Here is a 57,671-nt window from a genome sequence, read left to right on the forward strand (position 1 = left end):
AGAATCATATCCCATTGCGATAAATATAGGGACAAGAATAGGGTAGAAGGCTACAGCTTCTTCTTCTATACCACATAGTGTTCCACCAAGTACCATTAATATAGAAACAAAGAAGATTAAAAGAAATTCTCTCCCTTTTGTCTTTTGAGTCAACGCGAGAAGTCCGGATTCAAAAGCACCACTCGCTTGAACAACACCAATTAAACCACCTAGTATAAGTATAAAGACCATAATATCAGCAGCTTCAATGGTTCCGTTAACCATGCTACTTGTAATGTCAGTTAATTTAGCAGGATGTTGATCTAAACGTTCATAAGTATTTGGAATAGATACAGGCTTATTGATCGCGCCAGAGGTGAACTGATTAATATCAATTTTGACACCCATTTTGTCTAATTCCTGTTGTGTTGCTTTATGTGTTTCAACTTTACCTTGAGGATTTTCGACCTTTAATGAGTGATCTTCATAAGATAATTTTGAATAAGAACCTGCTGGAATCATCCAAGTTGCTAATACAGCTAGAATGGTTAAAATGAATAAAATTGCAAAAGCACCAGGCATTTTTAACTTAAACTTTCTCTTAGGTGAAGATGTATGCTTTTCTTTTTTTATTTGTTCTGCTTTCATAAAATCTCCTCCTACCCAAATTCTATATTGATGAATTATTATAAATAAATATGCATTTAATTCCAAACAATTTAAGCATAACATGGATAGAGATAAACAGTGAGGAAAATTTAACATTTATGAGCAAATATTTATAAATTTAAAAATTTGTAAAAAATAGAGGATAAGACTTTAACTTAGTATAAAAGTAAGAGACTATAAGAAATTATGAATAAGAATATATTATTAATATGACTGACAAAGTCTTTTTTTAAAGATAAGTAAGTTTGAAGTTTGTATACTAATTACTTATTAAAAACAATAACAACCTAGTACAAGGGTGTATATATCACTATTGTACTGGTTGTTATATTGATATCCTAACTAGGATTGAATATATCTTTTCAAATGTTTGGCAGTTACGGATTGATCTATATCTAATAATCCTTTTGGCTCACCGCTATATAGTAATTGTCCGCCTTTATCGCCAGCATAAGGGCCAATATCTATAAACCAATCCGCTTGAGTCATCATTGTTAAATTATGTTCAATTAAAATAACGGTATTACCTTCTTCAATTAAATGGTTAAAGCATTCAATTAAAATGGGCAGGTCATCTTCATGAAGTCCAGTAGTGGGCTCATCAAAAATAAATATCGCATCATGTAAAGTTTCTGTTAAATATTTACTTAATTTAACACGTTGAATTTCACCACCAGACAATGTATCAAGGGACTGTCCAAGTGTCATATAATACAATCCAGTATTGGCTAGGGCTTGTAAAGGTTGCACAATATGATTGTCATCTTTAAATTTCTCAATAGCTTCTTGAACTGTTAAAGATAAAATATCTGCAATAGAATAGCCATTTACTTTAGCTTCAAGCACCTCGGGACGATATCTTGTACCACCGCACATTTCACATGTTTGAGAAAAATCGGGCATAAATGCTAATTCAGTTTTAATAACTCCTTTACCATGACACTCTGGGCATGCACCTTCTGAATTATAACTAAACATACTTTTCTTTAAGCCAGTTTGCTTACTAAAGAATGCTCTTACATCATCAAAGATATTTAAATAAGTTAGTAGATTCGAACGGTTTGAAGCATGAGCAGGCTTTTGATCGATAAATATAGCTTGCTCATCTTTTTCAAATGCTGTTGTAATTAAAGAACTTTTACCAGAACCAGCTACGCCTGTAACAACAGTCATCGCATATTTAGGTAATTGAGTCGTAATATGTTGTAAATTATTTTTAGAAATATCCTTAATATCTAACATATCAGATGACACTCTAATATGTTCTTTTAAATCATGAGAGCGATGCAACGCTTGTCCAGTACTTGTACTAGATTTAAGTAAGTCTTGGTAACTACCTTCAAAAGTAATTTGTCCGCCATCTTTACCGGCTAATGGCCCAATATCGATAACATGGTCGGCAGTTTTAATGACATCAGGGTCATGTTCTACAACGAGTACAGTATTCCCCTTATCTTTTAAAGATTGAATTAAATCATTAATTCGTTGAATATCTTCAGGATGCAGTCCAACACTTGGTTCATCAATAATATAAACTAAATCGCTCAATGGACTGTTGAGATGACGAATAAGTTTGATACGTTGCGATTCACCACCAGATAATGACGTGGTTTCACGAGATAAAGTTAGATAATTGAGACCTACATAACTAAGTGATTCAAGCTGTTTTTTTAACGGTTCGATAATTACTTGTGCTTTAGTAGAATGAATCTTATGTAAAAAGTCTAACGCATCATCAATTTGTAAATCAGTAAAATCAGCAATATTCATACCATTAATTTTACAACTTAGTACTTTATCATTGAGACGTTTACCATGACAATCTGGGCATGCATGTTTATGAACAACACGTTCTATATCTTTAGCAAATCTCTTTTTCTCAAAATTATCATTTAGTAAAAATGAGCGTCTGAACCTATGAATTAAACCTTCAAATTTTGCGGTTCTGGGCCAATTAGAAGGAGGATTTTTAAGTTTTGTTGGTTCAGTATATAAAAATGTATCTAATTCTTCCTTAGTATAATCTTTTAACTTTTTATCGTTATCAAACAATCCAGTATATAAATAACGTTTCCCTCTCCAACTATCAGGTCGGAAAGATGGAAAATTGATAGCATCTTCATTTAAAGACTTATCAAAATCAATTAATTCATTTAAATCAATATCCTCTACATAACCTAATCCTGAACAAGTTTCGCACATACCTTTTGTATTGTTAAAAGAAAAGACATCAGAATAACCTACAAATGGTTCTCCTATACGTGACCATAATAAACGCACTGATGCATAAATATCAGAAATCGTCCCAACTGTGGAACGAGAATTTCCTCCTAATCGTTTTTGATTAATAATCATTGAAACAGGTAAGTTTTGAATTTGATCAACATCAGGTTTTGAAAATTGACTCAATTGATGTTGTATATAACTTGAATAGGTCTCATTGAGTAAACGCTCAGATTCAGCTGCTAGTGTATTAAATACTAAAGAAGACTTACCGGAGCCAGACCTCCCTGTAAAAACTGTAAGTTGATGTTTAGGAATAGTAACATCAATATTCTTTAAATTATTTTGTTTGGCGCCAATGACTTTAATATCTGACATATGCCTTCACCTCTTAGTCGACTTTACCCTAAAATTGATATCCAACTCGTTTAATGTTTGTATTTTAAGATTAACTATTAATATATAAAGTATATCTAGGTAAAAAATAAAAATTATATAAAATTGGAATTGATGATTGACTTTTTGTACAAAAATTCGTAACATTTTAATAAATAACCAGTTAAAGTAAGTGTTGGTTTTAATGTAAAAAGGATTTTTTATTTTAATGCTTTTGAAAGCGCTTACTATTAAATGAGAAAGGATGGTCATTATGAAAGCTTGGTTTACTAAACTATTTGAATTTTTACCACGTGCAATCATTAATTTATTTATTTAGTCACATAGAATTGATTTGAAAATTAAAAATAAAATAGAGGTGCTGAATATGAAAAATAGAGAAAATAAATATAGTATTCGTAAATTTAGCGTAGGAACATCATCGATTTTAATTGCAGCCTTATTATTTATCGGTGGCGGTTCTGCACAAGCAGCTGAAAATCAAGATCAGGGAAATCTAGATTCTGAAGCTAAACAAGCACAATCTATTGGGGAACAACATGGGAATGATGTTAAAGATGAACAATTAAATCAATTTAGTGAATCAAAAAATAATAATGATAACGTTGAAGTACAGAATAATAATAAAAATGAAGAAGCAAAATCAAACTTACATAATGAATCATCTGTTGAGTTAAAAAATAATAACACAAATGAACAAAGCGTAGACAAAGAAGTCGACCCAGAATATAACAAAGCCGACAAAGAGAAGCAAGTCGACCCGGAATACAACAAAGCAGATAAAGAGAAGCAAGTCGATCCGGAATACAACAAAGCAGATAAAGAGAAGCAAGTGGATCCGGAATACAACAAAGCAGATAAAGAGAAGCAAGTAGATCCGGAATACAACAAAGCCGACAAAGATAAAGAAGTCGACCCAGAATACAACAAAGCCGACAAAGATAAAGAAGTAGATCCAGAATACAACAAAGCAGATAAAGAGAAGCAAGTGGATCCAGAATACAACAAGGCCGACAAAGAGAAGCAAGTAGATCCAGAATTCAGTGGAGTAGGTAAAACAACACAGCCACAAAATAAAGTAACTGCTCAACAAACTGCTTCGAAAGATAATAAAGGATTAAATCAAACAGATGCCTCTAAATCAACAAAACAAAAGAAACAAGCTATTTCTTTAGATGAATTAGAAAATGGTACTACTACACTATCAAAAGATAATCCAAGTAAAAAAGATAAAGAAGAAAAAGATGGTTTGAAAGCTTTAAAATCAAATTCAGTAGCAACCTTAAACAATAAATCTAAAAATAATGACACGGTTGCTAATAAAGATCAAACAAACAAGAAAGCTAAACAAGATCAATATAAAAACCATGATCCAATTATTCTAGTACATGGATTCAATGGTTTTACAGATGATATTAACCCAGCAGTACTTTCACACTATTGGGGTGGCGATAAAATGAATATTCGCCAAGACTTAGAAGAAAATGGTTATAAATCATACGAAGCAAGTATCAGTGCTTTTGGTAGTAACTATGATAGAGCAGTAGAACTTTACTATTATATTAAAGGTGGTCGTGTAGACTACGGTGCTGCTCACGCTGCGAAATATGGTCATGACCGCTATGGTAAAACGTACGAAGGTGTTTATAAAGATTGGCAACCTGGTCAAAAAGTTCATTTAGTTGGACATAGTATGGGTGGTCAAACGATTCGTCAACTTGAAGAACTACTAAGAAATGGTAATCAAGAAGAAATTGATTATCAGAAAAAACATGGCGGTAACATCTCTCCATTGTATAAAGGTAATAATGATAACATGGTATCTTCAATTACAACGTTAGGAACGCCACATAATGGTACACATGCATCTGATTTAATCGGAAATGAAGCGGTTGTAAGACAAGTGGTTTATGATATAGGTAAAGCATTTGGTAATAAAGATTCAAGAGTGGATTTCGGACTATCTCAATGGGGATTAAAACAAAAACCTAACGAATCATACATTGACTATGTCAAACGTGTTAAAAATTCTAAACTATGGAAATCACAAGATAGCGGGTTATACGATTTAACTAGAGATGGTGCTACAGATTTAAACCGTAAAACATCATTAAATCCAAACATTGTCTATAAAACATATACAGGTGAAGCAACTCATAAAGGATTGTTTGGTAGACAAAAAGCAGATTTAAATATGTTCTTGCCGTTTACTTTAACTGGTAACGTAATTGGTAAAGCAACTGAAAAAGAATGGCGTGAAAATGATGGCCTTGTATCAGTTATTTCTTCACAACACCCATTTAATCAAAAATATACAAATGCTACAGATAAAAATCAAAAGGGCATTTGGCAAGTAACACCAACAAGACACGATTGGGACCACGTTGACTTTGTCGGACAAGATAGCTCTGATACAGTGAGAACTAGAGAAGAATTACAACAATTCTGGCATGGCTTAGCAGCTGATTTAGTAGAAAGTGAAAAACTAACATCAGAGGAAAAGGCACATGCTTAAATAAGTAATTATATAGAAAATAAAGAAAGGAGAATGCGATATGTCTGGAGACTTCTTCCAATTAATCGGTTCATTATTCAAAGTGTTAAAAGAATTATTTAAATAAAAAGTCTTAATGGGCGCCTAACAAAATTTAATATATTTGTTAGGTGCTCTTTTATATTTAAAAATTAATAGTGACTATAGTAAAATATAAAAGTTAAATTTATGTAAAAATTATAAAAATAAATGATTTAAAATTAAAAAAATTGTTATGATGAGTATGTAGTTAATTATTCACTTTGGAAGGAGATTTTAACAATGAAAAAGATGACAAAGTTAGCAGGATCTGTATTGGCTGGAACAATTGCTATGGCAGGTGTATCTAGTGTGGCGGATGCAAGCTCAGTTCAAAAGCAAGATACTAACAAAGTAGAACATACACAACAAACAAAACAAGGTGAACGCCCATATGGTGGTATTGCTCCTAAAGGTATGACTGAAAAACAATATCAAGAATTAGAAAGTAGATTACCTAAAGCAAGTGAAGTTTCAGCAAAAGAATATAATCAACTAGTTAATAAAGAAACACAAAGAATTGCAGATAAATATGGTGTTACAATTTATGCACCACAAAAAACATTCCATCCTCATAAATAAATTTAAATATACCAAATAAGGAGTATCGATTTATTCGATACTCCTTGTTAATTAATTAGGCAATAAAAAAAAGCAAGTTCTCCAATAGAAGAACTTGCTTTAATATAAGTAGCGGAGGGAGAAGGATTTGAACCAACGCGAGCTAAAAGCTCCTACCAATCATAAATGATTGGCCTCTTAAGCCAGACTTGAGTATCCCTCCAAATCAATAACAGAGACTAGTATATAATAATTTAAACGGTTTGTAAAGACAAATGATGAAAAAAATTAAGTTTTTGTAAAAAATAAGTAAATTTCAAAGTATCCATTTTAATTTTTTCTAAATGAGGTTTCTTATTATACGTGAAATTCCTCCGAAAATCTCTGGTATTGATTGAAAGAAGAATTCATAAATAATATCCTTCAAATTCTCTCTTTTACTTCTTTTATGCTTTGTTGCCATTATTATAAACCTCACTTTCACAAATAAATTTTAGATTAAATTATTAAAATTAAAGATGATAAAAATATCTTTCTAAAATAAAGAACGAATAACACGGGCAATACCACTCATTATTTCGGGGATAAAGCTCAATACATCTGCCCAAAACGATTGCTTATACTTCTTATCTTCTTGATCAATTACTTTTTCATCTTGATCTTTACGTTGGTTTCCCAATGTTATACCTCCTATATAATAGTTCCTAATATATTTTCTTATATTATAACGTTTATACATAATACTGTATATTAAATGAATAATCCTGCTTATTTAGTATGTAGTAAAAAATTACTTAGTGTCACATAATCGTCAATTTTAAAAAATATACATTATAATGCAAAGTAATTCAGAGAGAAGAATTATGATTTTTTAAAGATAATGCTTTAGAATGCTTAATTAAAAATTGTCTTAATTTTAATATAATGAAAATAAAATGAAAGCTTATGAGAACTCGCTTGGAGTATTTAAAAAATATTAATTTCCCTCTTCACGTACCTCCAATTTTTTTGTAATATATCACGCATGTTGATTTTTTAACGAAACGATTAAAGGGGGAAGCAGTGATGAGAGAAAATAAAATGATGTTTTTCATATTTATGTTAGGTACATTTACTGTAGGAATGGCTGAGTATGTCGTAACAGGATTATTAACTCAAATATCCAATGATATGCGTGTATCTATTTCAAGTGCAGGCTTATTAGTAAGTGTTTATGCCATTAGTGTTGCAGTAATAGGTCCTTTCATGCGAATTTCTACTATGAAAGTACATGCACATCGACTATTACCTCTTCTCGTAGCGATATTTGTTATTAGTAATGTAATAGGAATGTTAGCACCTAATTTTTATATATTATTATTATCTAGAGTACTGTCTGCTGCAATGCATGCACCTTTCTTTGGTGTTTGTATGAGTGTAGCAGCAGCAGTTGCACCACCTGCTAAAAAACCACAAGCCATTGCCTTAGTGCAAGCTGGATTGACTATAGCAGTAATGATAGGCGTACCATTTGGATCATTTTTAGGTGGATTAGCAAATTGGAGAGTTGTTTTTGGCATTATGATTATGTTAGCTATCATAACAATGCTAGGCATGATGAAATTCACGCCACATGTATCATTAAGTTCAGAAGTAAATATTTCTAAAGAATTAACAGTATTCAAAAACCCTCACATCTTAATCATTATAGCAATCATTGTCTTTGGTTACTCAGGTGTATTTACAACATATACATTTATGGAACCAATGATACATGAGTTTGCACCATTCAAAATCGTCGGCTTAACAATATGTTTATTTTTATTTGGTCTCGGTGGGGTAATAGGCAATTTAGTCACAGGAAGTGTACCAGAACATGCATTAACTAAATATTTATTCTATACTTTCTTATTGCTATTTATCACAATCATTTTATTTGTAACATTCGTGCATTATGCGATATTAGCATTTTTAATCTGCTTCTTATTTGGTTTTGGTACATTTGGAACAACGCCATTGCTTAATAGTAAAATTATTTTAAGTGCTCAAGAAGCACCATTACTTGCGAGTACATTAGCTGCATCTATATTTAACGTTGCTAATTTTATTGGAGCTATATTAGGATCAATTTTACTATCTATAGGTTTACCTTATTTGACGATTACGTTTATTTCAGGAAGCATCATTATTTTAGGTATTTTACTCAATACAGTGAACCATTTTTATGAGAAAAAACATATACAATTTCATAATTAAGTGAGATCACCTACTCGAAGTTGTATCGAGTAGGTGTTTTATTTATATAAGATAGAACTGAGTATAAATTGATTCACATATTTTATGGCTTAGAGAAAATGATACGAATTATTCGAAAAAAAGAGACCTAATAATACATTTTTTGAATATATATCGCTCAAAAAACATGATATAATAAAATTCGATATATTTATTATAAAATTAATTTTATAATAGTGAGCGTTGGCACAATTTTATAAATAGAACAAATAGTCGAAATAGCGCTTCAACACAGCAATGATAGTACGTCTAATTGAGGAGGCCTATGATGGAAGGAAAGGTAGACTTAAGTCGCATTTTCAAAGTATTACGTAAAAATATTAAAAAACTTATCACCATCCCTGTTATCTTTATGATTTTAAGTGCAATTTTTACATCATTATTCGTAACCCCGAAATACGCGGCTTCGACACAGATCTTAGTTAATCAGAAACAAATTGAGAACAATGTCGTAAACCCAAATAATGTGCAAAATAGTTTGCAGTCAGTTAATACATATGCAGAAATAATTAAAAGTCCAAGGATACTTGAGAGAGTTTCAAAAGAACTAGACTATAAATACGATGTTAAGGAATTAAGTTCATTTGTAAAAGTGACGAATCAATCGAATTCTCAAATTATTAATGTTTCTATAGTGACAGAAAATGCCAAGGTATCGGCGAAGATAGCAAATAAAGTTGCAAAAGTTTTTGCTAAAGAAGTGCCCGATATTATGGATGTAGATAATGTATCTGTATTATCTAAAGCGAGCGATACTGAGAATAAAGTAGCACCGAATATAACTAATAATATGCTTCTTACTGGTCTTGCGGCTTTAGGTTTAACATTGCTTATCATTTATTTAAAACATATTTTAGATAGACGCATTAAAACTGAACAAGATGTTTTAGATGAATTGCAGTTACCAGTTTTAGGTGTCATACAAAAATTTAAAGTATAAGAGGAAGTACAATGTCAAATGTAAGAAGAAAATATCCCAAATTAATTGTTAATGAACAACCGAAATCTCCTATTAGTGAAAAATTTAGAGGTATTCGCTCAAATATTTTATTTGCAAGTGCGGATGATCCTATTAAGAGTGTTGTAGTTACGTCAGATGGACCAGGGTCTGGTAAATCAACCACATCTGCTAATCTTGCAATTTCATTTGCCCAAGCTGGTTATAAAACGATACTTATTGACGGTGATATGCGTAAACCGACACAGCACTATCTTTTTAAGTTGCCTAATAATGAAGGATTGTCTAGTTTATTACTTAAATGGTCAGATTATGAAAGTGCGATTCAATCTACTCACATTGAAGGATTGGATGTACTTACGTCAGGACCTATTCCGCCAAATCCTTCAGAACTCATTACCTCAAGATCGTTTAAAAATATGTTTGATCATATTTCGGAAAAATATAATTTTGTCATTATTGATACGCCACCCGTAAATGTAGTCACAGATGCACAATTATTTTCTAACTATACGCAACATGCAGTATATGTCGTTAACGTTGAATCAAATAATAAAGAAGAAGTTAAGAAAGGTAAACAATTACTTGAAAAAAGTGGCTCAAAAATTATTGGTATCGTATTAAATAAAGCACCTCAAGAGAAGAACTCTAAATATTATGCTTACTACGGAGATGACAAATCATGATTGATATTCATAACCATATATTGGTTAATATGGATGATGGCCCACAATCAAAAGAAGCAATGATCCAATTGCTCAAACAAGCAAAACAAGAAGGAATTACTTGCATCATCGCTACGCCACATCATTTACATCCTAAATATCAAAATAGCTTTCAACAAACGTCACTTAAATTAGCGGAATTAAAACAATTAACTGAAATTAAATCATTAGGGATTGAGTTTTATCCAGGTCAGGAAATAAGAATAACAGATGAAATTATACAGGGTATTGAAGAGGGGAGTATTCAAGGATTAAATAGATCTCGATATTTATTAATTGAATTCCCTTTTGGAGAAGTTCCTCATTTTACCAAACGTTTATTTTTTGAATTACAAACCAGAGGTTACATACCTATCATAGCTCATCCTGAAAGGAATAAAATGATTGCTAAAAATCCATGTATCTTATACGAGTTAATTTGCAATGGTGCGTTGAGTCAATTGACAGCAGATTCGTTATTAGGTCAATTTGGTAAAAATATTCAAAGGTTATCTATACGTTTAATTGACTGTCATCTAGCTCACTTTATTGCTTCGGATGCACATTCTATAGAACAACGCCCCTTCGCATTAAATGGATTATTTAATGAGCGAAAGCTATCATCATATCGTAATGAAATAGAAGAAATGATTCAAAATGCTAAAGCAATTGTAAATAACGAAGTGATATATTCAGATAGACCATGTAAACCGGAAACAATTAAACGATTTTTAAAATGGTTTTAATAAAAGAAATGGTTGTGTATCACCTCTGAATAATAACATTCAAAATACTAAATGTTATTATTTCGTAGTCAAATGAATCTATGGATCTGTGAATGGATAATGGTGGAAGTCATTTTAAGATTATTAGTCAGAATATTCTTATAAATAGGAGATTTTTTATTATGTTTAAAGATAAAGTGATACTAATCACGGGTGGTACTGGATCTTTTGGAAACGCTGTTCTTCAAAGGTTGCTTAACACCGGTATTAAAGAAATTAGAATATTTTCAAGAGATGAAAAGAAACAAGATGATTTAAGAAAACAATACAAAAGTGAAAAATTAAAATTCTATATTGGAGATGTACGTGATTTATCCAGTATTGATTTAGCTATGAGCGGCGTTGATTTTGTCTTTCATGCAGCAGCATTAAAGCAAGTTCCTTCATGTGAATTCTTTCCATTAGAAGCGGTGAAGACAAACATTTTAGGTACTGCCAATATGTTACAAAGTGCTATACATCACAAAATAAAAAAGGTTATTTGTTTATCTACAGATAAGGCGGCATATCCGATTAATGCTATGGGCATGTCTAAAGCATTAATGGAGAAAACATTTGTCGCTCAATCGAGAAAGGTAGACCCGTTAGCAACTGTTATATGTGGAACAAGATATGGTAACGTCATGGCTTCACGTGGCTCCGTTATTCCTTTATTTATTGAAAAAATTAAAGCAGGAGAGCCGTTACCAATTACGAATCCCTTAATGACTCGATTTTTAATGAGCTTGGACGAAGCTGTTGAACTAACTTGTTATTTATGCTTTTAAACATGCTGAAAATGGGGATATTATGGTTCAAAAATCACCTAGTTGTACAATTCAAGACTTAGCACAAGCTTTATTAGAATTGTTTGAGGCAAATAATGATATCCAAATTATAGGTACAAGGCATGGAGAAAAAGAGGCAGAAACTTTGTTAACTAAAGAAGAATATGCACGCTGCGAGGATTTAGGAGAATATTTCAGAATACCTGTAGACGCACGTAACCTAAATTATGATAAGTACTTTGATGAAGGACAACATCATGACAAAACGATTTATGAATATAATTCTAATAATACACAAAGACTAAATGTAGCAGAAATTAAAGAAAAATTATTAACTTTAGAGTATGTAAGAAATGAATTAAAAGTATATCAGACTCAATAACAACTGCAGGGAAGGAACATTAAGAATGAATATTGTAGTAACTGGTGCGAAAGGATTTATAGGACGAAACCTTTGTATTGAATTGAGAAATTATAGTCAATATCAAGTCTATGAAATATCTCGTGAAACTAACTCCAAATTAGTAGAACAATATCTATTAAATGCTGATATTATCCTTCATTTAGCTGCTTTGAATCGCTTTAATTCCACAAAAGATATAAGTGATACACAGAGACAAGATATATTTAATAAATGTAATGTGAATCAACTTTCAGACTGGTTACAAATCGTTAGTAAAAATAAAAAAAGACCATCGATTATATTTACATCGTCAATACAAGCAGAATTAGATAATCATTATGGAAGAAGTAAATTACAAGCAGAATTGTTACTACAACAATTTAAACAAGTCCATGGAAATGAAGTTATTATATACAGGTTGCCAAATTTATTTGGTAAGTGGTGTAAGCCTAATTATAACTCAGTGGTTGCGACATTTTGTTATAACATTGCTCGAAATAAACCTATCCATGTCACTGATTCAACTAAAGAACTTAAATTGAATTATATTGATGATGTTATTCGTGAATTAATAAGAGCGATTAATGGCCATCCAACGAAGCAAGCAGAATTTGCAATTGTACCCAATGTACATCGTAAAACGTTAGGTCAAATTGAACAGTTATTACGACGTTTCAAAAAAATGAGAGAAACATTGTCGCTTCCTTATTTAGAAGATCCTTTTGAAAAGGCGTTATACAGCACATATTTAAGTTATTTACCTGATAATGCATTCGGCTATCCATTGCATATGCATAAAGATGACAGAGGTTCGTTCATTTACAGAAATATTTAAAACGTCAGATCGAGGACAAATTTCTGTTAATGTTTCTAAGCCAGGTATAGTTAAAGGAAATCATTGGCATCATACTAAAAATGAAAAATTTTTAGTCGTAGCTGGGAAAGGTATCATTCGCTTTCGATTACCTGATAGCAAACAAATTATTGAATATGTAGTGTCTTCGGATAAATTGGAAATCATAGATATACCTGTAGGTTATACACACAATATTGAAAATTTAGGTGAAGAAGATATGGTCACTTTGATGTGGGCTAACGAGATCTTCGATGCTGAACATCCAGATACATATTTCTTGGAGGTATAAATATGGAAAAGTTGAAATTAATGACGATTATAGGTACGAGACCTGAAATTATAAGATTATCAGCAACAATTAAAGCATGTGATACTTACTTTAATCACATATTAGTGCATACAGGACAAAACTACGACTATACCTTAAACCAAGTGTTTTTCGAAGATTTATCGTTAAGAGAACCAGATTATTATTTAGATTCAGTTGGTGATAATTTGGGTCAAACTATGGGAAATATTATAGAAAAGGCTTATGACGTATTAAAGAAAGAGAAACCAGATGCATTGCTAATACTTGGTGACACAAATAGTTGTTTATCAGCTATTGCTGCCAAACGATTGAAAATTCCTATTTTTCATATGGAAGCGGGCAATCGTTGTTTTGATCAAAATGTTCCAGAAGAAATTAACCGTAAAATAGTAGATCATATTAGTGATATTAATTTACCTTATACAGAACATAGTCGTCGTTATTTATTAGATGAAGGGATTAAACGAGAACATATTTTTGTTACAGGTTCACCAATGAAAGAAGTGTTACATGAGCAGTTGTCTAAAATAGAAGCGAGTGATGTGTTAGAACGACTCAATTTAAAAACACAACAATATATCGTTGTTTCTGCACATAGAGAAGAAAATATTAACCACAAAGACCACTTTCAATCATTAATGGATGCGATTAATCAAATCGCTGAACACTATCAATTGCCTATTATTTATTCTACACATCCTAGAACTTGGAAAATGATTGATGAACAACAAGTGAACTTCCATCCTTTAGTACGGCGTTTACGACCATTTGGTTTTATAGACTATAATGCCTTACAGAAAAATGCATATGTTGTGTTATCAGATAGTGGTACCTTATCTGAAGAATCTGCAATACTTAAATTTCCAGCAGTATTACTAAGAAATTCTACAGAGCGACCGGAAGTAGTAGATAAAGGAACGATTGTATTAGGCGGCATCCATTTTGACAATATCATACAGTCGGTTGCGCTGGTTAAAAAGATGCAAGATAATGCATCTCCAATCATTGAGGCAAATGACTATAAAGATATACATGTTTCTCAAAAGGTAGTGAAAATTATACAAAGTTATAAAGATATCATTAATGATACGGTGTGGAGAAAGTAAATGCAGAAAAGTATTAAAATCAATATTTCGTTTTGGATTGAGTGTTTATTAACGATTATTTTATTTATCTTAAGCATACAGAATCAAACTTTATTATTGATTACAATGTGTTGTTCTTTGCTGCTCATTAAACAAGGTGAGATAGGTGTCGTTAAACTTATATTTCTTTATATGATGCGTTATTTTATTTCGCCTGGTATTGATTTTGAAGGTAGTCAATTATTCATTAATATAATGAAATATGTCTTGATTTTCATTTGTGGTAGCTATTTCTTATATCAATCTTCAAGACAATGGGCGACAAGTAAAGTAATGTCATTATTTGTGTTTGGTTCGTGCTTATTAATGACAATATATGCGATTACGAGTTTGTTGACATCAGCCTTTCCATTGGTTGCAATTCTTAAATTAATCAATTATTTTTTACCGTTAATGATCATTGTATTATTAATTTCACAGATCAAAGACTTTAAAAAATTGATATTTTGGTTAGCCGTATACATCGAGTTGTTGATTATAAGTTCGTCATTTTATATTAATCAACCAATAGGGAAATTGCTTAATGGTTATTCGTTTCAAGGTATACTGAATCATCCAAATTTATTTGCAATCATTATGGTAATGGGTTTGACACTTATACTTGTATCAATCAATTATCAAAGACAATTTATTATATGCCAACTTATTATAGTAGCAATTGGCACTTATGAACTAGTGAAAACTAATTCACGTACAGGTGTATTATCATTTGTTGTTTGTGTCTGCTTGTATTTCTTATTGATGAATATGCATAAGCGTTATAAATGGTTGATTTTCGGTAGTGTAGTTATGACTGTAGTAATCATTTTTATGAATCCTTTTATTCAGGAACGCATTAAAGCCTTTTTAGTTAAAGGACAGCGAAGTGACCAAGCATTATATTCTCGATATATACAAATTGAATATTTAATGGACGCACTAGATAAGTACCCTTTATTTGGTGGAGGATTTGGTATACCAGTGAATAATACAAGTTTGGATTTACTTAACTTTACCTTTGAAGCGGGGAATATTTTCTTTGCATTAATTATATTTACAGGTATTTTCGGATTAATTTGTTATTTGATCTATCTCGTGTTTATGTTGTTCATTGTACAGCATCCATTTCGTTTAACTATCGTACTATTTATATCGACGTTACTCGTTAATATGGGAGAAATGATTATGTTTAGTTCAACGAATGCTGGCATTTTTTGTTATATATTATGGGGCATTTATTTAAAAGAAGGAATGGAATTACAACATGAATCAAAGCTATAAAAATAATGTTCTTTTAATTGGATTATTTACAGGATTATCACTATGTGCAAATTTCTTGTTCTATCGAGTGACAAATCAATACTTAAACAATGATGAATTGTATGGCATCTGGTTAATTATATTATCTACAATGACATGGTTTTATATTATGGATTTTGGTATTTCTAATTCTTTAAGGAATCTATTAACAATTGCTATTCAAAAGAAAGATCGACATGGTATAAACGAAGTCATCAACACGACATACGTAGCGATGATTGTTCCCTTAATTATATTACTTTATGCAGGGTTAATCGTTAATCAATGGGTGGATTGGACAACATTATTTCATATAAAAAATTCAAAATCAGACGTAAATCAAATGTTTTTAATCACATTCTTTATGTTTCCATTTGTATTTTATTTAAATACCATAACTTATATTTATCATGCTCATTTTCAATCTTATATTGTTAATTTGATGCAATTTTTAAATTTATTCATTAGTACTTTATTAATATTAGCGATGAACATGATTGGCTTACACAGCGTTGTATCGTTATGCGTAATTTATTTTTCAATAAATGTAAGTGTATCTTTGATTTTTACAGTATTTTATTTTAAGAAATATAGAAAGATAGTCAAATTAGACATGAGTGGGTATCGAAAGGATTTAATTAAACCATTATTGTCACTTGGTGGAGGTTTCTTTTTATTAGACGTAGCTTCATTAACTTTATTAAATTCAGGACCACTACTTATTGGCTATTTTTTCAGTCCTTTTTATTCCGTGGAATTCCAATTAACGTATAAACTATTTTCAATATTTTTAACTATGGCAACGGTTATTTTATCCCCACTTTGGACGTTAATGATAGCTAAATTAACAGCGCAACAGTTTCAAGATATTAAACGTATACATAAAAAATTAATGATCATTATATGCATGATTTTGATAAGTATGTTTTTCATGACATGGATGGTGAATTTAGTCATAAATATTTGGATAGGTAAATCATATCAAATCGAATGGATATTTATTTTTTTAACCGCAACTATAGTGATGTTATCTATTATTGCCTTTACTTATCAAACGTTATTAAATGCAATGAACATTGTTTATTCACAAGCAATCATTTATTTATGCGGTGTAATTGTGAGCTTGGGATTAATGTTTATTTTACTCAAAGTGTTTAATTTAGGTCCTTATTATTTCTTATTAGCGATTAATAGCGGTATATGTATACCAGCTATAGTATTGCCTTTGATTTTTAGAAAAAATTTACATAAATTATCAATTCAATATACTCAATCGAAACTATAGTGTTATAGCCTTTCGATGATAAATTTATAAAAACAACTTGGTGATGACATGAAAGCAATATTTTTAACGGTAGTCAATATTTCAACGATTAAAGACATTGGTTTATATCCTGATTTAATTAATGAATTAAAACAATATTATGAAGACGTTGTTGTGCTCTGTCCTTTGGAGAGACGACACGTAGAAAAGACGCATGTAATTAAAGAAGATAATGTATCGATATTAAGAGTGAAATTACCCACAAATATTAATCAAACAAATGCAATTGAACGAGGCATTAGTATGCTAATCATTAGTCGATTATTTAAACGTGCCATTGGTAAATATTTTCCTAACGATACGTTTCAGTTGATTCTATACCCAACCCCACCTGTCACAATTGGGCCACTAGTTCGAGATTTGAAGCAACAATTTAATGCAATAACGGCTTTATTGTTAAAGGATATATTTCCACAAAATGCTGTTGATTTAAATATGTTAAAAGAAGATAGCTTTATGTATCGATATTTTAAAAAGCAAGAAACATTACTATACAAAGTTTCAGACTATATTGGTGTAATGTCAGAAGCTAATGAGAAATTTATTACAAATCATCATCCTAATATTGTGAAAAATAAAATACACATTTTTAGAAATGGATTATACGATATTTCACAAAAATTTAGTCATAAAAAGGCAAAAATCTTTCGTCAATATGGTTTAGATGCAAAAAAAGTTACATTTATCTATGGTGGGAATATTGGCGTACCACAATCACCAGACAAGATTAAAGCAGTTGCACAAGGATTTAACAAAATACCCAATGCTCAAATGGTGATTGTAGGTAATGGCACTGAATTTGAAGATGTTGTTCAAGCTACTAAACATATTGACAATGTAATTACTATACAGAGATTATCTCAACGCGCCTATCATCAACTGTTAAAAGAAAGTGATGTAGGATTTATATTTTTAGACGAACGTTTTACTATACCTAATTACCCTCAACGACTAACAAGTTATTTTATGTTTGGTAAACCAGTGATTGCTATGACTGATAGTAATACAGATGCTGGCAGTGAAATTGTCAAACAGCAATGCGGATATTGGGTGAATAATGGGGATTATCGCCAATGTTTAACATATGTAAGTCAATTAACTGATAACCAATCATTGAGAGCAGAAATGGGAACGAATGCCCGCCGATTTTATGAAAGTGAATTTAAGATCGAACAAAATGTAGAAGCGATGATGAAACAGATCAAACAATTAAAGAAATGAATGTAGGGGTTAGCTATAAATATACTGAAATCAATTCTAATGGTGAATATTTCGAAAGATTAAATGTTAGCCTCTAATGATAGATTAGGAAGATGGAAAGATGAAGATTTTAGTATTAGATTATGCAAGTGAATATGGAGGAGCAAAAACCATATCGGATTATTTTAATAAGGAAGTATTAAAAGATAAACATAATGAATGGCTATTTATTACAAGTAAAAGACGAGTCTATGAATCTAAACACGTTAAAGGCATGACGTTTCCATTTATTAAATATTCAATTTTGCACAGAATCTATTTTGAATTTGTTACATTAAAGCGCATGATAAAAAAATTACAACCAGATTGTATTGTGTCATTACTAAATTATGGTGTCTCGGGATTTAGTGGAAAGCAGATTTTATATGTTCATCAAGCACTTGCATTCATAAACGAATCGTACAAACAATCAGATAGTATGCTTAAGCGATTGAAAATGAATATATTAAAGAAAAAGATTAGAAAAAGTGTGAGTGATGCAGATTGTATTATTGTTCAGACTAATGAAATGAAAAAGTTAGTAGAACCATATAACGACCAAGTTCAAGTTTGTCAGCCAAAACTATTTACTTCGTACCCTGAAGTACATGATGAAGCCATCCATTTATTTTATCCGACTAATACTGAAAACTATAAACGTTTTGATTTAGTAGTAAAAGTGGGACAAGCAATTAAGAAATTTCAAATTCCTTCTTATATACAAATTACATTAAACGGAGATGAAACACGTTCAATAAAACGAATGTTTAAGCAATGTCGTAAAGAAAAACTACCTGTAAGATTTATTGGTTCAATTGATTGTTTGAAAATGCAGACTTATTACCGTAGTAATCATTTGTTGTTTACCTCTGAAGTAGAAAGTACTGGGTTGCCACTTATAGAAGGTATGCATTACGGTGCTAAAATACTAGCGTTAAAACAAGCTGTTACTGAAGAATTATTAGAACATTATCCTCATCAATTTTTATTTAATGATACAAATTTAGAACAACAAGTATTAAATTTTTATAATTATCCAATTATCAGTACTAAAGGTATGAATATACAGGCTAAAAGTATTTTAGATATATTAGGTAAACAGGGTTATGTTATTAGATAGTTAATTAAATGGGATATATAGACGATAATGTGTAAATCAACGCTACTAGAGGTATAAATAAATAACCTAGGAAATAATTGAGTATATACAAAGAAATAAAATAAAAAAAGAGGTGGCAACAGATGGAAGATAACAATAGAGAATTGGATAATAGAACCAATAATGTACTGGGATCGTTAAGCTATTTAAGTATCTTTTTTGCACCCGTACTGTTCCCACTTATTGTTTGGATTGTGGGTGAAAAACCTGCATCTACACATTCTAGAAATGCATTATTCAATCATATTTTATCGTGGTTATTTATCGTCGTGTCTTTAATATGTTTTGCAATGGCACCAGCATTTTACGATAGTAACACTACACTAATGGTACTATTATTTATTTTAGCTACTATATTAATCATTGGTTCAGGCATACTATTTATCATTAACATAGTAAGAGGAGTTCAACTACTCATTAATTAATCATATTAAAGCGCCGTTCAAAGGGGATACTTTAATGTATCTTTCTTTGAACGGCGTTATTCATATTGTGATTTTAATGTAATTTATTTTTCATATCTTATTGGTCTTGAAGTGCCATAAGAATGATGAATCGATGTTTGTATTAAAATATGTTGTGCATCTTCATAGTCTAACGTATATATTATTTGCTGATTATCTTCAGGTAGTATTTTGATACGCTGATGGTTAGAATCAATTTGAATAATTTGATATTGATTAAGATGAGTATGTCTTTCGTATCGAATACTAATTGATTTTTGAAGTGATTGGTTTTTCCAATTACCTAAAAATTGTTGAATCAAATTAAGCTGTTTCTTTGTGAGTGTTGATGGATTGTAATCTAAATTAATAAATTGAAGTTGATACATACTTTCACCTACCTCTAATCAATATCAATGACTATGTTAATTAATAACCTATCATTGTGTCATCCCATGTATAGTCTCTGTTGAATGATAGATGTAATAAGTTAGAATCCGCATCTTGAATAGATAATTCAGTATCCCAAGGGTTCCAATAGATAATTTTATCTTCATTATTAATTTGAGCATTACCAACCACGGCTAGAGCGTGACCGAGATGAGGATCATTTGGTCTGTTTTCAACACTATGTGCTAAAATCATAGCGCCTTTATTATCTTTAGTTAATTGATCAACTTGGTTATAAGAAGGCATGCCACTTTGATGTTGGATATCTCTACCTTGTGAGTTACCGTATCTTATCATTTGATTTGGATTAGTAGAATATTGTGGTAATTCTGCTTCGCTAACATTAGGATATAAAGTTCTCATAATGTCATATGCATTGTATTTATCTGTATTTTTTGTAGCATTAAGTAGGGCAGCCATACTGAATCCTGCACACCAAGAATTATCAAATTGTTGTTCTCTAATTTTGAAATGATCTAGGGTGTTTTCATATTGAACTTGATTATTACTTTCATTTTCTGCATATTGAGTTTCTTTAATTTTAGTCGGTTCAGATGTATTGTTTAATTGTTTTTTGAGTGTTGAAGAAACAGTTTTACTGCTTTCTTTTTCCTTAGTGTTAGTAGGTAGTGGTGTAGATTTAACTAATTTTATTTTGCCATCTTCTTCAAAGTAAAATCCTTTTTCATCAGTAAGGATAGTGATTTTTGAATTTTTATCTTTAATTTTATCTAAATCATTAGCAATAAAATTAGATATTTTCACGCTATAATTAGCGTCTTCTTTAGATTTTTTTAAGTCAGAAATTGTTTTTGGACTTATTGTTAGTGTGTATACAATTTTGCCATCTTTCAAAATAGGATAATAATAACTATTATCTTCCTCGCCATTAAATTTATAAATATTAAAAGGTTCGCCTAATTGATATTTCCCACTTTGCTTATTGTGTTGTTTATCAAGTGCTTGTGCATAGCCAACATACTGTTGTTGTGCTAATTGTTCTACTTTTTGAGGTACTTTGTTACTCTTTACATTAATTTCAAGTTGATCTGAATCTTGTTTAGCTTGAGCTGTTTTAATATTAGTTATAGCGCTTAGTGATAACAGCAAAGCAACAATGATAGAAAAAGTAACTAACTTAAATAATTTGTATTTAGATGTAGTTTGCATTTATAAACCTCCATTAGATGGATATTTTATAGCTATATTTAAAATATTTTAAAATTAAGCGGCGTCATCATTGCCATCGTCATTATTTGCAAAGTTAATATCTTGAATGTTTTGTTCTAAGAAATCTAATACATCATCATTGAAGTAAACCGCACCATTATAAGCATTAGAAACGCCACCCCAATGAATACCGATAAGTTCATTTCTTGAGTTAAATACTGGGGAACCGGAATTACCACCAGTAGTACTTAAATCATATTGCATATTTTCGCCTTGAAGTTTAGTGATTTTACCTTTACTTTCCCACATAGTAGCAAGTGGTTTGTCACCAGGATATCCAGTTACAGTAATAGGTTGGTTAGTTTCTGAATCTACATTACCGTCTATTGTTGCTGGTTGAATAACATCTCCAATATTTTCACCGTTTTGATTAGGAGAGAATTTTACGATAGCTAAATCAGCGTTACCAGGATATTTAGTGATATTTTCAGCAGTAAAGCTACCATTAGGGAAGTCATTTTCATTAATAGCGGAAGGGGCTGCAGTTAGATTTTGTGGATTACCATTAGTAGCATCGACGACATGTTTATTTGTTAAAAGTTTATCTTTACCAACTACGATACCTGATGCAATTGCAGTACCGCCATTAGTTTTGACTTGAATGAAAGTTACTGGTGCATAGTGTCCTAAAGTCGTATCTGTAATTTGGTGTCTATTATTGTTAGGTAATATAACATTTGCTCTTTCTTTTTTCTCGATAGGTTTAATGTTGTCTTTGTTCTGAATGTTAGATTTCTTTTGGTGTTGGCTCTGTTTAACTTGTTGGTTATTATCTTGATGTTGCGTGGACATAGTGTCGGCTTGTGCTGAGTTGAGAAGAGTAGCGGACGTTAAAGTTGCAATTAACAAAGAACTAGCTGTGAAAAATTTTGCTTTCATATAAAAACCTCCAAAAAATTTATTTACGATTCAAATATAACATCAGATATTTTTAAGTCAATATAAATATATAATTTTTTTAAAAATGTTTATGTAATTTAAGTGTTGAAATGAATTCTTTTTATTTTATTTAATTAAATAGAATTTAATATTATTTAATTGTCGTTAATTCGATTTAACTATAGAAAAAAGTATCGATAAAAACTATAAGAAGTTGGTATTTATCGATACTTATATGAAAAAAAGATTAATTTATGAAAGTTTAAGAAAGGAGAAATTAATATAAAATATATTATTTTTTAGATGAAGTTCGTTTTATAAAGATAAAAGTAATACCTAATACTAAAAGCACTACTAACCCTAGGAGGGGTGTATGCTTTCTGTTTTGACCAGTTTCAGGCAACAATTTCATTTGTTGCACATGTCTTTCTTTTGTTGTCTTAAATGTATATGTATTATCTTTTTGATTTGAAATGTGGTTTTTATGTGGATCTTCGTTTGTAGTAGCTAAAACATTTTGGTTGAAATTAAGTAATAAAGCTATAGCAATGACAATAGCACTGATAAAATATTTGATAGATTGATGAAACAAATAGATCTCCCCTTGAGTAAATGGTAAATGATTAAAGCTATTTAATATCTAAATTAAAGATATCATTTAAACTTTTAAAAGACCTATGTATGAGGTGTCAATTGAATAACAGTTTTGTCACTTTGCATTGGTTGTTTATGAATATTTTGTTATATAGAGAAGTAATAAGTACTTTTAATTTATTTTTGTATAATTCAACTAAAGAGGTGAATAGTATGGAAACAGTATATGTGGCTGGTGGATGTCTATGGGGAGTGCAAGCATTTTTTAAAACAATACCAGGCATTATTTCAACAGAAGCTGGAAGAGCCAATGGAAAGACTCAAACATTAGATGGGAATTATGATGGATATGCAGAATGCGTAAAATTAACTTATGATCCTGAAGTGTTAACAATATATAAAATTATGGAGTATTTATTTGAAGTCATTGATCCATATAGTGTAAATAAACAAGGGCATGATGTAGGTAAAAAATATAGAACAGGTTTTTATAGTAAGGATGATCAACATTTGCAAGAAGCGAAAGACTTTATAAATCAAAGAGAAGATTGTTTTAAAATAAAGGTGGAAGTCTTACCTCTGTCTAATTATGTAAAAAGTGCGTTAGAACATCAAGATAGATTAGAACATTATCCTGAAGATCATCATATGTGTCATATTCCATTACATTTGTTAAATAAATATAAATAAAATAGACCACAAGGATGTGGTCTATTTTATGGTCAAAATTATTTGCGTTTACCATCAAATGTATCTAGTAAACTTAATGTTGCTAATCCTAGTAAGTCTAATGCGTGTTGTGCGCCTTTTTTACCATGGCCAGCTTCAAAGTGTTTATAAGTTGCTACACCTAATACTGAAATAGTAGCTAATGAACCTAAACGTGAAGCTGTTTTACTTAAGAAACTAACTGCGAATAAACCTGCAGCTGCAGCTTCAACACCACCAGCTAATTTAACAGATTGTTCTGGTAATCCGAATACATTTGTGAATGTATCAACCATACCTTGATCACCTTGTAATTTTGGTTTTGATGCATCGTATAATTCTTTAGCAAGTTTTAAATTTGTAGCATAACGTAATATCATAATAATATTTCCTCCTATTTATCTTTAAAATATTTATCTACTATAGGTTTAACCTTTTCCCCAAAAAGACGAATTGAATGCATTGTTTTTTCATGAGGCATTGATCCTACTGGTGTATGGATCATAAAACGATTAAGACCTAGAGTTTCTATAGTTTCAATTATCTTTTGTGCGACAGTCTCTGGACTTCCTAAGTATATCGCACCATTGCTTCCAATTTCTCTTTCAAAGGCTTGTTCATCAAAAGTTGGCCAACCGCGTTCTCTACCAAGTATATCTTGATGTGCTTTTAATGACGGGAAGAACTCACGTTTAGCTTGTTCATCTGTATCAGCAATATAGCCCCAAGAATGGACTGAAATCGGCAGTTCAGAAGGATTGTGACCATATGATTCAGCAACAGATTTATAAATCTCAATGTTGCGAGTAAAACGTTTAGGATTACCACCAATAATAGCATAAGTAATTGGTAAACCTAATGCACCAGCTCTTAAAGAAGATTCAGGCGTTCCTCCTGTAGCAATTGAAATAGGTAATTGTCCATGTTCTATTCTTGGATATATACCTGTCTTATCAATGCTAGGTCGTAATTTACCTTCCCAATCTATCATTTCATGATTGTTGATTTTTAGCAACATTTGAAGCTTTTCATTAAATAAATCCTCATAGTCATTTAAATTGTAACCAAATAAAGGAAATGACTCAATAAATGAACCTCTACCAATCATTACTTCAGCTCTACCATTAGATACGGCATCTAATGTTGAAAAACGTTCGTATACTCTGACTGGATAATCAGACGATAATACGGTAACGGCAGAGGAAAGTTTAATGTGAGATGTTTTTGCAGCAGCTGCAGCTAATACTGTAACAGGATCGGATACTGCATAATCCTTTCTATGATGTTCTCCAAGACCATACACATCTAATCCTAATTGATCAGCAAGCTGAATCTCTTCAACGATATTTCTAATTCTTTCCGCGTTTGAGATAGGTAATTCTGAACCTTCTGGCATGTGAATAACAGTGTTATCAGCAAAAGATGTTAAACCTAATTCTACTTTCATATGGGTCACCTCCATTTAATATAATTTTTATACTAGATATATTATATATCTTAGAGTGATGAAAGTCAATACGAATTGTTTGCAGGTTATAAAAGGGATAGATGAGCAAATTACAGCGTATATCAACGTGGCATTTAATTTGCTATAAATTTTAAATTTTTTGCAAATTAAATAGGTTCTTTAGTTTTATGAGTTAAAGTGTAATAATAGGTAACGTTAATAAAAAATAGGAAGGGAGTATAAAGATAAATGGAAGAACAACGTCATTATAATCTTATAACTACAATTCTCTTTTTCTCAGGAATTATCGTTATGGGAAGTTTATATACTGCACTTCCGCTTACTGCAGCATTTGCACATTCATTTCACATTCCACAATCTGTTGCTACTTTAAATGGTGTTATTTTCTCTATTATGTATTCAATTAGCTGTCTATTTTATGGAACCATTTCTGATAAATACGGGAGAATTAAAACAATATTAATAGGATTAAGTGGTTTGACATTGATTTGCTTTATTATTGGCTTTGTAAATTCATTTACATTATTACTTGTTATGCGTGCGTTACAAGGAATATTTGCCGCTGCATTTTCTCCAGTAGCCATTACTTATACCACAGAAACTTACCCTGCTAAAAAGAGAGTTACAGCAATTAGCTTTATTAGTACAAGTTTTATGTTATCTGGTGTGTTAGGACAAAATTTAAGTGAAATGATAGTTCATCATTTAAATTGGCATTGGGTGTATTTTACTTTAACAGTATTATATTTGTTATTGGTATTTGTTATTTATCAATTTGTACCTGAAAGTCCTCGCAGAAATACTGATGTTAAATTACTTAAATTTTTTAATAACTTCAAAGACTTTCGAGATAATTTAAAAGTTATTTACTGTTTATTCATTTCATTTACTTTATTGATTATGTTTATTAGTATGTACGCTATTTTAAATTTATATATACTATCTGATAAATTGAATGGTGACATTTCTATAGCATCATTAGTAAAACTATTTGGTGTTATTGGTATGTTGCTATCATTATTAGCTGGACGTTTGAGCGGTCGTATAGGTATCAAACGATTGATCTCATTAGCTTTATTAACAAGTACAATTTCACTTTTAGTTATGGGAATGACTACTAACATTATTTGCATAACTATTTTTAGCGTTACGTTTGTAGCTGGTATTGCCTTTGCAATCCCTTCAGTCATTTCAAAAGTAGGAATTACAGTTAATCGTAACCAAGGATTCTTTTTATCTGTAAATACAGTGATATTATTTATGGGAACAGCCATTGCTCCAATAATAATGATTTATATTGGTGAGTTGTCTAGTTACTTTATGATGTTTGCTTCAATCGCTTGTATAGGTCTTGTTGCATTTATCGTATCATTATTTATGCCTAGTGATGCTAACGCTTATTAAACAAAAGTTAAGCGAATATAGTTAGATTAATAGTTATTAATTATTTTTAAACGATTTATTTATAGTATGTGACTATAAGTAAATCGTTTTTTAGTATTAGAATTATCAATAAAGTTATTGTATGCTTGAAGAAATATAAATATTTAATAGGGGTGAGGAACAATGAATTATTCACCAAAGCAAGGCACTAAATCTCATGGATTACCACATGATCCATTTAAAAGTAGTACAGTACCAAGACCTATAGGATGGATATCAACTGTTTCTAAGGATGGTAAAGATAATTTAGCACCTTATAGTCAATATCAGAATCTAACATGGGACCCGCCAATGGTTATGTTTGCCGCTAATCAATCTGTTTTAGGAGACCACGAACGTAAAGATACAGTGAAAAATGCAGAAGAAACAGGTTGGTTTGTTTGGAATATGGCGACTTATGATTTAAGAGAAGCTGTTAATTTATCATCCAAAGCGTTAGCACCCGAAGAAGACGAATTTGAATATGCTGGTGTGACTAAAGAAGAATGTATTGAAGCACCTGGATATAGAGTTAAGGAATCTCCTGTTCATTTTGAATGTGAATATGTTCAAACTATTCGTATACCAACTGGTGACCCGGTATCTACAGTGGATATTGTAATTGGTCGTGTTGCTCAAGTTCATATCGATGATAAAGTGATTACTGAAGATGGAAAGCTAGATATACCTTCAATTCGTCCAATTGCACGTTTAGGATATTATGATTACACTGTTGTAGATAAAGTGTTTGAGATGAAAGCACCACATGCATCTAAAGAAGAATTAGCAGGACTAGAAGGAAGAAATTTCGATAATAAAAATGAAGATTAATATAAACAAAGAAAGCTCCTCAATTCACTTTGAGGAGCTTTCTTTTATATCTATAGTAAATCTTTATTTGCTTTTTGTAGTTTAGTATATTCATCGTCGATATTAACTTTCGGAGGTTTAACTTCGACTTTTGGATAGATTAAGACTGGTGTTAAACCAATAATGCCATATATTACAAAGGTGAATGTATAACCTAATTCTTCTACAATAGGGCCTGCTAAAACAGAACCAATGACTTGTCCTACTGCTAACATTAAAAATGGAATTCCTATACCAAGAGAAGCGTTTTTAACGAATAATTTAACTCCCCAAACAAGCAATACACCTGTAATGAATATATAACTTGCTCCAAAAAGTAAAGAAGCTAGGAAAGGTACTATCCAAATAAAAGGTGTTAATGCCAGTAGAATAGATGCAGCTGCCATTAAAATGACACCTAAAAAATATGAGAACTTAAGTCCGTATTGATCAATCATTCGACCGGAAATACCGCCTAATACACCAGCTACACCAATAAGTATCCAAAATATAGATAAAGCGATAGGCGAGTAGTGATCAGTATTTTGAACATATGATTTTGAAAAGGTCCAATATGGTGCAGTTGAAATACCTAATATTGTAGATGCAAAGATAATTCTTTTACTGGCACTTATATCTAGAATATTAAGAGAACCTGGATTTATGTTTATGTTGTGTTTTAAAGACGGAATAATAAAGAAGTTCCATACGGTAATTAAAATGGCGATAATACCATAAATTAAATATACTGAACGCCAATCTATAAAAACTAACATAGCAGTTATTCCAGTAAACACTAAACCCATACTCGTACCTGAATTAATCCATGTGTTAGCTTTACCTTGTTGTTCCCATTTAATCCATAATGAAATAGCATAACCATAAGGTGGAGAGATAAGGCCCGAACTCGCTCCAGCAAATATAACACCTAAAGAAAGCGTCAATGCATTGGAGGCTATGCTAATGGTGATTAAACCTAAAATAACTAATAAGCTAGCTAACATAATCATATATTTAGGACCAGTTTTTGCAGTTCTTAACGTAGCATAGATGATGGTAAAACAATAAGATAAATAAAATAAAGATGATATAATTCCAGCACTTGAAGCGCTTAAATGTAAATCTTTAGAAATATCAGGGAGAAATAGGCCAAAACTAAATCTACCTAAACCATAGATTGTAGCAATCATGGCAATACCTGGAAATACAAGTTTATAGAAATTCATTATATGATCACTCCCTCTTTTATATAGAACGTTCATTCTATTTTAGGTTGAAATTAAAGAGATTGATGAAAACATCAATCTCAAATATTAATTGTATTTGGTTGCTTCATCTATAAATAGATGTGCAATATAACGTGCATGCTTTGTCGCTTCATCTACACCTAATAGTGTTGTCATAGAAGTTGTACCTTCCATAAGTAAAGTATATCTAATCGCTAAATCACGACCATTTTTAAAGTTAGATCGAGTAGCTAAATTTTCAAGAAAGTTTAAAAGACGCTCTTTATGACCACGAGCGATAGATTCTATATTACTATCACTGTCACTATAATCTTCGATAGCTCTCATAAACATATCTCCAGTATAAGAATAGTCTTCTAACCATTTACAATGTGCATCAACAGCTGAAATAAAAGGTTGATGAGGAGATTGATTAACACCATCTTCTAAATAATGCCAATAACGTGATTCACGTTGTTTAAGGACAGCTTCTACTAATTTTTCTTTTGAATCAAAATGATTATAAAGTGTCATTGTGGCTACATTAGCTTCTTGAATAATTTGTTTGAGACCAACACCATGGAAACCGTGTTGATAAAATAATCGTTCAGCTACTTCTAATAAATCTTGTTTCTTCTTGGACATCTTCATCACTCATTAAAAATAGAATAGTCATTCTAGTTAAAGTTAACACTGTCAATTTTGGTTGTCAAATTGTGTTTGTCTGCTATAACAAGAGGGGATATTGATATCCAAACTATCATTTAAAGCTTCTAAAATTTCATCAGCTGAATAACTATAGTCATTTTCAACCCACCGACGAATAATTTCTATTAAACCACTACTATAAAAATCAGCAATTAATTGTGGGAATTTACTATTATTAATTTTATTAGAAAGAGGGTCATTATTGTTTTGTGCTTCTTCAATCATTTTTTCACTACCATATCGAGTGAACAGACGAAATACATCTTCTTGTCTTGAAGCTACTAATAAATTTTTAAAAACGCGTTTGTTACTATCAATAAAATGGATAAACAGTTCGAACGCATCTGTTGAAGCATTATGGCCATCATACTTCACTACTTCTTCTTCCATTAAGAATTCTGTAAGTGGTAGAAGTAGATCATATTTATCTTGAAAATATCGATAAAATGTACTTCTGTTAATTTCGGCTGCTTCACAAATCTTTTGTACAGTAATTTCATCAAAATGATTATGGTGTAACAATTCAAAGGCAGTTTGATTAATATGTTTAATCATGCGTTTTTGTGTTGATGTTGGCATAACTATGACCCCTCAAGTAATAATGTTAATTAATAATAACAATGTTTATTTAGTAATGTATCACGAATAATTTTATCTTACCAAATATAAATGGTTTTTACATAAACTAAACAATTATCTTCAATTAAATACACAAAAAAGGACTTGAGAATGTCTTCATTCTCAAGTCCTTTACATGATTGTTACTCGGAGTTATTAATTCGTAGCTAAGATTAGTGGTCGATGCCTTCTAACCATTCGTCTACTTTATTGTCGTGGTCATCTACATAATCTTTTGCAACTTGTTCTGGATTTTTTTGGTCTTTGAAGATTTTCTTAGCTAATTGATCTTCATCTTTTTTGCTCCAGTCGTCTGACATGCGTGTTGCAATTGTATACGCAGCTGGATGATTTTCTTTAAATTCTTTGTTGAATACTAAATTGATATGTTGATCTTCTTTACCATAGATTTTATCTGGATCTTTTAACATTTTTACATCTAATTCTTTAGAGAACCAACTTGAATCCATTGCTGTAAATAGGATTGGTTGTTGTTGTTTATAAGCTTTTTGAATCGCTTTAAATTGATCTTGGTCTGAAGATTCTTTAAGACTATAGCCGTCTAAATTATCTTCATCTAATTCACTTTTAGTTTGTTTCATAACGCCATTTCTTGCGTCAGTACCTTGAATGTCTTTATCGAATTTTTTACTGTCTTTAAGATCAGCAATAGAATCGATATCTTGTTCGTATTTTGGTACGGCCAAGCCAACTTTAACGTCATCTACAAGATTTTCTTTGTCATAAACTGATAATTTACTTTTGAATTTATTATAATAGCTTTTATCTGTAGATGGGAAAATACCTGATGCATGGAATGAATCCGGATTTTCAGCTACAGAAGCATATAACGGGCCACTTGCTTGAACAGGTGTTGTTGTTACATCATAACCAGCTTTCTTTAAAACTTCAGCAATGACTAATGTACGTGGTGCAGAGTTATCGCTAGCAACGTAAGGTAATTCGATTTCTTTATTACCAAGTGATGTGCCTTTTTCTTTTGATGAACTTCCGCCACCGTTACCACATGCACTTAGCACAATGGCTAAGGCAATAGTGGCAAATAGGCCTAAAAGTTTTAAACTTCTTGTTTTAAACATTCAGCATTTCCTCCTATTAAAAATTAATATCTATCTCTATCGTTATTACGTTGAGTGTCATCATGAGATTGTTGATCAGAGTGATGATTATATTGATTATAAACATCGTGATCATTTTCTCTTGCATATAACATTAGAGCATGGAATAACACATCTTGACCATTTGATTTACTTGATAAATCTTTAAATAATTCAGTCGTACGTACTTCATTGCTTTGTTGATTTGATTGAGAACGACGTGCGTACGAAGTGTTATGGTTATCATAATTATTTGGACTATCGTAGTGTCTGTAATCATCATTTCTGCGATTACCAACATATTGTCCATTTCCTTCTTTGTTATATAAAGATTCATAATCTACATCATCATTAGGTTCGTTTGAAGAAAGTCGAGATAAGTGCGATTCACTAGTATATGTTGAGTGATCACGATTGTCGTTATAATGTTGTCCATTTTCATTATAGAAACGACGTTGCTCATCTGAACGATATTGGTTGCTTACGCTATTTCTATCTTCTCTTTGACGACGGTCATCGGCATAAGCATTATAATTATCTTCATTATAATGTGCTTGAGAATTAGCTCTATTTGAATCTTGTTCTAATGCTTTACCTTCGATATCTAATTCAGGGAGGATGTTACGCAACCATTTAGGCATGTACCATGAAGCTTTACCGAATAATTTTGTTAATGCTGGAATTAATGTCATTCGTACTACAAATGCATCAAATAAAACACCGAATGCTAGAGAAATACCCATTGATTTAATTGCCATATCATCTTGGAAAACGAAAGCAATAAACACACTGAACATAATCAATGCTGCAGCAACAATAACTGGGCCACTTTCTTTAATACCTACTCTAATAGAGTGGTCGTTATCGCCAGTCTTACTATATTCTTCATGAACACGTGTCATTAAGAATAATTCATAGTCGATAGCTAAACCGAAGAGTAAGCCTATTGTTATAACTGGCAAGAAGGCTAATATTGGTCCAGTGTTTTCGACACCGAATAAGCCACCTAAGAAACCATCTTGCATTACTAAAGTTGTGAAACCTAATGTAGCCATTAATGAAAGTACGAAACCAAGTACTGCTTTTAATGGTACAAGGATTGAACGGAAGACAAATACTAATAATACAAAGGCTAATAATACGATAACGCCTGCAAATACTGGAATAGCGTTGTTAAGTTTTTCTGACATATCAATGTTAATAACACTTTGACCTGTTATTTCAGAATTGAAATCGTATTTTTCTTTAGCATCTTTATTGTAATCACGTAAATCATAAACTAAATCGTTTGTAGATTTAGCGTTAGGACCATCTTCTGGAATAACTTGGATAAGTGCATAATGATTATTATCATTTAATTGTGGTTTTTCCACAGTATCTACATTATCCATGTCTTTAATATCTTTTCTCATGCTGTTTAAATCAGATTCGATAGATTTTTTGCTACCGCCATCTTTAGTATTAACAAGCATTGCAATTTGTCCATTATAGCCTGCACCAAAGTTATCTGTGATTAAGTTGTAAGCTTTATGTGCTGATGAATCATTAGCTTTAAGACTATCATCTGGGATACCTAATCTCATTCCGGATACAGGTATGATAGCGATAATTAAAATGATTAAACTAATAATAATTGCAATTATAGGTTTACCAACTACGAAATTTGCCCATTTATGATCTTTAGGGTCTTTATTATTTTCTGGTTTGTTTTTAATCTTAATTTGTTTATGGAATACACTAATTAATGCAGGTAATAGTGTTAAGGCTGCTAATACAGCAAATAAAACACTAAGTGCAGAAGAGAATCCCATAACTGCTAAGAAGTCAATACCTACTAATGATAATCCACAGACAGCAATCATTACTGTTAATCCGGCAAAGATAACGGCGCTTCCGGCTGTTCCAACTGCTAAAGCGATGGATTCAACAGGAGGTGTACCTTTTTTCCTAATTTCTTTATATCTAAATAAAATAAATAAGGAGTAGTCGATACCAACTGCCAAACCAATCATTACTGCTAGCGTCAATGTGAAGTTTGGAATGTCAAATACATTAGTTAGTAATGAAATGATTCCCACACTTGAAGCTAAACCGATTAAGGCACTTACAATCGGCATACCTGCAGCGATTAATGAGCCAAATGTAATTAATAAAATAATAAATGCTGTGATGATACCAACAAGTTCTGAATTACCACCAATTTCAGAATTCATTGAGCTTCCAGTTGTTTGTTCTATTTGAACATTGTGGTCATCTTTAACATCTTTCATTTCTCGATTGATAATTTTTTTAGAAGAATCTTGTAATGATGTTTGATTTACAACATAGTTTACTGTTGCAATAGCAGTATCTTTATCATCATTTACTTGATTTGTTTCATATGGATTACTTACATTTTGTACGTAATCATCGTCTTGTTTAATATTATCTAAAGCTTTTTCTATGTCTTTTTTAGTATTTTTATCAGTGATGCCATTCTTTTTATCAGAATGAATCACAATTTTCATCGATGCCTTCTCACTATCTTGATGGAATTCTTTAGACATTTTGTCATTTGTGTCTAATGATTTAAGTCCATTCATAGTGATATCACTATCGAATTTTGGGGAGCTTATCAATAGTGGTGTGATAATTACGCCAAGAATGATAAGCCATGAAATAATGCTTAACCATTTGTGCTCAGCGATAAATTTGCCTAATTTGTATAAAAGTTTTGCCAAGACATTTCCTCCTATTTGTTTTTTTATTAGTAAACTTATGTTGTACATATGAAGTTAAGCTCAATTTAATTGAGTGAAATCTATGGTGTGTAAAAGTTACATTTATCAATTTAACAAGATTCAACTATATGAAACACCATTAATTTTTTTAAGGCGTTGAAAAATGAAACAGATTGCAAAAATTGTTGGAAAATTAATTGATAATGTTAGCTGTAACGTTGTTGTTCTCATTGAATAGGGAATTAATTATAGAGCTTGTTGTACCTTATTCCCTTAATTTATATAAATAATTAGTGAAATAGGATGTTTTTGAATATAACTGTTGAAAATTGGGATAGGGATGTACTTGTTTACCATTATATTTTGAATAAGATCATAAAATATTAAAAAAAGTGGGGAGAATCATTCATTCTCCACCACTTTCAAGATATTTAATATATATTAATGAAATCATAGGGGTAATTAAAAATTATCTACTATTATTGAGCAATTGCTTTTAACGAAACATCAATATTTCCACGTGTTGCTTTAGAATATGGGCAGAATTGATGAGCTTGTTCAACATATTGTTCTGCTTCTTCTTGAGATACATTCTCTAAAGTAACTTGAATGTCTGCAGCTAATTTAAAACCGTTATCCGTAGAATCTTTAACTAATTCAATCGTTATTTCTACTTCAGGATTTGCATCGTTGACTTTGTTACGAGATAGAATTAAAGACAAAGCACTGTTAAAACAAGCACTATATCCTGCAGCGAATAATTGTTCAGGGTTAGTGTCGTTACCGCCTTGACCACCCATTTCTTTAGGCGTCGCTAAATTTTGTACGAAAGTATTGTCCGGGCTAAATACACGACCATCTCGACCACCATTACTAATAATAGTAGTAGAATAAATTGACTCTGCCATCTGAAAAACTCCTTTTAAATTTAATTAAGTTAAATTATATACAAAAACCAATTAATTTAGCTTGGTTGAATTATAAAGCTATATACATAGAAATACAACGTATTTTTTTGATAAAATTTATAAGGATATCAAATACCTTCTATTTAAAATGTAAAGTGTAATTTTATAGGAGTTTGTTATATAATAAAAACAAATTTAAAATTGCTAATCGGCTAAAGGAGATTGAAAACATGAAAGATAAACAAACAAATAAAGTTAGCATATGTTTGAAACTATCTTGTTCAGCGCTTTTAATCAGTGGCTCAATGATTGGATATGGTTTTACAAATAATATGAAAGTCCAAGCAAAGGATTCATCATCTTATAGCACACTTGAATCGAAAGAAGAAAGTTTGCAAGGTCAAATCAAAAAAGCTAAACATGACATTAAACAACTCAGCCATTTGAATGAAGAAAAACAGCAAGATTATCTAGAACAATTGGATGACGTGACTGATAATACTAATTTGGACAAAATTATTAAAAATGCTAAGCAAGAAGATACAAAAATAAAAACAATAAAGAAACAGACTGCTAAGAGTACTGAGAATGAAAAATCAAATTCACAAGTAAATCATTCCAGTAATACTGATGATAATAAAGATGTGACAGAGAATTTAGACAAAATGTTAAAGGATTTAGACATTTCATCCTCGAAAGTTGATAATAGTCAACTAAGTGAAGGAGATTCCTATTCCGATAATGATAAAGATGTGACCGAGGAACAAAATCAACAACTTGATAAAACGAATTCAGATGATAAAAAGGGCAATATCATCGATGATTTGGATAAAATCAAACAAGATGCAACAATAAATGGCGAAGAAGATAACAACAATGATCAACTGGAAAAAGTTGAACCATCAAACAATTCTAAGAAAGTACAATCCAATCATAAAGAACAAACGAAGAGTAATTTGCAAAAGCAAAATAATGTTGAAGATAAAGAAAATCAAACATCATCTCAAGTTCAACAATTAATCAAAGATACAAATTCAGAGAGTACTAATAATAAAGCTAAAGATAAAGTGAATGATGTTACTAAAAAGTTAGAAGGCAGCGACAAAATTGATCATGATATTTCTAAAAAATTAGCTGAAAGTCATGCAAATAATGGTCAATATTTGAATAATAAACAAGATGCCTTAAAGCAATTAGAAAATAATGTTAATCAACAAAGTGAATTATCTACTCAAAGTAAAAAGGAATTGAAACGAGATATTCGTCAAACTCAAAATCGTACAAATCAACAACGTGATTTAATACTTGATGAGCTCAATAACTCTAAAGACAAAAATAAATCAGTTAAAGCGATATTAAATAACGTTATGAGCCAAAATGAAGCGAATCAAACACTGAAAAAAATACAAACCAAAGGTCGATCAGATGAACAAATCGCTAATCAAATTGCAAAACAATTTGATAACTTATCCCATACTTCATCAGATAACATTTTAAAATCAATGCTAGACCAGTCTAAAGATAAGCAACAATTGATTAAACAATTACTTTCTACCCGATTAGGTGACAAAGAAGCAGAACGTATCGCCAATCAACTAGCAAATGGAAATTTAAATAATCAACAAATTATAGATCAGTTAAAACAGCAAATTGATAAACAAGGGAACGTCACTGCAGATGATATCTTAAATGACGTATTAAATAATGCTAAAGATAAAAGACAAGCCATTGAAACGATATTAGCCACTCGTATTGAACAAGGAAAAGCCAAAGTGTTGGCAGACATCATTAATCGTATTCAAACCGATAAAGCGAGTACGTTAGACTTAATTAAATCTGCAATTAACGGTAAAGCAAATGACTTACTACAATTACAACATAAAGTTGATAGTGCTAAGAAAGATTTAGATTACATTATATCTCCTATTAAAGATAGACCGAGTATCTTTGATAGAATCAATCAACATTCGAATAATAATAATTCAAGCTTATTGGATCAATTAAATTCAGGACGTAGTTTATTGGATGGAATTGAAGATATACCAACACCTACACCAGAAAAGGGATTGACACTAGGTTCTGGAGATGGTCTGTTAGAAGGGTTATTTAATGATGACGGTAATCTATCATTACCAGAAGCAGGACAAACAATCAAACAACACTGGATGCCAATTTCAATTGTTGTTGCATTATTCGGGGCAAGTCTTATTTGGATAAGCAGACATAAGCGAAAACATCATCAACAGTAACATCAAAATAAAAATGGACGAGGCAAATTTAATATTGTCTCGTCCATTATTTATAGTTTGAAATTATTTACCAGTAATATAATCAAGTTGTGAAGCATCACTCGCATCAATTGTTCTATATGAAATAACACCTAATCCTTTAACATTAGATTCTGAGATAATAATTGAACCATCTGAATTAACTTTTTCTACAAAAGCTACATGGCCATATTGCGTGTCTGCACCTAATTGACCAGCTTCAAAAACGACAGCAGTGTGCTTTTTAGGTGTTGATGACACATGGTAGCCTTCTTTTTCTGCACGGTTATTCCAATTATGAGCATCTCCCATATTACTATGGATATATTCGTTAAATTGTTTCATACGTTGGTCTACATACCAAGTACATTGACCTTGCGGATAGCCAGCACTACCCTGACTTTCTTCGAATGGTTTGAAACTTGATTGTGACTGATCGTCATTCTTAATAGAATGATTATATTTATCTAAACTTGGCATTTTTTTCTTATCAAAGTCAGTTAAATGATAATGTTTAATAATACTATTTAATTTTTTAGCATAATTTGGATCAGTGGCATACGTACGTGATAAGTGTGATGTTGCTGACTGATATGTAGATGCCTTACTTTTCCATGTCGGTTGATAAATTGTTGGATTACCATCGATACCGCCTTTAATTAAATTAGCATAATCTTCTAATGAAGCTTTGGTATTAGGATATTTACGGAATCCAGCTGTTATATTATACATATTATTTGAGCTATCAGCTTCTAATGTGTTAAATGAAACAGATTGACCATGATAATCGCCTTTAATTCCAAATAAATTGAAGTTAGGTTTTTGAGCAAGCGTACTGTTACCTGAGTCAGATTCTAGGATTGCTTGTGCCATCATAACTGAAGCATAAATATCTTCTTTTTGTCCTATTTGATGAGCGTCTTTGGCGATAGATTTTATAAAGTCTCTTGTGTTTTTACTATCTACAATATTGATATCTCCATCTGTTAAATGACCATCTTGTAATGTTGGTAATTGTTGGAATAGACCAGTTGAACGTGTATTAGACTTTTTAAAATCACTCTCAAATGATTGTGCTGGTTTCGTTTTGTGTTTTAATTCGTCAGGTGTTGGTAATTGAGGGTTCTTGATATCTTGTTGTGTATCGTCATTGTGTTTTTCTTCTGAATGATTCTCATTGCGAGTTTTTTTATTTTTAGAAGATTGGTATTGATTTTGTGTCTTCTTTGCATCTTCACTATATTCATCTAAAATAGAATCAATCGCAGAATCTGAGATACTTTGATTTGATGAATCAGTATTATCGTCATTTTTAGTATTAGATTGACTTGAATGGCTCGTGTTTGAGCTTTGAGATGCATCATCATTTGTTTCTTGTGTTGCATTATGAGAATCATTGTTATCATGATCTGTTTGATCATCATTTGATGTAGTTTGATCGTTTTGATTATTGTCATCTTGTTCTAAATTGTTATTAGATGATGCGTTATCTAAATTACTTTTACTTTCGTCACTCGTTACATCATCGTTAGTATCTTGATCATCGGAATTTTGATTATCTTTCTCTTCATCGCGAGTTGGTTGTTCATAGTCTGAAATATCAGTGTCAAAATGAAATAGATTTTGAATTAATGTCGTTAAACTAAAACTATTGTCATATTTATCTGGTGACCACAAACGATTGAAATCAGATTGTGAAGAAGATAATCCATCATAAAATTGATTGATAACATTAGTTGGCTGATGGGATTTTTTATAATTATCATCAGTGACAGATGTTTGTGTAGAATGATGTGATGAATGATTCTCTTCTTTTGATTGATTATTTTTAGAATCATGACGTGAAGATTTATTTTTAGCTTCTTTATCGCTTTGAGAGGTATCATGATCTTTGTCTTTATCTTCTTCGTCATTATTATCATTTGTTGATGAAGTAACTTGACCACTCTTTTTATTAGCATTACTTTGAGATTGAGTGCGTTGTGAAGATGATGAATGTGTAGGTGTTTGATCATCTTCAGCATGGGCTATGGGTGCTGTTGTTAGAGATGGCACGATTAAAGTAGTTGAAAGTAAATAAATTAAGAATTTGTCTTTAGACATCTATATTAAGCTCCCTTGAAAATTTAAATATTATTGTGCTATATACCTTGAATTTGATATAATTTAATTTATGGCATTTATAGTTGATACATATCAACGAATTATAATAACCTAACAAAATGTATTATACTAACCTTTATAAGAAAAATAAATTGTTTTTAGAAAAATGTAAAATAACATTTGATAAAATGAGTATAAAGACTGTGACAAAATAGGTAGAAAAGTTAATAAATTGTTTTTAGGAGTGTGACAATGAAAAACGCACTGAAACTGTTTAAAACGGATTTAAAGAAAATTGCTAAGACACCGGCAGTTTGGGTGATTTTAGCTGGTTTAGCTATATTACCTTCATTTTATGCTTGGTTTAACTTGTGGGCAATGTGGGATCCGTATGGTAATACTGGACATATTAAAGTGGCAATTGTTAATGAAGATAAAGGTGACAAAGTAAGAGGAAAAGAAATTAACGTCGGTAACAAAATGGTACAAACCCTTAAGAAAAATGATAGCTTTGATTGGCAATTTGTAAGTCGAGAAAAAGCTGATCATGAAATAAAAATGGGGAAATACTATGCAGGCATATACATACCAAGTAAGTTTACACACCAAATTACAGGTACTTTAAGAAAGCATCCTGAAAAGGCGGATGTTGATTTCAAAGTTAATCAAAAAATTAATGCTGTAGCTGCAAAACTAACAGATACAGGTTCTTCGATGGTAGTAGAAAAAGCCAATGAACAATTTAACCAAACTGTGACCAAAGCGTTACTTGCAGAAGCAAATAAAGTAGGATTGAAAATTGAAGACGAAGTACCTACAATTAATAAAATTAAAAATGCAGTGTACGCAGCTAATAAATCATTACCAGAAATAAATAAATTTAAAGATAAAATTATCTACTTAAATGACCATCAGGATGACCTTGATCAATATGCGAATCAATTTAGAAATCTTGGTAATTATAAAGGTGATATTTTAGATGCACAAGAAAAACTCAATCAAGTCAATGCATCAATTCCTGCATTAAACGAAAGGGCAAAATTAATTTTAGCTTTAAATAATTATATGCCTAACATTGAACGCGTCTTGAATGTTGCAGCGAATGATGTACCAGCACAATTCCCTAAAATAAATAAAGGGGTATCTATTGCAGGACAAGGTATTGATGAAGCAAACGATCAATTGACTGATGCTAAAGGATTTTTAACTCAAGTTCAAAATAGAGTTGGTGATTACCAAGACGCAGCTGGACGAGCACAAAATGCTAATAATAATGTGAACCAAGACTTACGACAACAAACTAATACAAGTCAACAGAGTGCACATGGTAAACAGCATGATGAAGGACATAGTTATAATTCAAATATTAAAACGAAATCATTGAGTACATCTGGTAATAATGAAAATAGTAATTCTAATGAGTTTGTTACTTCAAATGATGTGAAATCAATGAATACTGCATTGACTGAATCGTTATTATCACTATCCAATATGAGTGATGTACAAGCAAACGCATCACAAAAAGATATGGATGCGCTGAAAAATGTATCTTATGGTATTTTGTCATCAGATAAGCCATCTGAGTTTAAAGAACCATTAGATAATATTAAATCAAGATTAGAAAATGCTACAAAATATAATCAACAATTTATAGATATCTTATCAGAACTTGAGAAAAATGAAGATGTTGATTTGTCTAAGGAAATTAAACAAATTAAATCTGCAAACAATCATTTGAACAAGCAATTAAGAACTACAAACCAATTAATCAATGCCTTATCAAATGGAAGTTCTGGTAAAGCAGAAGCGGTTAATGTATTAAAAAATATCAAAGATACAAACAGTGCATTAAGTCAATTCCGTACGTATATTAAGAAGGAATTAAACCAAAACTTATTAAATATCTCAAATGACATTACTGCACAATTATCTGAAGGACAACAAACATTATCAAATGTACAATCTAAATTAAATTCAATTAATCAAGTGATTAATTCAGGTCAAAGTATTTTAAATAGCGGTCAAAAACGAATTGAGCGTATTCAAACAGCATTACCTAGCATAGAACAAGCTTATATCAATGCCATGAAAACAGCACAAGCATACTTCCCAACCGTGAAGAAAGACGTTGGTAAGGCCGCAGATTTTGTTAGAAACGACTTACCTGGATTAGAACAACGCCTAGCTAATGCAACACAATCAGTAAATGATAATTTACCATCATTGTTCAGTAGATATGATAATGCAGTTAATCTACTAGATAAAAATCAACCTAGAGCTAAAGAGGCATTGTCTAATTTAGCCGACTTCTCTGAAAATAAATTACCAGGCGTTGAAAAAGACTTGAAAAAAGCAAATAAAATTTTCAAGCAATTGGATAAAGATGACGCTGTTGATAATTTAATCGATACTCTAAAAAATGATTTGAAAAAACAAGCTGATGTCATTGCTCATCCAATTAATAAAAAGACAACAGATGTCTTCCCAGTTAAAGATTATGGATCAGGAATGACACCATTCTACACTGCATTATCTATATGGGTAGGTGGGTTATTGATGGTGAGTTTATTATCAGTAGACAATAAACATGAATCATTGAAACCGATACTCACACCACGCGAAATTTTCATGGGCAAAGCAGGCTTTTTCTTCTTATTAGGTATTGTTCAATCATTAATTGTATCTATAGGAGATTTGGTAATATTAAAAGCAGCTGTTGAATCACCATTATTATTCGTAACGATAGCAGTGTTCTGCTCGTTAGTATTTAACTCAATTATCTATACATGTGTATCGTTATTAGGAAATCCAGGTAAAGCAATTGCCATTATTTTCTTAGTATTACAAATTGCAGGCGGTGGCGGAACGTTCCCAATTCAAACAACGCCTAAATTCTTCCAAACGATATCACCGTACTTGCCATTTACTTACGCTATTGACGCTTTACGTGAAACAGTAGGAGGTATTGTGCCTGAAATTTTAATTACAAAAGTGATTATTTTAGCAGCATTTGGATTAGCGTTTATAATTATAGGTGTAGTACTTAAACCGATTACTGATCCTCTAATGAGAAAAGTCTCAGCTAAAGTTGATGAAAGTAATGTAACCGAATAATAACAATTAGATTCTAGCACTTAAGACAGTTAATTAATGTCTTGGTGCTAGAATTTTTTTGTGATTTTCTTAAGAGAAGTTACTTGCACACAAAATCATTTTTAAATAATATTATAATATATTAATATAATTCATTGATATGAAGATAATAAGTGATGATTTTGATGAAATAGTTAGCGCTAAGTGGAAAGATTGAAGTGAGATTTAATTAAAATCAAAACAAAAAAGGATTAGACATTCAGCTCATTGAGCCTGTGTGAGAATGACCTAACCCTATTTCTTATTTTATTCTGATTTGTTCTGTTTATTTGAATTACTACTGTTATTCTGCGATGAGTGATTCGCATTTTGGTTAGTAGTTTGTCCATTGTTAGCTTTAGGAGTTTCTGTACTCGTATTAGATTGATTTTGTTTCTTAGATGCTGATGGTTGTTGTGAACGAGTTGGTTGATTACTACTACGTTGTGAAGATTGTGCAGGTTGTGTTGATTGTTTGGCTTGTGTTGATTGATTTTGAGACGTTTGATTATTATTTTTATTTGATTTTTGAATCGTTTGTTGACTAGCTGAACTATTAGAGCGTGTATTACTTGGTTGTTGAGACGATGAAGGCTCAGTTTGAACAGGCTCCTGCTGTTTAGTAGTTGTTTGTTTTTTATCTTTAGAGTCTTTCTTTTTATCTTTGTCTTCAGTTTGATGATTTGTTTTGTGATGTGATGATTTATTTTGATGAGTTAAAGCTGCGAAAACAGAAAATCCTAATGCTATTACAAGTGCTAAAACGACAATACTTGCTAATATTTTTTTCAAAAGCATATCCTCCATTAACTTCGATGATAATTAATTATATTATAATCAATTTTCTGAATAAGAACATATCATTTAATTATATTTTTAATGAAGAATGTTAATTGACTTCAAATATGATAGGAAAGAAAGTGAAATTTATGGCTGTATTAACTAACGAAGAAAAAGTAAAAATTTTATCAGATATTGTATCTATTCCTACAGTTAATGATAATGAATTAGAGGTAGCGTTGTATTTACAGCAATGTCTTAACAAATATAATATTGAATCTGAAATAGACAGAGTATCAGATAAACGTGCAAATCTTATTGCAACAATTGGCTCAGGAAAGCCAGTAATTGCAGTTTCAGGGCACATGGATGTTGTACATGAAGGAAATCATGAGGAATGGACATCGCCTCCGTTTGAGTTAACAGAACGAGATGGCTATTTATACGGCAGAGGTGCTGCTGATATGAAGTCAGGGCTAGCAGCATTAGTGATAGCAATGATAGAAATTAAAGAAAGTGGCCAATTACCTAAAGGAACAATTAAATTATTAGCAACTGCTGGAGAAGAAATGGAACAAGCTGGATCAGAGCAATTATATCGTAAAGGTTATATGGATGACGTAGATGCACTTGTGATAGCCGAGCCATCATATCCTAGTATTGTATATGCACATAAGGGTTCTATGGATATTAGAATTACATCTAAAGGTCGTTCAAGCCATAGCTCAACACCGTTTATGGGAGAAAATGCGATCACACCACTGATTGAATTTATTCAAAATATTAATAAAGAATACGAAGAAATCACTCAAAATATAAAAGGGACAGCATTAAACTATGGTAATATGGTCGACCAAATGGCTAGTCAGTTACCTAGTTATGTTAGTAAAGAAGAAGTGCAAACTAGAATACAAGGTCTTGTTATGACAAATAGCATCATTAAAGGTGGCACTCAAGTAAATTCAGTTCCAGATTATGCAACTGCTGAATATAATATTAGAACGATTCCTGAATACAATAATGAAAAAGTTAAAGCTTTATTTGAAAAATATATCAACATGGCAAATGATAAAGGAGCAAAATTAACGCACGACATATATTTAGATTTGGATCCTGTAGTGACTACTGGAGACAATCGCTTGTTTAAATTAGGACATCAGTTAGCGACAAATTACTTCAATCAATCTGAATTAGTGATTACACCAACTGTTGCAGTTACAGATGCATCTAATTTATTAAAAGGTAAAACAGATGCTTTTCCATTTTTAATGATTGGACCAGGAAAAGGACCTCATCAAATCGACGAGTGTGTGAATAAAGCGGATTATTTAAAATTCATAGACTATTATATCCAACTGCTAACTACATATTTAGAAGAATGTTAAAAATTAATTATGTTTACAAGTGTTTTATGTTCATCAACAATTTGAATATTACAAATATGTAATAACAATTGCTTTTAATTGTATGTCTTTGACCGATAGCGTATAATTTAGAAGTCTCATTGAGAGAAATAGTAACAGATAAAGAAAGTGAGGTACTCTCATGAATAAAAAGACTAAAACAATTATTGCGTCTACATTAGCTTTTGGAACATTATTAAGTGCATCAGCGAGTGCGACGCCAGTTATAAATACTACTGCTCATGCAGCAACTACACAACAACATAATGCATATTATACTTATAAAGGTGACGCAGGTTACGATGCAAAATTCGTATTAGATAAAAACTTCAAAAATGCTATCAAAGCTCAAAACGTAACATTTAATGGTATAAAAATTGCATCAACAAATTCAACAAAAAATATTGTTAAATCAGATCAATTATTCCGCCAATATGATAAAAAAACTAAAAAGGCTTCACTAGTTGATATTCCATTGAAAAAACAATTGAAGCTAACTGATTTACAAAAATCATATGGTAAAGATTTGAAAAAAGTAAATAATGGTAAAAACAATAATACTGGTATCTATTATTACCAACCTAATAAAAAAGGTGAAACATTATGGTTTGACTCTTCTAAAGGTAAAATTGATCGTATAGTAATTGGTTATGAAAAAACTAAAGTAGCTATAAAAGAAGATAAAGCTATCAAAAAAATTAAATAAAATAAGATTTTTTACAGACGTCATATATTAAATGACGTCTTTTTTATTGTGTTTTATAAAGAATATTCAAAGTATTTTATGGAATTTGCATTTACTTTTTTGAAAAATATAAATATTATTGGGGGAGATTATAAATTTTGTGAATAAATGGAGGAGTTCTATGAATAAAATTTCAAAAATTGCTATTTCAGGCATCTCATTATTAACATTAAGCAGTTCTATTTATAGTGGAAATGCCGATGCTAAGATCGAACAGTCATCAACTAAAAGTAAAATAGAAATTACAGAAAAACATAAAGCATTCCAAGCATTAAAAGTATTACCTAATGATAAAAATGCGAAAAAACAATATAAACATTACAAAACTGTTGAGGTGAAAACTGACCAATTAGGTTATACCCATTACACTTTACAGCCAAAGTTTAAAAATACATATGTGCCTGATAGAGAAGTTAAAATACATACAGATCCAAAAGGGAAAGTAGTTCTTATCAACGGAAATACGAGTGGTGGTGAAATTAAGCCTAGTAATAGTATTGAAATTAATAAAAACGAAGCTCTGAATAAAGCATTCGAATCTATTTCAATGTCATCAAATAAAGCTAAAAACTTTAAAGATAATGTTGTTAAAGAGAATAATATCCAAATTAGTGGTCAACATAATAAATATGTTTATAATATTGAAATCGTAACAACATACCCTAAAATATCTCACTGGACTATACAAGTAGATGCTCAAACAGGTGAGGTCGTTGATAAATTAAATAATATGCAACATGCTGCTACTAAAGGTACAGGCAAAAGTGTACTAAATAAAAACAAAAAAATTAATATCAATAGTCAAAAGAAAGGTTATGCACTGCAAGATGTGACACATCAAGGTAAAATTTCAGCTTATGACTATAATGATAAATCAGGTGATTCGAAACTAATGACTGATAAGGATAAAAACTTTGTAAATCAGTCCCAACGAGCTGGTGTAGACGCTAATGACTATGCTAAAGACGTTTACGAGTATTATAAAAATAAATTTGGGCGAGAATCTTATGATGATAAAGGAAGTACTATCGATTCACTGACACATGTTAACCAATTTGAAAATGAAGATAATCGAAATAATGCTGCATGGATTGGAGACAAAATGATTTATGGTGATGGCGATAATGAAAATTATTTACCATTCTCTGGTGCTAAAGATGTTGTAGCACATGAAATTACACATGGAATCACTCAAGAAACAGCGGATTTAGTATATGAAAATCAACCGGGAGCCTTAAATGAAAGTATTTCTGATACCTTTGCATACTTTATTGATAGTGATAACTTTTTAATAGGTGAAGATATATACACACCTAATGTTAAAGGTGATGCACTTAGAAGTATGTCTAAACCAGAACAATATGATCAACCATCTAATATGAAACATTATTCAAAAACTCAAGAAGATAATGGCGGAGTACATACCAATTCTGGTATACCTAACAAAGCTGCGTACTTAACTATCAAACGTATTGGTAAAGATAAAGCAGAACAAATTTATTATCGAACATTAACACAATATCTTTCTTCAAATTCTGATTTTGAAGATGCAAAAAAATCATTACATCAAGCAGCACTTGATTTATATGATAAATCCACTGCAGACAAAGTAAATCAATCATGGGAAGATGTCGGCGTTTAATGATATTTATTTAGTTAAAAGCTTTTCATTGTGAATGAGACAATGAAAGGCTTTTTTAATATACGTCACACTTAGGTTTGTCTTACGGTAGACATCGAGTAGTCTTAATTTCAAAGTGAAACCAAGAAGATATAAATAACTATATTAACTAGTTTGAACTGTAGAAAAATATTTTTGAAAAAATAATTACATGACTGTTGCTTAGTCTTTTACTTTTAAAATGTTTCATGAGAAACATCATGAAATAGTTTTATATTACAAAAACATATATACATAGAAAACGTATTTTGTTTCCGTTTAGATAGCAACTAATCAGAATAACAAAGGGAAAAGCACTTTTTAATTTATGCATAAATAATCATTATATTGAATCTATATTAATTTTATTGTAATATGTTATCAAGGAGTTGATGACATGAGAGAATTTAACTTTGAAGGTAAATGTTTTTTAAAATCGACTGATTATACTAAAGAAGAATTGAATTATATTATTGAAAAAGCACGACTATTAAAAGATGAAAAGAAAAATAATCAACCACATCAATTACTTACTAATAAAAATATAGCTATTATTTTTGAAAAACCATCAACACGTACTCGAGCTGCTTTCAGTGTAGCAGCACATGATTTAGGAATGAATGTTGATTATTTTGGTCAAAATGAAATTCATTTAGGTAAAAAAGAATCTATTTATGATACTGCTAAAGTATTGGGAAGTATGTATGATGGCATTGAATTTAGAGGGCATGAACATGATGATGTGGAAACATTCGCAAGATATGCAAATGTACCAGTTTGGAATGGATTAACGAATGAATGGCATCCTACTCAAATGTTAGCTGACTTCATGACTTTAAAAGAGGAATGGGGTACATTGGAAGGAAAAACGTTGACTTTTATGGGTGACGCTCAAAATAATGTTGCTAGTGATTTATTAGTTACAGGCGCTTTATTAGGTGTCAATATAAACATTGTTGCACCTAAGTCACGATTACCACAAGAAAAAGTAGTAACTATGGCTAAAGAATACGCACAACAAACTGGGGCGACAATACAATTAAGTAGTGAAATAGATAATACAATATATCAAACAGATGCTCTATATACTGATGTTTGGTTTTCAATGGGAGAACCTGAAAATGTTATAGAAGAACGTGTAGCAATGTTAAAACCTTATCAAGTGAACATGTCAATAATTAAAAAAGTTCAAAATCCGAATGTAAAAGTACTACATTGTTTGCCAGCTTTCCATAATACACAAACTAAAGTAGGTAACGAAGTTTATCAGAAATATGGACTCTCTGAAATGGAGATTACTGATGAAGTATTTAATAGTTCGTATTCTATTATTTTTAAGCAAGCAGAGAATCGTTTACATTCAATTAAAGCAATAATGGCATTAACTTTAGGAGGATTAAAATAAATTATTAAAAAGAGGTGATATATATGATTATAGAAGTCTCTAAAGAATTAAAATCGTTTCTTTATCAAAAATATGAAATAGAGATAGGTGAAATTGCAAGTAAACAAATTATTGATCATTTATATCCTATGATTAAAGATGAAATACATGAACAAATTAAAACAGAAATCCAGGAACAGACTATTAATCATGTTATTGAAAAATTAGAAGAAGAAAAAATGGTTCAGTATCAATAAAAACAATCCTCTTGAATAATGAACTAAATTTCATTATTCAAGAGGAATTCTATACCAGTAAGTTGTTATATGAAGTTAATGCTTAATTATTTATTTTGTGAAGCAAATGCTTTTGCAATATCGCTTAATTTAGTTGGTGCATCTTCAACAGCCATTTTGACTTCGACGAAATGCATACGATCATTATTAGCGTTTATGTTTTCAAAAGCATCTTTAAGTTCATGGGATGTGTTGACATCATGAACTGCAACATTGTCGCCACCAAACACAGCAGGTAACGCTTTATAATCCCACATATGAATATCATTATAAGGTTCTTTCATACCATGGATTAATCTTTCAACCGTATAACCATCGTTATTAATAACAAATATAACAGGTTTCAATTGCTGTCTAATCATAGTAGATAATGATTGGACAGTTAATTGTAATGAGCCATCTCCGATTAATAAAATATTTCTTCTGTTAGGCGCAGCAATTTGAGTGCCTAGTGTGGCAGGTAATGTATAACCAATTGAGCCCCATAAAGGTTGACCTATAAATGTATTATCTTTATATAAAGATAAGTCATATGCACCGAAGAATGACGTTCCTTGATCAGCTATTAAAATATCATCAAGTTGTATGAATTTTTGCATCATCTTGAAATAAGTTGCTTGTGTTAAAGGTTGATCATCTAATATATAATCGTTATTTTCTTCTCTAACATATGAAGGGAAATCAGATGTATTTTTATATGAAATATTCATTAATCCTTTTAATAAGTTAGGTAAAGCAATATCGTTTGAAGTTGTTTCATTCATTTTAAAATAGTTGTGATTTAACATTACGACATCATCTATATCGAATTCATAAGAGAAACCTGCTGTTGCAGAGTCAGTTAATTTAGCGCCAATATTTAAGATGGCATCACTTTGGTTAACATAGTTTTTAACATTTTCTTCAGCGATACTACCATCAAAGATCCCAAGGTAGTGTTCATTTTCCTCATTAAAAGCACCTTTACCTAAAGAAAGTTGTGCTACTGGTATATTTGTTTGATTAACAAATCGTTCTAACTCTGAATGTAGGCCAAAACTATTAATTTCATGACCTGCAATAATAACAGGTTGCTTAGCAGCGTTCAATTTATCTTCAATCATTTTGATATAGCTAGAGATATCTTGTTCTGTTGGTTGCTTAGGTTGGAACGTTGAAGTCACATCTATTTCAGTCATAGCTACATCAATAGGCAAATGGATATGAACTGGGCGACGTTCATTTATAGCTTCTTGAATTAGTCTTGGAATTTCTGTCGTTGCATTGTCAGGTGTAATGTATCCTTGAGCTGTAGTAATGGGTTCAAACATTTTTCTGTAATCATCAAATTTACCTTCACCTAATGAGTGGTGAACATATTTACCAGCAGATTCAACCGCTCGAGTAGGTGCCCCAGTAATTGCAATAACAGGTACGCGTTCGGCATAAGAACCTGCAATACCGTTGACAGCACTTAATTCACCTACACCAAAAGTAGTGACTAATGCACCTAAACCATTGATTCGTGAATAACCATCTGCAGCATAGCTAGCGTTTAATTCATTCGTATTGCCAATCCACTCTACGTGTTCATGTGAAATTATATCGTCTAAAAAGGCTAAGTTAAAATCGCCAGGGACACCGAATATTTTATCTACTCCTGCAGCGTGTACTGCATCCATCAAATATTGTCCTACACGTTGTTTCATAACTCATTCCACCTTCGTTTATGTATTTGTATATTACATTTAAAAGATAACTTTTTAAGATTATAAAGTCAACTAACTTGACCTTTCTAGTTATAAGTATAAACATGACGAAATACTGAATTTTTATTATAATAAGTCTTAAACATAAGAAAAGGAAAGAAAGCAAATGTCGACAAATAAAAATGATTATGAACATATGTTGTTTTACTTCGCATATAAAACCTTTGTTACAACTGCCGACGACATTATTGAACAATATGGCATGAGTCGTCAGCATCACCGGTTTTTATTTTTTATCAATAAATTACCAGGTATTACTATTAAAGAGTTATTACAAACTTTGGAAATCTCAAAACAAGGTTCACATGCTACATTAAGAACTTTAAAAGAAAAGGGACTTATCATAGAGAAAACGTCCGACAAAGATCGTCGAGTAAAACAATTATATTCAACTAACAGTGGGAACGCGTTAATCAATGAACTTAATTATGCTCAAGATCACTTATTACAAACAATCCAACAAAAAGTAGGTCATAATTGGTACGATATTATGGAAGAACTAGCAATTCGAAGAGATGGTTTTAAACATATAGAGCATTTAAAAGGACAAGAGTAATAAAAGATATTTTATAAACTTATATCGTTTTATATCTAATTAAAAAGTTCTCCTGAAGCAGTTGTCATTCATACTCATTCTGTATATTTGTGCTAAGTATATTAAATTTAATTTATGTTTTTTCAATCCTATTAGATTAAGGTTTTTAAAATTATTGGAAAAAAGTGTATAATTATGTCATAAGAATTTCAAAGCGATAATTGAAATGAATAAATTGAAAAGGAGTTTTGATGATGAAAAAATTAGCTATACTTTTAACTTTAGTTGGTGCAGGTTACTATGCTTTTAAAAGATATCAAAACCATGTAAACCAAGCGCCAAATATTGAATATTAATTTAGATATTTAATATAACTGTATACATGAAATTAATCCGAGATGAGGTATTACTCATCCCGGATTTTTTTAAAATCATTTTTTAAAATCATTATTTGACGTCATTAGCGAAAAAGTCGAATATGTTTTTAGCACTATCAGTATTTTCTTTATTACCTGTGAATTTTTTAGAACCAGGACCATATGCATAAGTATTAACATCTTCACCAGTATGACCATATGTTGTCCAACCAGTATGAGATTCATCATTAATTGGTTTTTGGATTGCATCTTGAAGATGTGTTGTTTGTTCTTCTACTTTAGGATCTTCGTCATCTTTACTTTTTTTAGTTAATTTTTTAAGCTTTTTAGCTTCTTTTTTAACTTTATCCATTTGTTCTTTAGGGAAATCAATGCCATAGCCTTCTTTAATAACTTTTTCAGGATCTTTTCCTGATGCGATTTCTTTAGTCATATATGAGCCAGAATGTTTCATTTGATGTATGGCTTGAGGATTCCATTTATAATCTTTGCCTTTTGCAATTGTCATACCACCAGTAGAATGGTCAGCTGTAGCCACAACTAGTGTATCTTTATGATTTTTCGCATAATCAATAGCATTTGAAAATGCTTTATCAAAGCCTTGCATTTCAGACATGACACCTGTTACATCATTTGGATGAGCAGATTTATCAATAGAAGCACCTTCTACCATTAGGAAGAATCCTTTATCATTTTTTTCAAGTTTACTTAAAGCACTTTTTTCCATATCAACTAATAATGGGTTACTATTTGGCGCATCAATTTGAAGCGGCATATCTTCTTCTGAGAACAACCCTAATACTTGTTTTTTGCTAGATTGATTAAGCTCATTTTTGTTAGATACAACATCGTAGCCATCTTTTTTAAATTTTTCATCAAGATTGCCGTTCTCTTTGCCAAAGTATTTAGAGCCACCACCTAAAAGTACATCGACCTTATGTTTGCCATTAATTTTATCTTTATAAAATTGTTTAGCAATCTCGTCTTTTTTATCTCTTGAATCTACATGAGAAGCATAGGCAGCTGGTGTTGCGTCAGTGAGTTCAGCAGTTGATACTAATCCAGTTGATTTGCCTTTTTCTTTAGCGTCTTCTAAAACTGTTTTAACTTTTTTCTTATTTTCGTCCACACCAATGGCACCATTATACGTTTTATGACCAGAACTAAATGCAGTTGCTCCTGCAGCTGAGTCTGTCACGTTTTCTTTAGGATCGTTTGGATATGTACGATTCGTACCCTTTAAGTATTTATCAAAAGTGGTAGGATTCATAGATTTTGCAGATGGATCATTTTGGTAATAACGATAGGCCGTATTAAATGATGGACCCATACCATCACCCACTAAAAAGATGACATTTTTTGGATTTTTAGTATTACCGAAGGCTACTGCGTCATCTTTGTTTTTATCCTTACTTTTATCAGCATTTGTTTCTGAAGCTGAAGATATATTTGTCGTACTTAATAATGTTGCAGCGACTATGCTACCCGACAACAAATACTTACCAATATGTTTAAAAGATTTCATTAAAAAGCCTCCTAAAATATGTATATACTTATTACATTTTAATTATAAGAAAATAATTTTGACTGTTTATGATATTCATGTAAATAGATTGTAAATCTATAATAAATTTTAATTACATTAAGAAATGTAAAAGTAAATCACTCATAACAAATGTATTTTTTATAATAAAGATGTAAAATAGATAATAAATACAGTGTAGTAAGAGAAATTAAGGTGTGTATTTACCATCGTAACTTCTTAAGCTAATATGACTGAGGTGAAGAAAATGATATTTGTGATGTTATCCCCATTATTTATAGTAGGTTTTATTGCTTTAAGTATTTATGAAGAAAAAAGAAGGAAAAAGAACCAAGAAGCTAAAAACAATCAAAATGAAAATCATATTCAACATCAAACTGATGAAAAAGATAAACATCAAGATAAATCAATTTAGCGCAACGAAAGGTGTATCTTAATGAAGATTTTTATAGTAGAAGATGATTTTGTCATTGCAGAAAGTTTAGCTAATGAACTTAAAAATTGGAATTATGAGGTAAGTATAGCTAAACAATTCTCAAATATTTTAGATGACTTCATCACATATCAACCTGACTTAGTATTGTTAGATATTAATCTACCGACATTAAATGGATTTCATTGGTGCCAAGAAATAAGAAAGATTTCTAATGTGCCTATTATATTTATCAGTTCTCGAACGGATAATATGGATCAAATTATGGCTATCCAAATGGGTGGCGATGACTTCATAGAAAAGCCATTTAATTTATCATTAACGGTTGCTAAAGTCCAAGCTTTACTTCGTCGCACCTATGATTTAGCAGTTTCCAATGATGAATTAACTGTCAAAGGTTGTAAGTTAATTATTGATGAGGCCAAAATTATTTATAACGAAGAAGCAATACAATTATCTTTAACAGAACTTCAAATCATAAAGTTATTATTCCAAAATGAAGGGAAATTCGTTAAACGCAATGCTTTGATTGAAAAATGTTGGGAATCTGAAAATTATATAGATGATAATACATTAGCCGTTAATATGACGCGACTGCGCAAGAAATTAAATCAAATTGGTTTAAAAGACTTTATTGAAACGAAGAAAAATGTTGGATATAGGGTGTAAATAAAATGATGTTACCTTTTATAAAAACAATTAAAAATGAAGTTGCAATCGTCACATTAATATTATTATTATTTGCTGTGATCTTTTTTGTATTTTCACTTTCAATGAGTGCATTGCTGCTTGGTATTGCTATTGTTTTATTTATTATGCTGATTTATTGGTGGATTAGTTATTTAGGATTTCAAAAACAAGTTAATCTTAAACATAAAATAGAGGTACTTGAAGAAGAATTATTTGAAACAAAAAAACGACAAGCTGAATATCAAAAAGATATTGAAAGTTATTTTTTAACATGGGTACATCAAATTAAAACACCTATTACTGCCACCCAATTATTATTAGAACGTAATGAACATAATGTTGTTAATCAAGTAAGACAAGAAATAGTACAAATAGATAATTATACTAGTCTAGCATTAAGTTATTTGAAATTACTTAATGAAGCTTCTGATATGAGTATTTCAGAAGTAAAAATTGACGAGTTAATCAAGCCTTTAATTATGAAGTATCGTGTACATTTTATTGAACAAAATACTAAAATCCATTATCAATCAGTTGATGATAACGTATTAACCGATGCACAATGGGCATCTATATTAATAGAACAGTTGTTAAATAATGCATTAAAGTATGCACGTGGCAAAGATATTTGGATTAACTTTAACTCAGAAACAAAACAATTACATATCAAAGATAATGGTATAGGTATTAGCCAAGCAGATTTACCGAAAATCTTTGACAAAGGATATTCTGGATATAATGGGAGTCTTAATGAATCATCTAGTGGTATAGGTTTATTTATTGTTAAACACATATCTCAACATCTTAATTTAAACGTTGAAGTAGAATCAAAATTAAACAGTGGTACGCAATTTACGATTGATTTTCCAAGAGAATGATAACTTTCAAAATTGTAAGGTAACCAACAAAATTTGTAAGAAATTATAAATGTTGTTGGTTATTTTTTAATATAAAATAGGTAATGATTAGGAAAGGAGCGTCCATATGTTATTAGAAGTGAAGCAAGTTAAAAAAGTGTTTGGCAAGGGGCTAAATAGGACAGAAGCATTAAGTGATATGAATTTATTTGTTGATAAAGGTGAATTTGTAGCTATTATGGGAGAATCAGGTTCTGGAAAAACAACTTTACTTCAACTTATTGCGACGTTCGATCAATTTACAGAAGGAACGATTCAAATCAATGGTCAATCATTAGCATCACTGAAATCGAAAGATATCGCTTCATTTCGACGGGAACAATTAGGTTTTGTCTTTCAAGACTTTAATTTATTAGATTCAATGACTAACAAAGATAATATTTTAATGCCATTAGTTTTAGCTAATAAACCAGTTAAAGTTATGCAACAGCGTATTGATAACTTAGCTCAGCGTCTTAATATTAGTGATATATTAAATCAATTTCCTAACCAAATTTCTGGAGGACAAAAGCAACGAGTAGCTATAGCAAGAGCGCTTATTACACAACCCCAAATTTTATTAGCTGATGAGCCCACTGGTGCACTTGATTCGAAAAGTTCAAAACATTTAATGCAATTATTTCAACAAATTAATCAACAACAATTACAAACGATTTTGATGGTGACTCATTCTAATATTGATGCTTCATATGCGAATAGAGTCATATTTATAAAAGATGGACGTTTGTACCATGAAATTTATCGTGGAGAAGAAAGACAATCAGAATATCAAAAGCGAATTGCTGATAGTTTAGCTATCTTAAATAATGGGAGGGAGTAAATGAGATGCCCTTTTCGATGATTTGGACTATGGTTAAGCGTCATTTTGTAACACAACGACATATCATCTTACCATTTATTTTATCTTCAAGTATTATATTTGCTATAGAATACATATTATTATCTATTACGACTAATTCATATATACAACAACATCACCAAATGCTAGGTATGTTTGCAATTATTGGTAATGTATTCATGTCATTATTAGCTGTCATTTTTATCATTTATGCCAATCAATTTGTAATGAAACAACAACAAAAGACATTTTCACTGTATCTTATTTTAGGAATGGAAAAGAAACATATTAGAGTGATGTTACTTATTGAACATATAATAAAATACTGCCTTATAACGATAATTAGTATCGTGGGTGGATATTTATTTGGATCATTATTCTTTATGTTAATCAATAAAATTACGACAGGTCATCAAACTAGTTTACGTGCATATCCATTTGATGTTAAAGCAATGTGGATTACATTACTGTTGTTATTTATAGTGATGTTATTACTTTTTATGATTAATCAATTTAAAATCACGCTACAAAATCCTATGCAATTAATTAATAAAAAGGCTCATCACAAGCGACGTTTTAAAAAAGTGATCAATTATATACTTCTACTTGTAGGCATTATTCTTGTGGGCAATGGTTATAGAATTGCATTGCAGGACAATACGCCTGTTGAATCTTTTTTTGCATTGTTTATAGCTATATTTTTCGTATTTTCTGGTACTTATTTATTATTTGTTTCATTCAGTGTGCTCATAATAGAAAGATTACAAAAGTTGCCAAAGTATTATTATCAACCTAAGCATTTCTTTTTAATTTCTGGTCTAAGAACACGCATGAAATCTAATGCTATTGGTTTGGCGAGCATAGCACTACTTTGTACTTTCTTAATTGTTACTTTAGGGATGACAGTAACTACATATAGAGGTTTAGATAAAAATGTAAATGAAATGTGGAAAAATCAATACGTTACAAGTGTAGATGGCGACTTTCATCATAATCAACAAACGGCTAAAAAAGTAAAAAAAGTAATTAATGATATTAAACAGAAGACGAATGCCGATACGCCTAAAGTGTATACGCAATCATTGTTTAATGTATATTTGGATGCTAATTCAGAATATCAAAGATTATTAAAACCGAGTGAAACACCAAATAAATTTAATATTGATCCAGGGAGTAATAAAAATGTATTTATAACGGTTATGAATTTAAATGACTATAATCAATTTAATCGTCATCTCCATCTTAAAGATAATGAAGTTGGCGTAAACACTAATATGAATATTCTAGATGATTCTGACAAAATAGTCATACAAGGTAAACCTTACCATATAAAACGTGTCCATCAGACTAACGTTAATTCTCTAAGATTCAGTGAAAATATTAATTTGATAGTGAAAAATGATAGGGAATTAAATCAAATAGTTAACTACTATAACAAGTCGACATCACAATCGAACATGCATTTAACAAATACGACGATAGAGTTTAATGACTATGAGTTAAAAGGAAATGATTCACCGATAATACATGAGATTGAACGAAAACATGATATAGATATTAGTACTTATGAGCAATTTAAGAACGTTTGGTACAACATTAATGGAGGACTTATATTTGTTGGAAGTTTAGTATCATTAGTTCTATTTATTGGCATATTTTTAATTATTTATTACAAGCAAGTTTCTGAAGCACAAGAAGATGTTCAAAATTATCTTACTATGGAACATTTAGGTATTGATAATCAGAAAATCAAACACATATTGGATCAACAATTAATATGGTTATTTAGTATTCCTTTTATCGTAGCTATCATTCATACATTATTTGCTTCTAAAATTATATATGAAATTTTAGGTTTGTTTGGAGAAGTATACATA

At 30.8% G+C, this 57,671-nt stretch carries 47 protein-coding genes, 1 tRNA gene and 3 pseudogenes (1 of these 51 running past the window's edge); 31 read left to right on the forward strand and 20 right to left on the reverse strand.

Annotated features, from left to right (window positions below):
- A pseudogene (locus tag N524_RS0105615) lies at positions 1 to 627 on the reverse strand (YfcC family protein); the annotation flags it as partial.
- Between the two features lie 363 nt (positions 628 to 990).
- A complete protein-coding gene (locus tag N524_RS0105620) occupies positions 991 to 3,249 on the reverse strand; it encodes an ATP-binding cassette domain-containing protein (protein WP_029055886.1) in 2,259 nt (752 codons plus the stop codon).
- Positions 3,250 to 3,634: 385 nt separating this feature from the next.
- Here N524_RS0105620 and lip point away from each other — a divergent pair, with 385 nt between their 5' ends.
- Both lip and N524_RS0105630 read left to right on the forward strand, forming a co-directional pair.
- Complete coding sequence (lip, locus tag N524_RS0105625) at positions 3,635 to 5,782, forward strand: YSIRK-targeted triacylglycerol lipase (protein WP_029055887.1); 2,148 nt, start codon at positions 3,635 to 3,637, stop codon at positions 5,780 to 5,782.
- Between the two features lie 300 nt (positions 5,783 to 6,082).
- The gene (locus N524_RS0105630; RefSeq protein ID WP_029055888.1) at positions 6,083 to 6,421 is read left to right on the forward strand and encodes a cell surface protein; all 339 of its coding nucleotides are present in this window, start codon (positions 6,083 to 6,085) and stop codon (positions 6,419 to 6,421) included.
- Between the two features lie 112 nt (positions 6,422 to 6,533).
- On the opposite strand, the gene N524_RS0105635 is transcribed toward N524_RS0105630, so the two are convergent.
- Both N524_RS0105635 and N524_RS13555 read right to left on the reverse strand, forming a co-directional pair.
- Positions 6,534 to 6,623: transfer RNA gene (locus N524_RS0105635), tRNA-Ile, on the reverse strand.
- Between the two features lie 312 nt (positions 6,624 to 6,935).
- Complete coding sequence (locus N524_RS13555) at positions 6,936 to 7,079, reverse strand: hypothetical protein (protein WP_017637276.1); 144 nt, start codon at positions 7,077 to 7,079, stop codon at positions 6,936 to 6,938.
- A gap of 386 nt (positions 7,080 to 7,465) precedes the next feature.
- Between N524_RS13555 and N524_RS0105645 the strand changes: the two genes are divergently transcribed.
- The 12 genes and pseudogenes from N524_RS0105645 to N524_RS0105700 all read left to right on the forward strand — a co-directional run bounded on the left by N524_RS0105645 (position 7,466) and on the right by N524_RS0105700 (position 20,027).
- The gene (locus tag N524_RS0105645) at positions 7,466 to 8,635 is read left to right on the forward strand and encodes an MFS transporter (protein WP_029055889.1); all 1,170 of its coding nucleotides are present in this window, start codon (positions 7,466 to 7,468) and stop codon (positions 8,633 to 8,635) included.
- Between the two features lie 307 nt (positions 8,636 to 8,942).
- Entirely contained in the window at positions 8,943 to 9,614 is a 672-nt protein-coding gene (locus N524_RS0105650; protein ID WP_017637274.1) for a Wzz/FepE/Etk N-terminal domain-containing protein, read from the forward strand.
- An 11-nt stretch (positions 9,615 to 9,625) separates the two neighbouring features.
- Positions 9,626 to 10,318 carry a polysaccharide biosynthesis tyrosine autokinase gene (locus tag N524_RS0105655; RefSeq protein ID WP_017637273.1) on the forward strand — a complete coding sequence of 231 codons (693 nt, stop codon included), beginning with the start codon at positions 9,626 to 9,628 and terminating at the stop codon, positions 10,316 to 10,318.
- Positions 10,315 to 11,082 carry a tyrosine-protein phosphatase gene (locus N524_RS0105660; RefSeq protein WP_029055890.1) on the forward strand — a complete coding sequence of 256 codons (768 nt, stop codon included), beginning with the start codon at positions 10,315 to 10,317 and terminating at the stop codon, positions 11,080 to 11,082. The genes N524_RS0105655 and N524_RS0105660 overlap by 4 nt, the downstream gene beginning before the upstream one ends.
- Positions 11,083 to 11,243: 161 nt before the next feature.
- A pseudogene (locus N524_RS12770) lies at positions 11,244 to 12,270 on the forward strand (SDR family NAD(P)-dependent oxidoreductase).
- 25 nt (positions 12,271 to 12,295) lie between these two features.
- A pseudogene (locus tag N524_RS12775) lies at positions 12,296 to 13,436 on the forward strand (polysaccharide biosynthesis C-terminal domain-containing protein).
- Between the two features lie 2 nt (positions 13,437 to 13,438).
- On the forward strand, positions 13,439 to 14,563 hold the full coding sequence (gene wecB, locus N524_RS0105675) for a non-hydrolyzing UDP-N-acetylglucosamine 2-epimerase (RefSeq protein WP_017637269.1): 1,125 nt from the start codon (positions 13,439 to 13,441) through the stop codon (positions 14,561 to 14,563).
- The gene (locus N524_RS0105680; protein WP_029055891.1) at positions 14,564 to 15,862 is read left to right on the forward strand and encodes an O-antigen ligase family protein; all 1,299 of its coding nucleotides are present in this window, start codon (positions 14,564 to 14,566) and stop codon (positions 15,860 to 15,862) included.
- Entirely contained in the window at positions 15,846 to 17,165 is a 1,320-nt protein-coding gene (locus tag N524_RS0105685) for a hypothetical protein (RefSeq protein ID WP_029055892.1), read from the forward strand. Before N524_RS0105680 ends, N524_RS0105685 begins: the two co-directional genes overlap by 17 nt.
- Positions 17,166 to 17,213: 48 nt before the next feature.
- Positions 17,214 to 18,425, forward strand: coding sequence for a glycosyltransferase family 4 protein (locus tag N524_RS0105690; protein ID WP_029055893.1), 1,212 nt, complete (start codon positions 17,214 to 17,216; stop codon positions 18,423 to 18,425).
- 100 nt (positions 18,426 to 18,525) lie between these two features.
- Positions 18,526 to 19,563 carry a glycosyltransferase gene (locus N524_RS0105695; protein ID WP_029055894.1) on the forward strand — a complete coding sequence of 346 codons (1,038 nt, stop codon included), beginning with the start codon at positions 18,526 to 18,528 and terminating at the stop codon, positions 19,561 to 19,563.
- A 122-nt stretch (positions 19,564 to 19,685) separates the two neighbouring features.
- A complete protein-coding gene (locus N524_RS0105700) occupies positions 19,686 to 20,027 on the forward strand; it encodes a DUF4870 domain-containing protein (RefSeq protein ID WP_029055895.1) in 342 nt (113 codons plus the stop codon).
- 83 nt (positions 20,028 to 20,110) lie between these two features.
- On the opposite strand, the gene N524_RS0105705 is transcribed toward N524_RS0105700, so the two are convergent.
- The 4 genes from N524_RS0105705 to N524_RS0105720 all read right to left on the reverse strand — a co-directional run bounded on the left by N524_RS0105705 (position 20,111) and on the right by N524_RS0105720 (position 23,196).
- Complete coding sequence (locus N524_RS0105705; RefSeq protein ID WP_029055896.1) at positions 20,111 to 20,434, reverse strand: cysteine protease inhibitor staphostatin B; 324 nt, start codon at positions 20,432 to 20,434, stop codon at positions 20,111 to 20,113.
- A gap of 40 nt (positions 20,435 to 20,474) precedes the next feature.
- Entirely contained in the window at positions 20,475 to 21,665 is a 1,191-nt protein-coding gene (locus N524_RS0105710) for a C47 family peptidase (RefSeq protein ID WP_029055897.1), read from the reverse strand.
- A gap of 54 nt (positions 21,666 to 21,719) precedes the next feature.
- A complete protein-coding gene (locus tag N524_RS0105715) occupies positions 21,720 to 22,604 on the reverse strand; it encodes a trypsin-like serine peptidase (RefSeq protein ID WP_029055898.1) in 885 nt (294 codons plus the stop codon).
- A 292-nt stretch (positions 22,605 to 22,896) separates the two neighbouring features.
- Entirely contained in the window at positions 22,897 to 23,196 is a 300-nt protein-coding gene (locus N524_RS0105720; protein ID WP_029055899.1) for an LPXTG cell wall anchor domain-containing protein, read from the reverse strand.
- A 215-nt stretch (positions 23,197 to 23,411) separates the two neighbouring features.
- Here N524_RS0105720 and N524_RS0105725 point away from each other — a divergent pair, with 215 nt between their 5' ends.
- Positions 23,412 to 23,888 (forward strand): peptide-methionine (S)-S-oxide reductase, encoded by a 477-nt coding sequence (locus N524_RS0105725; RefSeq protein WP_029055900.1) that lies wholly within the window; start codon positions 23,412 to 23,414, stop codon positions 23,886 to 23,888.
- Positions 23,889 to 23,926: 38 nt separating this feature from the next.
- On the opposite strand, the gene N524_RS0105730 is transcribed toward N524_RS0105725, so the two are convergent.
- Together N524_RS0105730 and N524_RS0105735 are read right to left on the reverse strand one after the other, a co-directional pair.
- Positions 23,927 to 24,286 carry a hypothetical protein gene (locus N524_RS0105730; protein WP_029055901.1) on the reverse strand — a complete coding sequence of 120 codons (360 nt, stop codon included), beginning with the start codon at positions 24,284 to 24,286 and terminating at the stop codon, positions 23,927 to 23,929.
- A gap of 14 nt (positions 24,287 to 24,300) precedes the next feature.
- On the reverse strand, positions 24,301 to 25,353 hold the full coding sequence (locus tag N524_RS0105735) for an LLM class flavin-dependent oxidoreductase (RefSeq protein ID WP_029055902.1): 1,053 nt from the start codon (positions 25,351 to 25,353) through the stop codon (positions 24,301 to 24,303).
- Positions 25,354 to 25,602: 249 nt separating this feature from the next.
- Here N524_RS0105735 and N524_RS0105740 point away from each other — a divergent pair, with 249 nt between their 5' ends.
- Together N524_RS0105740 and N524_RS0105745 are read left to right on the forward strand one after the other, a co-directional pair.
- Positions 25,603 to 26,778, forward strand: a complete 1,176-nt coding sequence (locus N524_RS0105740; protein ID WP_029055903.1) for an MFS transporter — start codon at positions 25,603 to 25,605, stop codon at positions 26,776 to 26,778.
- A gap of 162 nt (positions 26,779 to 26,940) precedes the next feature.
- A complete protein-coding gene (locus N524_RS0105745; protein WP_017637255.1) occupies positions 26,941 to 27,627 on the forward strand; it encodes a flavin reductase family protein in 687 nt (228 codons plus the stop codon).
- A gap of 50 nt (positions 27,628 to 27,677) precedes the next feature.
- On the opposite strand, the gene N524_RS0105750 is transcribed toward N524_RS0105745, so the two are convergent.
- The 6 genes from N524_RS0105750 to N524_RS0105775 all read right to left on the reverse strand — a co-directional run bounded on the left by N524_RS0105750 (position 27,678) and on the right by N524_RS0105775 (position 34,943).
- Positions 27,678 to 28,871: an MFS transporter gene (locus N524_RS0105750; protein WP_029055904.1), complete on the reverse strand. Its 1,194-nt coding sequence runs from the start codon at positions 28,869 to 28,871 to the stop codon at positions 27,678 to 27,680.
- Positions 28,872 to 28,958: 87 nt separating this feature from the next.
- Complete coding sequence (locus tag N524_RS0105755; RefSeq protein ID WP_017637253.1) at positions 28,959 to 29,516, reverse strand: TetR/AcrR family transcriptional regulator; 558 nt, start codon at positions 29,514 to 29,516, stop codon at positions 28,959 to 28,961.
- Positions 29,517 to 29,567: 51 nt separating this feature from the next.
- A complete protein-coding gene (locus N524_RS0105760) occupies positions 29,568 to 30,158 on the reverse strand; it encodes a TetR/AcrR family transcriptional regulator (protein ID WP_029055905.1) in 591 nt (196 codons plus the stop codon).
- Positions 30,159 to 30,370: 212 nt separating this feature from the next.
- Positions 30,371 to 31,297 carry a glycine betaine ABC transporter substrate-binding protein gene (locus tag N524_RS0105765; protein ID WP_029055906.1) on the reverse strand — a complete coding sequence of 309 codons (927 nt, stop codon included), beginning with the start codon at positions 31,295 to 31,297 and terminating at the stop codon, positions 30,371 to 30,373.
- 23 nt (positions 31,298 to 31,320) lie between these two features.
- On the reverse strand, positions 31,321 to 34,035 hold the full coding sequence (locus tag N524_RS0105770) for an MMPL family transporter (RefSeq protein WP_029055907.1): 2,715 nt from the start codon (positions 34,033 to 34,035) through the stop codon (positions 31,321 to 31,323).
- A gap of 479 nt (positions 34,036 to 34,514) precedes the next feature.
- Positions 34,515 to 34,943 carry an organic hydroperoxide resistance protein gene (locus N524_RS0105775; protein ID WP_017637249.1) on the reverse strand — a complete coding sequence of 143 codons (429 nt, stop codon included), beginning with the start codon at positions 34,941 to 34,943 and terminating at the stop codon, positions 34,515 to 34,517.
- 230 nt (positions 34,944 to 35,173) lie between these two features.
- Here N524_RS0105775 and N524_RS0105780 point away from each other — a divergent pair, with 230 nt between their 5' ends.
- The gene (locus tag N524_RS0105780; protein WP_029055908.1) at positions 35,174 to 37,192 is read left to right on the forward strand and encodes a cell wall anchor protein; all 2,019 of its coding nucleotides are present in this window, start codon (positions 35,174 to 35,176) and stop codon (positions 37,190 to 37,192) included.
- A 63-nt stretch (positions 37,193 to 37,255) separates the two neighbouring features.
- On the opposite strand, the gene N524_RS0105785 is transcribed toward N524_RS0105780, so the two are convergent.
- A complete protein-coding gene (locus N524_RS0105785) occupies positions 37,256 to 39,313 on the reverse strand; it encodes an amidase domain-containing protein (protein WP_029055909.1) in 2,058 nt (685 codons plus the stop codon).
- A 252-nt stretch (positions 39,314 to 39,565) separates the two neighbouring features.
- Between N524_RS0105785 and N524_RS0105790 the strand changes: the two genes are divergently transcribed.
- Complete coding sequence (locus N524_RS0105790; protein ID WP_029055910.1) at positions 39,566 to 42,427, forward strand: YhgE/Pip domain-containing protein; 2,862 nt, start codon at positions 39,566 to 39,568, stop codon at positions 42,425 to 42,427.
- Between the two features lie 285 nt (positions 42,428 to 42,712).
- On the opposite strand, the gene N524_RS0105795 is transcribed toward N524_RS0105790, so the two are convergent.
- The gene (locus N524_RS0105795) at positions 42,713 to 43,237 is read right to left on the reverse strand and encodes a hypothetical protein (protein ID WP_029055911.1); all 525 of its coding nucleotides are present in this window, start codon (positions 43,235 to 43,237) and stop codon (positions 42,713 to 42,715) included.
- 137 nt (positions 43,238 to 43,374) lie between these two features.
- On the opposite strand from N524_RS0105795, the gene N524_RS0105800 reads away from it, so the two are divergent.
- The 5 genes from N524_RS0105800 (at position 43,375) to N524_RS0105820 (ending at position 48,674) form a co-directional block, all read left to right on the forward strand.
- Positions 43,375 to 44,610 carry an ArgE/DapE family deacylase gene (locus N524_RS0105800; protein WP_029055912.1) on the forward strand — a complete coding sequence of 412 codons (1,236 nt, stop codon included), beginning with the start codon at positions 43,375 to 43,377 and terminating at the stop codon, positions 44,608 to 44,610.
- A 160-nt stretch (positions 44,611 to 44,770) separates the two neighbouring features.
- Positions 44,771 to 45,334, forward strand: a complete 564-nt coding sequence (gene isaB / locus N524_RS0105805; RefSeq protein ID WP_029055913.1) for an immunodominant staphylococcal antigen IsaB family protein — start codon at positions 44,771 to 44,773, stop codon at positions 45,332 to 45,334.
- Positions 45,335 to 45,494: 160 nt separating this feature from the next.
- Positions 45,495 to 47,015 (forward strand): M4 family metallopeptidase, encoded by a 1,521-nt coding sequence (locus N524_RS0105810; protein ID WP_029055914.1) that lies wholly within the window; start codon positions 45,495 to 45,497, stop codon positions 47,013 to 47,015.
- Positions 47,016 to 47,430: 415 nt separating this feature from the next.
- Positions 47,431 to 48,438 carry an ornithine carbamoyltransferase gene (gene argF, locus N524_RS0105815; RefSeq protein WP_029055915.1) on the forward strand — a complete coding sequence of 336 codons (1,008 nt, stop codon included), beginning with the start codon at positions 47,431 to 47,433 and terminating at the stop codon, positions 48,436 to 48,438.
- A gap of 23 nt (positions 48,439 to 48,461) precedes the next feature.
- Positions 48,462 to 48,674 (forward strand): hypothetical protein, encoded by a 213-nt coding sequence (locus N524_RS0105820; protein ID WP_029055916.1) that lies wholly within the window; start codon positions 48,462 to 48,464, stop codon positions 48,672 to 48,674.
- An 86-nt stretch (positions 48,675 to 48,760) separates the two neighbouring features.
- Here the strand turns inward: N524_RS0105820 and N524_RS0105825 are convergent, their stop codons facing one another.
- The gene (locus N524_RS0105825; protein ID WP_029055917.1) at positions 48,761 to 50,401 is read right to left on the reverse strand and encodes an alpha-keto acid decarboxylase family protein; all 1,641 of its coding nucleotides are present in this window, start codon (positions 50,399 to 50,401) and stop codon (positions 48,761 to 48,763) included.
- A gap of 166 nt (positions 50,402 to 50,567) precedes the next feature.
- On the opposite strand from N524_RS0105825, the gene N524_RS0105830 reads away from it, so the two are divergent.
- Together N524_RS0105830 and N524_RS13170 are read left to right on the forward strand one after the other, a co-directional pair.
- A complete protein-coding gene (locus tag N524_RS0105830) occupies positions 50,568 to 51,017 on the forward strand; it encodes a MarR family winged helix-turn-helix transcriptional regulator (protein ID WP_029055918.1) in 450 nt (149 codons plus the stop codon).
- A 233-nt stretch (positions 51,018 to 51,250) separates the two neighbouring features.
- Positions 51,251 to 51,352: an SE2200 family small protein gene (locus tag N524_RS13170; protein WP_017637237.1), complete on the forward strand. Its 102-nt coding sequence runs from the start codon at positions 51,251 to 51,253 to the stop codon at positions 51,350 to 51,352.
- 91 nt (positions 51,353 to 51,443) lie between these two features.
- Here the strand turns inward: N524_RS13170 and N524_RS0105840 are convergent, their stop codons facing one another.
- A complete protein-coding gene (locus N524_RS0105840; protein ID WP_029055919.1) occupies positions 51,444 to 52,898 on the reverse strand; it encodes an alkaline phosphatase in 1,455 nt (484 codons plus the stop codon).
- A gap of 265 nt (positions 52,899 to 53,163) precedes the next feature.
- On the opposite strand from N524_RS0105840, the gene N524_RS13560 reads away from it, so the two are divergent.
- The 5 genes from N524_RS13560 to N524_RS0105865 all read left to right on the forward strand — a co-directional run.
- Positions 53,164 to 53,331, forward strand: coding sequence for a hypothetical protein (locus N524_RS13560; protein WP_183998722.1), 168 nt, complete (start codon positions 53,164 to 53,166; stop codon positions 53,329 to 53,331).
- 21 nt (positions 53,332 to 53,352) lie between these two features.
- A complete protein-coding gene (locus tag N524_RS0105850) occupies positions 53,353 to 54,018 on the forward strand; it encodes a response regulator transcription factor (RefSeq protein ID WP_029055920.1) in 666 nt (221 codons plus the stop codon).
- A 5-nt stretch (positions 54,019 to 54,023) separates the two neighbouring features.
- Positions 54,024 to 54,917: a sensor histidine kinase gene (locus N524_RS0105855; RefSeq protein WP_029055921.1), complete on the forward strand. Its 894-nt coding sequence runs from the start codon at positions 54,024 to 54,026 to the stop codon at positions 54,915 to 54,917.
- A gap of 106 nt (positions 54,918 to 55,023) precedes the next feature.
- Positions 55,024 to 55,776, forward strand: a complete 753-nt coding sequence (locus tag N524_RS0105860; RefSeq protein WP_029055922.1) for an ABC transporter ATP-binding protein — start codon at positions 55,024 to 55,026, stop codon at positions 55,774 to 55,776.
- A gap of 5 nt (positions 55,777 to 55,781) precedes the next feature.
- Positions 55,782 to 57,671, forward strand: partial view of an FtsX-like permease family protein gene (locus N524_RS0105865; RefSeq protein WP_029055923.1) — the 5' portion only. It continues 117 nt past the right edge of the window; the window shows 1,890 of its 2,007 coding nt (coding positions 1-1,890); its start codon is at positions 55,782 to 55,784; its stop codon lies beyond the right edge, outside the window.

The sequence above is a fragment of the Staphylococcus sp. URHA0057 genome (assembly GCF_000620265.1).
Lineage (GTDB): Bacteria > Bacillota > Bacilli > Staphylococcales > Staphylococcaceae > Staphylococcus > Staphylococcus pasteuri.

Coding starts and splice junctions, on each gene's coding strand:
- N524_RS0105620 (WP_029055886.1), bottom strand. CDS start 3,249: ATGTCAGATATTAAAGTCATTGGCGCCAAACAAAATAATTTAAAGAAT.
- lip (WP_029055887.1), top strand. CDS start 3,635: ATGAAAAATAGAGAAAATAAATATAGTATTCGTAAATTTAGCGTAGGA.
- N524_RS0105630 (WP_029055888.1), top strand. CDS start 6,083: ATGAAAAAGATGACAAAGTTAGCAGGATCTGTATTGGCTGGAACAATT.
- N524_RS0105645 (WP_029055889.1), top strand. CDS start 7,466: ATGAGAGAAAATAAAATGATGTTTTTCATATTTATGTTAGGTACATTT.
- N524_RS0105650 (WP_017637274.1), top strand. CDS start 8,943: ATGGAAGGAAAGGTAGACTTAAGTCGCATTTTCAAAGTATTACGTAAA.
- N524_RS0105655 (WP_017637273.1), top strand. CDS start 9,626: ATGTCAAATGTAAGAAGAAAATATCCCAAATTAATTGTTAATGAACAA.
- N524_RS0105660 (WP_029055890.1), top strand. CDS start 10,315: ATGATTGATATTCATAACCATATATTGGTTAATATGGATGATGGCCCA.
- wecB (WP_017637269.1), top strand. CDS start 13,439: ATGGAAAAGTTGAAATTAATGACGATTATAGGTACGAGACCTGAAATT.
- N524_RS0105680 (WP_029055891.1), top strand. CDS start 14,564: ATGCAGAAAAGTATTAAAATCAATATTTCGTTTTGGATTGAGTGTTTA.
- N524_RS0105685 (WP_029055892.1), top strand. CDS start 15,846: ATGAATCAAAGCTATAAAAATAATGTTCTTTTAATTGGATTATTTACA.
- N524_RS0105690 (WP_029055893.1), top strand. CDS start 17,214: ATGAAAGCAATATTTTTAACGGTAGTCAATATTTCAACGATTAAAGAC.
- N524_RS0105695 (WP_029055894.1), top strand. CDS start 18,526: ATGAAGATTTTAGTATTAGATTATGCAAGTGAATATGGAGGAGCAAAA.
- N524_RS0105700 (WP_029055895.1), top strand. CDS start 19,686: ATGGAAGATAACAATAGAGAATTGGATAATAGAACCAATAATGTACTG.
- N524_RS0105705 (WP_029055896.1), bottom strand. CDS start 20,434: ATGTATCAACTTCAATTTATTAATTTAGATTACAATCCATCAACACTC.
- N524_RS0105710 (WP_029055897.1), bottom strand. CDS start 21,665: ATGCAAACTACATCTAAATACAAATTATTTAAGTTAGTTACTTTTTCT.
- N524_RS0105715 (WP_029055898.1), bottom strand. CDS start 22,604: ATGAAAGCAAAATTTTTCACAGCTAGTTCTTTGTTAATTGCAACTTTA.
- N524_RS0105725 (WP_029055900.1), top strand. CDS start 23,412: ATGGAAACAGTATATGTGGCTGGTGGATGTCTATGGGGAGTGCAAGCA.
- N524_RS0105730 (WP_029055901.1), bottom strand. CDS start 24,286: ATGATATTACGTTATGCTACAAATTTAAAACTTGCTAAAGAATTATAC.
- N524_RS0105735 (WP_029055902.1), bottom strand. CDS start 25,353: ATGAAAGTAGAATTAGGTTTAACATCTTTTGCTGATAACACTGTTATT.
- N524_RS0105740 (WP_029055903.1), top strand. CDS start 25,603: ATGGAAGAACAACGTCATTATAATCTTATAACTACAATTCTCTTTTTC.
- N524_RS0105745 (WP_017637255.1), top strand. CDS start 26,941: ATGAATTATTCACCAAAGCAAGGCACTAAATCTCATGGATTACCACAT.
- N524_RS0105750 (WP_029055904.1), bottom strand. CDS start 28,871: ATGAATTTCTATAAACTTGTATTTCCAGGTATTGCCATGATTGCTACA.
- N524_RS0105755 (WP_017637253.1), bottom strand. CDS start 29,516: ATGTCCAAGAAGAAACAAGATTTATTAGAAGTAGCTGAACGATTATTT.
- N524_RS0105760 (WP_029055905.1), bottom strand. CDS start 30,158: ATGCCAACATCAACACAAAAACGCATGATTAAACATATTAATCAAACT.
- N524_RS0105765 (WP_029055906.1), bottom strand. CDS start 31,297: ATGTTTAAAACAAGAAGTTTAAAACTTTTAGGCCTATTTGCCACTATT.
- N524_RS0105775 (WP_017637249.1), bottom strand. CDS start 34,943: ATGGCAGAGTCAATTTATTCTACTACTATTATTAGTAATGGTGGTCGA.
- N524_RS0105780 (WP_029055908.1), top strand. CDS start 35,174: ATGAAAGATAAACAAACAAATAAAGTTAGCATATGTTTGAAACTATCT.
- N524_RS0105785 (WP_029055909.1), bottom strand. CDS start 39,313: ATGTCTAAAGACAAATTCTTAATTTATTTACTTTCAACTACTTTAATC.
- N524_RS0105790 (WP_029055910.1), top strand. CDS start 39,566: ATGAAAAACGCACTGAAACTGTTTAAAACGGATTTAAAGAAAATTGCT.
- N524_RS0105800 (WP_029055912.1), top strand. CDS start 43,375: ATGGCTGTATTAACTAACGAAGAAAAAGTAAAAATTTTATCAGATATT.
- isaB (WP_029055913.1), top strand. CDS start 44,771: ATGAATAAAAAGACTAAAACAATTATTGCGTCTACATTAGCTTTTGGA.
- N524_RS0105810 (WP_029055914.1), top strand. CDS start 45,495: ATGAATAAAATTTCAAAAATTGCTATTTCAGGCATCTCATTATTAACA.
- argF (WP_029055915.1), top strand. CDS start 47,431: ATGAGAGAATTTAACTTTGAAGGTAAATGTTTTTTAAAATCGACTGAT.
- N524_RS0105820 (WP_029055916.1), top strand. CDS start 48,462: ATGATTATAGAAGTCTCTAAAGAATTAAAATCGTTTCTTTATCAAAAA.
- N524_RS0105825 (WP_029055917.1), bottom strand. CDS start 50,401: ATGAAACAACGTGTAGGACAATATTTGATGGATGCAGTACACGCTGCA.
- N524_RS0105830 (WP_029055918.1), top strand. CDS start 50,568: ATGTCGACAAATAAAAATGATTATGAACATATGTTGTTTTACTTCGCA.
- N524_RS13170 (WP_017637237.1), top strand. CDS start 51,251: ATGAAAAAATTAGCTATACTTTTAACTTTAGTTGGTGCAGGTTACTAT.
- N524_RS0105840 (WP_029055919.1), bottom strand. CDS start 52,898: ATGAAATCTTTTAAACATATTGGTAAGTATTTGTTGTCGGGTAGCATA.
- N524_RS13560 (WP_183998722.1), top strand. CDS start 53,164: ATGATATTTGTGATGTTATCCCCATTATTTATAGTAGGTTTTATTGCT.
- N524_RS0105850 (WP_029055920.1), top strand. CDS start 53,353: ATGAAGATTTTTATAGTAGAAGATGATTTTGTCATTGCAGAAAGTTTA.
- N524_RS0105855 (WP_029055921.1), top strand. CDS start 54,024: ATGATGTTACCTTTTATAAAAACAATTAAAAATGAAGTTGCAATCGTC.
- N524_RS0105860 (WP_029055922.1), top strand. CDS start 55,024: ATGTTATTAGAAGTGAAGCAAGTTAAAAAAGTGTTTGGCAAGGGGCTA.